This is a genomic window from Burkholderia sp. Bp9142, assembly GCF_003853415.1.
Lineage (GTDB): Bacteria > Pseudomonadota > Gammaproteobacteria > Burkholderiales > Burkholderiaceae > Burkholderia.
On sequence record NZ_QTPP01000022.1, the window covers coordinates 1 to 55,781 of the forward strand.

General features: G+C 67.3%; 56 protein-coding genes and 1 pseudogene (1 of these 57 running past the window's edge). 36 read left to right on the plus strand and 21 right to left on the minus strand.

The features are described from left to right. The first annotated feature begins 84 nt into the window (after nucleotides 1–84). The 3 genes from pncA (at nucleotide 85) to DIE22_RS22875 (ending at nucleotide 3,658) form a co-directional block, all read left to right on the plus strand. Complete coding sequence (gene pncA, locus DIE22_RS22865; RefSeq protein ID WP_046545910.1) at nucleotides 85–717, plus strand: bifunctional nicotinamidase/pyrazinamidase; 633 nt, start codon at nucleotides 85–87, stop codon at nucleotides 715–717. A 48-nt stretch (nucleotides 718–765) separates the two neighbouring features. After that, a complete protein-coding gene (locus tag DIE22_RS22870) occupies nucleotides 766–1,944 on the plus strand; it encodes an acetyl-CoA C-acyltransferase (protein ID WP_124606154.1) in 1,179 nt (392 codons plus the stop codon). Nucleotides 1,945–2,257: 313 nt separating this feature from the next. After that, a complete protein-coding gene (locus tag DIE22_RS22875) occupies nucleotides 2,258–3,658 on the plus strand; it encodes a sensor domain-containing diguanylate cyclase (RefSeq protein WP_124498658.1) in 1,401 nt (466 codons plus the stop codon). 145 nt (nucleotides 3,659–3,803) lie between these two features. Here DIE22_RS22875 and DIE22_RS22880 read toward each other — a convergent pair whose 3' ends face one another. Next, a complete protein-coding gene (locus tag DIE22_RS22880; protein WP_124606155.1) occupies nucleotides 3,804–5,945 on the minus strand; it encodes a hypothetical protein in 2,142 nt (713 codons plus the stop codon). Between the two features lie 766 nt (nucleotides 5,946–6,711). Between DIE22_RS22880 and DIE22_RS22885 the strand changes: the two genes are divergently transcribed. The 6 genes from DIE22_RS22885 to DIE22_RS22910 all read left to right on the plus strand — a co-directional run bounded on the left by DIE22_RS22885 (nucleotide 6,712) and on the right by DIE22_RS22910 (nucleotide 10,953). After that, nucleotides 6,712–7,242, plus strand: a complete 531-nt coding sequence (locus tag DIE22_RS22885; protein ID WP_124606156.1) for an isochorismatase family protein — start codon at nucleotides 6,712–6,714, stop codon at nucleotides 7,240–7,242. A gap of 314 nt (nucleotides 7,243–7,556) precedes the next feature. After that, a complete protein-coding gene (locus DIE22_RS22890; RefSeq protein WP_124498654.1) occupies nucleotides 7,557–7,874 on the plus strand; it encodes a Dabb family protein in 318 nt (105 codons plus the stop codon). After that, nucleotides 7,871–8,350 (plus strand): PaaI family thioesterase, encoded by a 480-nt coding sequence (locus DIE22_RS22895; RefSeq protein WP_124498653.1) that lies wholly within the window; start codon nucleotides 7,871–7,873, stop codon nucleotides 8,348–8,350. Before DIE22_RS22890 ends, DIE22_RS22895 begins: the two co-directional genes overlap by 4 nt. Nucleotides 8,351–8,458: 108 nt before the next feature. Further along, complete coding sequence (locus DIE22_RS22900) at nucleotides 8,459–9,457, plus strand: NADP-dependent oxidoreductase (RefSeq protein ID WP_124606157.1); 999 nt, start codon at nucleotides 8,459–8,461, stop codon at nucleotides 9,455–9,457. Between the two features lie 61 nt (nucleotides 9,458–9,518). Beyond that, a complete protein-coding gene (locus DIE22_RS22905; protein WP_124498651.1) occupies nucleotides 9,519–10,478 on the plus strand; it encodes an alpha/beta hydrolase in 960 nt (319 codons plus the stop codon). Nucleotides 10,479–10,512: 34 nt separating this feature from the next. Beyond that, nucleotides 10,513–10,953, plus strand: coding sequence for a GNAT family N-acetyltransferase (locus DIE22_RS22910; protein WP_124498650.1), 441 nt, complete (start codon nucleotides 10,513–10,515; stop codon nucleotides 10,951–10,953). Nucleotides 10,954–10,969: 16 nt separating this feature from the next. Here the strand turns inward: DIE22_RS22910 and DIE22_RS22915 are convergent, their stop codons facing one another. Then, a complete protein-coding gene (locus DIE22_RS22915; protein ID WP_124498649.1) occupies nucleotides 10,970–11,815 on the minus strand; it encodes an NRDE family protein in 846 nt (281 codons plus the stop codon). A 76-nt stretch (nucleotides 11,816–11,891) separates the two neighbouring features. After that, nucleotides 11,892–12,926, minus strand: coding sequence for a folate-binding protein YgfZ (locus DIE22_RS22920; protein ID WP_124606158.1), 1,035 nt, complete (start codon nucleotides 12,924–12,926; stop codon nucleotides 11,892–11,894). A 77-nt stretch (nucleotides 12,927–13,003) separates the two neighbouring features. On the opposite strand from DIE22_RS22920, the gene mltG reads away from it, so the two are divergent. The 9 genes from mltG (at nucleotide 13,004) to DIE22_RS22965 (ending at nucleotide 21,580) form a co-directional block, all read left to right on the plus strand. Next, a complete protein-coding gene (gene mltG / locus DIE22_RS22925) occupies nucleotides 13,004–14,023 on the plus strand; it encodes an endolytic transglycosylase MltG (RefSeq protein ID WP_124606159.1) in 1,020 nt (339 codons plus the stop codon). Next, on the plus strand, nucleotides 14,023–14,643 hold the full coding sequence (gene tmk / locus DIE22_RS22930) for a dTMP kinase (RefSeq protein WP_124498646.1): 621 nt from the start codon (nucleotides 14,023–14,025) through the stop codon (nucleotides 14,641–14,643). The genes mltG and tmk overlap by 1 nt, the downstream gene beginning before the upstream one ends. 18 nt (nucleotides 14,644–14,661) lie before the next feature. Continuing rightward, nucleotides 14,662–15,690, plus strand: a complete 1,029-nt coding sequence (locus DIE22_RS22935) for a DNA polymerase III subunit delta' (RefSeq protein WP_124498645.1) — start codon at nucleotides 14,662–14,664, stop codon at nucleotides 15,688–15,690. A gap of 79 nt (nucleotides 15,691–15,769) precedes the next feature. Further along, nucleotides 15,770–16,549: a TatD family hydrolase gene (locus tag DIE22_RS22940; RefSeq protein WP_059538079.1), complete on the plus strand. Its 780-nt coding sequence runs from the start codon at nucleotides 15,770–15,772 to the stop codon at nucleotides 16,547–16,549. A 43-nt stretch (nucleotides 16,550–16,592) separates the two neighbouring features. Next, complete coding sequence (locus tag DIE22_RS22945; RefSeq protein WP_124498644.1) at nucleotides 16,593–17,303, plus strand: ankyrin repeat domain-containing protein; 711 nt, start codon at nucleotides 16,593–16,595, stop codon at nucleotides 17,301–17,303. Between the two features lie 119 nt (nucleotides 17,304–17,422). Continuing rightward, complete coding sequence (locus DIE22_RS22950; protein WP_011885036.1) at nucleotides 17,423–17,779, plus strand: Rap1a/Tai family immunity protein; 357 nt, start codon at nucleotides 17,423–17,425, stop codon at nucleotides 17,777–17,779. A 95-nt stretch (nucleotides 17,780–17,874) separates the two neighbouring features. Next, nucleotides 17,875–19,047 (plus strand): mechanosensitive ion channel family protein, encoded by a 1,173-nt coding sequence (locus DIE22_RS22955; protein WP_124606160.1) that lies wholly within the window; start codon nucleotides 17,875–17,877, stop codon nucleotides 19,045–19,047. A gap of 33 nt (nucleotides 19,048–19,080) precedes the next feature. Continuing rightward, nucleotides 19,081–20,256: an AAA family ATPase gene (locus DIE22_RS22960; RefSeq protein WP_124606161.1), complete on the plus strand. Its 1,176-nt coding sequence runs from the start codon at nucleotides 19,081–19,083 to the stop codon at nucleotides 20,254–20,256. 259 nt (nucleotides 20,257–20,515) lie between these two features. After that, entirely contained in the window at nucleotides 20,516–21,580 is a 1,065-nt protein-coding gene (locus DIE22_RS22965; RefSeq protein ID WP_124498641.1) for a glycosyltransferase family 4 protein, read from the plus strand. 109 nt (nucleotides 21,581–21,689) lie between these two features. Here DIE22_RS22965 and DIE22_RS22970 read toward each other — a convergent pair whose 3' ends face one another. From DIE22_RS22970 to DIE22_RS22980, 3 genes are all read right to left on the minus strand, one after another. Then, a complete protein-coding gene (locus tag DIE22_RS22970) occupies nucleotides 21,690–22,277 on the minus strand; it encodes a YSC84-related protein (RefSeq protein WP_124498640.1) in 588 nt (195 codons plus the stop codon). Nucleotides 22,278–22,508: 231 nt separating this feature from the next. Continuing rightward, complete coding sequence (locus DIE22_RS22975) at nucleotides 22,509–22,967, minus strand: hypothetical protein (RefSeq protein ID WP_124606162.1); 459 nt, start codon at nucleotides 22,965–22,967, stop codon at nucleotides 22,509–22,511. A 323-nt stretch (nucleotides 22,968–23,290) separates the two neighbouring features. Continuing rightward, on the minus strand, nucleotides 23,291–23,581 hold the full coding sequence (locus tag DIE22_RS22980) for a PsiF family protein (RefSeq protein ID WP_044843641.1): 291 nt from the start codon (nucleotides 23,579–23,581) through the stop codon (nucleotides 23,291–23,293). A 270-nt stretch (nucleotides 23,582–23,851) separates the two neighbouring features. On the opposite strand from DIE22_RS22980, the gene DIE22_RS22985 reads away from it, so the two are divergent. Further along, nucleotides 23,852–24,874: an asparaginase gene (locus DIE22_RS22985; protein ID WP_124606163.1), complete on the plus strand. Its 1,023-nt coding sequence runs from the start codon at nucleotides 23,852–23,854 to the stop codon at nucleotides 24,872–24,874. 90 nt (nucleotides 24,875–24,964) lie between these two features. Here DIE22_RS22985 and lysM read toward each other — a convergent pair whose 3' ends face one another. From lysM to gcl, 4 genes are all read right to left on the minus strand, one after another. After that, nucleotides 24,965–25,435, minus strand: coding sequence for a peptidoglycan-binding protein LysM (lysM, locus tag DIE22_RS22990; protein WP_124498638.1), 471 nt, complete (start codon nucleotides 25,433–25,435; stop codon nucleotides 24,965–24,967). A 458-nt stretch (nucleotides 25,436–25,893) separates the two neighbouring features. After that, nucleotides 25,894–26,802 carry a 2-hydroxy-3-oxopropionate reductase gene (locus tag DIE22_RS22995; RefSeq protein ID WP_260426741.1) on the minus strand — a complete coding sequence of 303 codons (909 nt, stop codon included), beginning with the start codon at nucleotides 26,800–26,802 and terminating at the stop codon, nucleotides 25,894–25,896. 26 nt (nucleotides 26,803–26,828) lie between these two features. Continuing rightward, a complete protein-coding gene (hyi, locus tag DIE22_RS23000) occupies nucleotides 26,829–27,638 on the minus strand; it encodes a hydroxypyruvate isomerase (RefSeq protein WP_124498636.1) in 810 nt (269 codons plus the stop codon). Nucleotides 27,639–27,684: 46 nt separating this feature from the next. Next, the gene (gene gcl, locus DIE22_RS23005; RefSeq protein WP_124606164.1) at nucleotides 27,685–29,460 is read right to left on the minus strand and encodes a glyoxylate carboligase; all 1,776 of its coding nucleotides are present in this window, start codon (nucleotides 29,458–29,460) and stop codon (nucleotides 27,685–27,687) included. Nucleotides 29,461–29,631: 171 nt separating this feature from the next. Between gcl and DIE22_RS23010 the strand changes: the two genes are divergently transcribed. From DIE22_RS23010 to DIE22_RS23055, 10 genes are all read left to right on the plus strand, one after another. Continuing rightward, on the plus strand, nucleotides 29,632–30,543 hold the full coding sequence (locus DIE22_RS23010; protein ID WP_124498634.1) for a LysR family transcriptional regulator: 912 nt from the start codon (nucleotides 29,632–29,634) through the stop codon (nucleotides 30,541–30,543). 176 nt (nucleotides 30,544–30,719) lie between these two features. Further along, the gene (locus tag DIE22_RS23015; RefSeq protein ID WP_124498633.1) at nucleotides 30,720–31,361 is read left to right on the plus strand and encodes an RNA polymerase sigma factor; all 642 of its coding nucleotides are present in this window, start codon (nucleotides 30,720–30,722) and stop codon (nucleotides 31,359–31,361) included. Then, nucleotides 31,351–32,262, plus strand: a complete 912-nt coding sequence (locus DIE22_RS23020) for an anti-sigma factor (RefSeq protein WP_124606165.1) — start codon at nucleotides 31,351–31,353, stop codon at nucleotides 32,260–32,262. The genes DIE22_RS23015 and DIE22_RS23020 overlap by 11 nt, the downstream gene beginning before the upstream one ends. Before the next feature lie 307 nt (nucleotides 32,263–32,569). After that, a complete protein-coding gene (rpsF, locus tag DIE22_RS23025; RefSeq protein WP_006755436.1) occupies nucleotides 32,570–32,944 on the plus strand; it encodes a 30S ribosomal protein S6 in 375 nt (124 codons plus the stop codon). Between the two features lie 41 nt (nucleotides 32,945–32,985). Then, nucleotides 32,986–33,285, plus strand: coding sequence for a primosomal replication protein N (gene priB / locus DIE22_RS23030; RefSeq protein WP_124498631.1), 300 nt, complete (start codon nucleotides 32,986–32,988; stop codon nucleotides 33,283–33,285). Nucleotides 33,286–33,289: 4 nt separating this feature from the next. Beyond that, nucleotides 33,290–33,565, plus strand: a complete 276-nt coding sequence (gene rpsR / locus DIE22_RS23035) for a 30S ribosomal protein S18 (protein WP_124498630.1) — start codon at nucleotides 33,290–33,292, stop codon at nucleotides 33,563–33,565. Between the two features lie 27 nt (nucleotides 33,566–33,592). Then, the gene (gene rplI, locus DIE22_RS23040; protein WP_124498629.1) at nucleotides 33,593–34,045 is read left to right on the plus strand and encodes a 50S ribosomal protein L9; all 453 of its coding nucleotides are present in this window, start codon (nucleotides 33,593–33,595) and stop codon (nucleotides 34,043–34,045) included. Nucleotides 34,046–34,184: 139 nt separating this feature from the next. After that, complete coding sequence (locus DIE22_RS23045; protein ID WP_124498628.1) at nucleotides 34,185–35,567, plus strand: replicative DNA helicase; 1,383 nt, start codon at nucleotides 34,185–34,187, stop codon at nucleotides 35,565–35,567. Between the two features lie 137 nt (nucleotides 35,568–35,704). Next, nucleotides 35,705–36,331 carry a DUF47 domain-containing protein gene (locus DIE22_RS23050; protein WP_046545887.1) on the plus strand — a complete coding sequence of 209 codons (627 nt, stop codon included), beginning with the start codon at nucleotides 35,705–35,707 and terminating at the stop codon, nucleotides 36,329–36,331. 10 nt (nucleotides 36,332–36,341) lie between these two features. Continuing rightward, nucleotides 36,342–37,352, plus strand: a complete 1,011-nt coding sequence (locus DIE22_RS23055) for an inorganic phosphate transporter (RefSeq protein ID WP_124498627.1) — start codon at nucleotides 36,342–36,344, stop codon at nucleotides 37,350–37,352. A 113-nt stretch (nucleotides 37,353–37,465) separates the two neighbouring features. On the opposite strand, the gene DIE22_RS23060 is transcribed toward DIE22_RS23055, so the two are convergent. After that, on the minus strand, nucleotides 37,466–38,512 hold the full coding sequence (locus tag DIE22_RS23060; protein WP_124606166.1) for a C40 family peptidase: 1,047 nt from the start codon (nucleotides 38,510–38,512) through the stop codon (nucleotides 37,466–37,468). A gap of 238 nt (nucleotides 38,513–38,750) precedes the next feature. Further along, nucleotides 38,751–40,571 carry a PhoH family protein gene (locus DIE22_RS23065; RefSeq protein WP_124498625.1) on the minus strand — a complete coding sequence of 607 codons (1,821 nt, stop codon included), beginning with the start codon at nucleotides 40,569–40,571 and terminating at the stop codon, nucleotides 38,751–38,753. Here DIE22_RS23065 and DIE22_RS39235 point away from each other — a divergent pair. Next, nucleotides 40,467–40,711: pseudogene (locus DIE22_RS39235) on the plus strand (hypothetical protein); the annotation flags it as partial. The gene DIE22_RS23065 and the pseudogene DIE22_RS39235 overlap by 105 nt on opposite strands. Nucleotides 40,712–40,903: 192 nt before the next feature. Here the strand turns inward: DIE22_RS39235 and DIE22_RS23075 are convergent. The 9 genes from DIE22_RS23075 to DIE22_RS23115 form a co-directional block, all read right to left on the minus strand. Continuing rightward, a complete protein-coding gene (locus DIE22_RS23075) occupies nucleotides 40,904–41,365 on the minus strand; it encodes a peroxiredoxin (RefSeq protein WP_014896859.1) in 462 nt (153 codons plus the stop codon). 99 nt (nucleotides 41,366–41,464) lie between these two features. Then, a complete protein-coding gene (locus DIE22_RS23080) occupies nucleotides 41,465–42,361 on the minus strand; it encodes a polysaccharide deacetylase family protein (RefSeq protein ID WP_124606167.1) in 897 nt (298 codons plus the stop codon). Nucleotides 42,362–42,374: 13 nt separating this feature from the next. Continuing rightward, nucleotides 42,375–43,430 carry a bifunctional UDP-4-keto-pentose/UDP-xylose synthase gene (locus tag DIE22_RS23085; RefSeq protein ID WP_006482864.1) on the minus strand — a complete coding sequence of 352 codons (1,056 nt, stop codon included), beginning with the start codon at nucleotides 43,428–43,430 and terminating at the stop codon, nucleotides 42,375–42,377. Continuing rightward, complete coding sequence (locus tag DIE22_RS23090) at nucleotides 43,427–44,374, minus strand: formyltransferase (RefSeq protein ID WP_124606168.1); 948 nt, start codon at nucleotides 44,372–44,374, stop codon at nucleotides 43,427–43,429. Before DIE22_RS23090 ends, DIE22_RS23085 begins: the two co-directional genes overlap by 4 nt. Continuing rightward, nucleotides 44,371–45,393 carry a glycosyltransferase gene (locus DIE22_RS23095; protein WP_124498622.1) on the minus strand — a complete coding sequence of 341 codons (1,023 nt, stop codon included), beginning with the start codon at nucleotides 45,391–45,393 and terminating at the stop codon, nucleotides 44,371–44,373. The genes DIE22_RS23090 and DIE22_RS23095 overlap by 4 nt, the downstream gene beginning before the upstream one ends. 6 nt (nucleotides 45,394–45,399) lie before the next feature. Then, nucleotides 45,400–46,551 (minus strand): DegT/DnrJ/EryC1/StrS aminotransferase family protein, encoded by a 1,152-nt coding sequence (locus DIE22_RS23100; RefSeq protein ID WP_124606169.1) that lies wholly within the window; start codon nucleotides 46,549–46,551, stop codon nucleotides 45,400–45,402. Between the two features lie 140 nt (nucleotides 46,552–46,691). Then, the gene (locus DIE22_RS23105) at nucleotides 46,692–47,063 is read right to left on the minus strand and encodes an EamA family transporter (protein WP_124498620.1); all 372 of its coding nucleotides are present in this window, start codon (nucleotides 47,061–47,063) and stop codon (nucleotides 46,692–46,694) included. A 13-nt stretch (nucleotides 47,064–47,076) separates the two neighbouring features. Continuing rightward, nucleotides 47,077–48,753, minus strand: a complete 1,677-nt coding sequence (locus DIE22_RS23110) for a glycosyltransferase family 39 protein (protein ID WP_124498619.1) — start codon at nucleotides 48,751–48,753, stop codon at nucleotides 47,077–47,079. 136 nt (nucleotides 48,754–48,889) lie between these two features. Continuing rightward, nucleotides 48,890–49,264 (minus strand): Mth938-like domain-containing protein, encoded by a 375-nt coding sequence (locus tag DIE22_RS23115; RefSeq protein WP_006754746.1) that lies wholly within the window; start codon nucleotides 49,262–49,264, stop codon nucleotides 48,890–48,892. Between the two features lie 318 nt (nucleotides 49,265–49,582). On the opposite strand from DIE22_RS23115, the gene DIE22_RS23120 reads away from it, so the two are divergent. The 6 genes from DIE22_RS23120 to moaE all read left to right on the plus strand — a co-directional run. Next, nucleotides 49,583–50,821 carry a pyridoxal phosphate-dependent aminotransferase gene (locus DIE22_RS23120; protein WP_124498618.1) on the plus strand — a complete coding sequence of 413 codons (1,239 nt, stop codon included), beginning with the start codon at nucleotides 49,583–49,585 and terminating at the stop codon, nucleotides 50,819–50,821. 53 nt (nucleotides 50,822–50,874) lie between these two features. Continuing rightward, on the plus strand, nucleotides 50,875–52,203 hold the full coding sequence (locus tag DIE22_RS23125) for a homoserine dehydrogenase (protein ID WP_124498617.1): 1,329 nt from the start codon (nucleotides 50,875–50,877) through the stop codon (nucleotides 52,201–52,203). Nucleotides 52,204–52,217: 14 nt separating this feature from the next. Then, nucleotides 52,218–53,669, plus strand: a complete 1,452-nt coding sequence (thrC, locus tag DIE22_RS23130; protein ID WP_124606170.1) for a threonine synthase — start codon at nucleotides 52,218–52,220, stop codon at nucleotides 53,667–53,669. Between the two features lie 255 nt (nucleotides 53,670–53,924). Further along, nucleotides 53,925–55,172 carry a gephyrin-like molybdotransferase Glp gene (glp, locus tag DIE22_RS23135; RefSeq protein WP_124498615.1) on the plus strand — a complete coding sequence of 416 codons (1,248 nt, stop codon included), beginning with the start codon at nucleotides 53,925–53,927 and terminating at the stop codon, nucleotides 55,170–55,172. 19 nt (nucleotides 55,173–55,191) lie between these two features. Further along, nucleotides 55,192–55,449 carry a molybdopterin converting factor subunit 1 gene (moaD, locus tag DIE22_RS23140; protein ID WP_124498614.1) on the plus strand — a complete coding sequence of 86 codons (258 nt, stop codon included), beginning with the start codon at nucleotides 55,192–55,194 and terminating at the stop codon, nucleotides 55,447–55,449. A gap of 13 nt (nucleotides 55,450–55,462) precedes the next feature. Continuing rightward, nucleotides 55,463–55,781 carry the 5' portion of a molybdopterin synthase catalytic subunit MoaE gene (gene moaE, locus DIE22_RS23145; RefSeq protein WP_124606171.1) on the plus strand. It continues 158 nt past the right edge of the window, so 319 of the gene's 477 nt are visible here — the first part of the coding sequence; the start codon lies at nucleotides 55,463–55,465; the stop codon falls past the right edge of the window.

The window sequence follows — 55,781 nt, forward strand, 5'->3', positions numbered from 1 at the left end:
GCCGGATATAGAGACGCAGCCCATCCTGTCTGTCAGAAACGCAAGAAAGCTGTTGCAAACGGGACGCGTTCATATAGAAACGCAATGAAACGCACTGACGACGTGTTGCTCGTGATCGACGTGCAGTACGACTTCATGCCGGGCGGCGCACTCGCGGTGCCGGACGGCGACGCGGTCGTGCCCGTGATCAACGCGCTCGCGCAACGCTTCGACCAGGTCGTGCTGACGCAGGACTGGCACCCGCGCGAGCACGTGTCGTTCGCGGCCAACCACCCGGGGCGCGAGCCGTTCTCGACGCTCGCGTTGCCATACGGCGAGCAGGTGCTGTGGCCCGTGCACTGCGTGCAGGACACCGACGGCGCGGCGCTGCATCGCGACCTCGACATCCCGCATGCGAGGCTCGTGATCCGCAAGGGCGGCGACGCGCAGGTCGACAGCTATTCCGCGTTCGTCGAAGCCGATCGCACGACGCGCACGGGGCTCGCCGGCTATCTGCGCGAGCTCGGTGCGAAGCGCGTGTGGTGTTGCGGGCTCGCGACCGACTATTGCGTCGCATGGTCCGCGCTCGATGCGCGCGCGGCCGGCTTCGAGGCCGCCGTGATCAACGATGCATGCCGTGCGATCGACCTGAACGGGTCGCTCGCGCATGCATGGCAACAGATGCAGGCGGCGGGCGTCGCGCATGTGACGTCCGCGGGCGCACGCCCGGCGGCGTAGCGCATTCCCATCCGATCAGGACATGAAGCAGGACCGAAGGAGACTCGCATGACCGAAGCCGTAATCGTATCGACCGCACGCACGCCGCTCGCGAAATCGTGGCGTGGCGCATTCAACATGACGCACGGCGCGACGCTCGGCGGCCACGTGGTCGCGGCCGCGCTCGAACGCGCGAAGCTGGACCCCGCGCGCATCGAGGACGTGATCATGGGCTGCGCGAACCCCGAAGGCGCGACCGGCGCCAACATCGCGCGGCAGATCGCGCTGCGCGCCGGGCTGCCGGTGAGCGTGCCGGGGATGACGGTGAACCGTTTCTGCTCGTCCGGGCTGCAGACGATCGCGCTCGCCGCCCAGCGGATCATCGCGGGCGAGGGCGACGTGTACGTCGCAGGCGGCGTCGAATCGATCTCGTGCGTGCAGAACGAGATGAACCGGCACATGGTCCAGGAGGGCTGGCTCGTCGAGCACAAGCCCGAGATCTACTGGAACATGCTGCAAACGGCCGAGAACGTCGCGAAGCGCTACGGGATCGCGAAGGAGCGGCAGGACAAGTACGGCGTGCGGTCGCAACTGCGGGCGGCGGCCGCGCAGGAAGCCGGGCTGTTCCGCGACGAGATCGTGCCGATCACCGTACGCGCGGGGATTGCCGACAAGGCGACGGGCCGGCTGTTCACGCAGGACGTGACGGTGTCGGCCGACGAAGGCATCCGGCCCGACACGACGCTCGAAGGCGTATCGAAGATCCGGTCGGCCGTGCCGGGCGGCGTGATCACCGCGGGCAACGCGAGCCAGTTCTCGGACGGTGCGTCGGCGTGCGTGGTGATGAACGCGGATGTCGCGCAGCGCGAAGGGCTGCAGCCGCTCGGCGTGTTCCGCGGGTTCGCGGTGGCCGGCTGCGAGCCGGACGAAATGGGGATCGGCCCGGTGTTCGCGGTGCCGAAGCTGCTGAAGCAGGCGGGGCTGAAGGTCGACGACATCGGCCTGTGGGAACTGAACGAGGCATTCGCGGTGCAGGTGCTGTACTGCCGCGACACGCTCGGAATTCCTGACGAGCGCCTGAACGTGAATGGCGGCGCGATCGCCGTCGGCCATCCGTACGGCGTGTCGGGGGCGCGCCTGACGGGCCATGCACTGATCGAAGGCAAGCGGCGCGGCGTGAAGTACGTGGTCGTCACGATGTGCATCGGCGGCGGGCAGGGGGCCGCCGGCCTGTTCGAAATCGTCTGATTTTTTGGCGGTGCGACGGTCGCGGCCTCCTTCGGCGGAAGTCGCGCCCGCACGACGAATCGGCGGCAGTTGCACGGAATTCGTAAGAATCGGGCGGTAAACGGCGCGGATTCGATGCTGCCGTTTCCCCTTACTTGTCAAACGAATTGCCGCACCTATACTTGCTCTGACATTTGCCTTTCGGCGGGATGGGCCAGCGCGTGCGTTGCACCGACGCACGCGACGCGTTTCCGGTAGCCGGCGAAGACGATGCATCGTGCGTTTCCGGCGCCGCGAACGTTCGAACCACGCAGCAGACCGAACGGGGAACAAATTGAGCACGATCTATGCAGCCGGGGAACCGCCGCGCGTCGTCAGCGCGGCCGCGAGGCTCTACGCGAAATGCCTGCTGGTCGGATTCGCATTGCTGCCGGCCTATCTGATTGCCTATCTGTGGTTCTTCAGCGACCCGCGCGTCGTGTTCGAGAGCCACGCATTCCACGAAATCGCGATCGCGGCCGCCACCCTCGAAGGCGCGTTCGTCACCTACGTGACGTGGGTGTGCTACCGGTCGTCCGGCGAGCCGCTGCTGCGCTGGCTGACACTCGGCTTTCTCGGCTTCGCGATGATCTACGCGCTGCACGGCGTGTTCACCGGAATGGCGCACCACAACATCTGGCTGTTCCTGCTGTACGGGCCCGCGTCGCGCCTCGTGATGTCGATCCTGCTGCTGACGGGCCTGCTGTCGTACTCGAACGTGCCCGATCGCCCGGAAAAGCGTACGCGTGCGCGAACCTGGCTGCCGTGGATCGCCTTCTTCATGATCGTCGATGTGGCGGTCGCGTACATCGCCTATTCGCCGGTCGCCGGTGCGCCGGGCACGCGGTTGTCGATGGAAGGCGGCGCGCTGGTGTTTTCGCTGCTGAACGTCGGCGTGCTGCTCGCACGGCGCATCCGTTCGCCGCTGATGGTGATCTACGGCATGTCGATCATGGCGTTCGCGCTGTCGTCGCTCGCGTTCATCCTCGGCAAGCCGTGGAATCACATGTGGTGGCTCGCGCATGCGATCTTCGCGGGCGGGTTCTTCCTGCTCAGCTATGGCGTCGTGCAGGCGCTGCAGACGACGCGTTCGTTCTCCGCGATCTACAGCCAGGAAGACCTGATGAGCCGGCTGTCAGAATCGATGGCGCGCACCGAGAGCGCGCTGCAGGAGTTGCGGCGCACGAACCAGAAGCTCGAATACATGGCCGCGACCGATCCGATGACGGGTGCGTCGAATCGCCGCCAGTTCATCGCGCAGGTCGAGCGCGAGATCGTGCGCGCGGAGCGCGACGGCACGCCGTTTTGCCTGCTCGCGCTCGATCTCGACAATTTCAAGAACATCAACGATGCGTACGGGCACCAGATCGGCGACGAGGTGCTGCGCGGCGTCGTGCGCCAGTGTCTCGAGGCGATTCGTCCGGCGGGCGCGCTCGCGCGGGTCGGCGGCGAGGAGTTCATGGCGCTGTTGCCCGAGATGCCGCTCGAAGGCGCGCGCATGACGGCCGAGCGCGTGCGTTCGTCGATCGCGAGTGCGCCGTTCGGGCTGGATTTCAAGCGCGTGCAGGTGACGGTCAGCGTCGGCGTCGCGCAGTACGGGGTCGACGGGAGTACGGTCGATACGTTGCTGCGGGCGGTCGATGAACGGCTGTACCAGGCGAAGCGCGACGGGCGCAATCGCGTGGTCGCGCACTGACGAGCGACCGCCGTACGTCCGGTTACGTGGCGTGCGCGGATGCGACGCAATGGCGCGATGCGACGTACGCCCGGTTCGCGCGCAATCTGAACGAGGCCCCGGACGCGAATACGCGTGCCGGGCTTTCGTTTGACTGGCAGGTCATCTATCGCGACGCAATGGCCGCCGCCTTCCCGGGCTGAGCATCCTTCATCCGCTGTGACGCCTGCCACCAGTACTTGCCCGCGCGCAGTTGCGGATCGCGGATCGCGAGATACGTCGTGCTCCACAGCTGCGCCGCGTTGGCCTCGGTCGCATCCGCGCTGCGCGTGCCGAATGCATCGGTCTGGTACTTGCCGTTGGCGTATGACCAGGTCCACATCTCGGACGTGCGCATGTCGCGTCCGTTCGAGATCACCTGCCAGATCGTCTGCCGTGCCTGCGTCAGCAGCGTGCGCGTCGTGTCCGACAGGTCCTGGCGCGCGATCTGGCGATTGAGCCCGGCGACCCACATCGCCTGCTGCCATGACCAGATCACCGTGCCGTGATACGCGGAACTCGTGAATGTCGGCCACAGGGCCTGGCTCGCATAGGCGGGGTTCGCGATCAGCATCCCGACATCGGTGACGAGCCCGGTCGGGAACGGCCGCGTGACGTCGGCGACGATCCGCTGGAGCTCGTCGTCCGGCGGCGTGCCGAACAGCAGTGCGAAGCCGCCGTCGGAATTCATCACCGGGATCGGCGTGCCCTGCTGGTCGAGCGACAGCGCGTAGAACGTCAGCGGCGCGCTCGGCGCGGTGCCGGCCGGCACGCCGGCGGACGGCGCATAGGTCGACACGTCGGTCGCCGCCTGCGCGGCCGGCACGCTCACCTGGAACAGCGGCGGCGCCTGCTGCTCCCAGGTGGCTGCTTCGGTCGCCGTGTTCGCGAGCGTCGCCCGTTGCCCGGCGTCCAGGTACGGATCGAGCAGGCCGCGCGCGAGGAACGCGTTCGCCGCGCGCAGCGCGGCCGGCACGAGTACCGCATTCACGTCGTACGGGTAGACGCCGCCGCCGAGCCCGTCGGTGCTGTCGCGCCAGTTGCCGACGATCTCGCCGGGCCGCAGGTGGATCAGGTTCGCCACCGACGGCTGTTGTGCGAACGGCTGCGCGGTCGCCGCGACGTGCAGCAGGTTGACGACGAGCCGGCTGCCGTTGGTCTGGCCGTCGCTGCCGCGTTGTGAGAGATAGGCGGCCGCGCGCGCCTGGCCGCGCGTGTCGTCGATCAGCCAGGCCGCCGCGATCGGCGCGAGCAGGTAGTCGCTGTCGATCATCTTGTAGTCGTAGGTCGGCGTCGCATCGTTCGGCCGGCCGTTCCTTGCGTTGTCGACCAGCGCGAATTCGCCGATGCCTTCCTCGTGCGCGACCTTGCCGTCGCTCGACAGGCGGTTCAGCACCGACGTCAGGCCGGCCTCGATCGCCGCCGGCTCGAGCACCGGCATCAGCATGCGCACGGAGATCAGCGTGTCGCGGCCGAAATAGGTGTCGTACTGCCACGAGCCGGCCAGCAGCTTGTCGTGGAAGCTCAGGAATTCGAGCACGTTCTGGCTGACCGGGTCGGGGTTCGCGGCCGGCGCGAGCAGGTCGGCGCGCGTGATCGGCGACAACGGCGTCTCGCCCGACAGCGCGTCGACATGCAGTTTCAGCGTGCGTGTGCCGGCCGCCGCGCGCAGCACGAGCTTGCCGCCGGCGGCCGTCGCGATGCTGCCGCCGTCGCGCAGCGTGACGCGCAGCGCGTAGCCGGGGGCGCCGTCGATCCGGTCGCGCCGCCATTGCGCGGCGCCGCCCTGGACCGTCGCGGCGGTGACGATCTCCGGCGGAATCGTCGCACCGCCGTTGAAGTCGCGCAGGAAGCGCACGTTGCTGAGCAGGCCCTGGCGGATCGTCAGCGTGTCGGTGTCGACCGACACGTCGGCGCCGATGCCGTGCAGCGGACGACCGTGGGTGTCGGGCGCCGACAGTGCGGACGGCGGCGTGTCGAGACTCCAGTTCACCGGCTGCGCGGTATCGTCGAACCACAGCCCGGTGCCGCTGTTGCCGGCCGGAAACACCACGAGCAGGCGCGGTTTCGTCGACGAACGCACCAGCAGATGCGCGGCGACCTGGTCCTGCCGGTAGAACGCATTGATCTGGCCGCCGGTGTCCATGCGGAACGACAGCGCGGCCTGGTTCGACGGCGGGCTGCCCGACCGGACGTCATCGTCGTTGCAGGCCGCGAGCAGGCCGGCGCAGACGAATCCCGTACACAGCGACTTCGCGAAGCGATGCATGTCATGTCCCTCCAGATGACTGGCGATTTATTATGAGAATGATCGAATCAGCGGGCGCTCGGCCTGCTTCGTCCGGTGCGGCGGCATTCGGAGGAATGCGCGATTTAATCCGGACGTGATGCGGGGCGAATTGGGCGGAATAACCGGCGGGCGGTTAAATACCGGAATTGAAAAGCAAAAGGACACTCCGCCCCGGTGAGGCATGAATGACTTCTTCCACAGACGTTACGGCATGGCGCCGGGAGGAAACTCGCACGCAGCGGTGGAAAATGGAACGTAAGCAGCCGTAGGGGATTCTAAAGTTCGGATAAAGCCAAAGTCAATAATGAAATTGAAAACTATCGGATAATCGCTTGAAAAGTGGATGCAATTATTGCCTGATTCATCGGTAAAATGTTCGAATCTGGATGAATTGAAAATAATCGAATTTGAAATGCGACGAAAATCGATCGGCAATGGATGTCGATATGGGCGATTTGCCGGTGCTTGCCGGGCGGTTGAACCGACGGTGGCGGATTCGGTGAATTCGACGCGGCAGGCGAGCGAGCAATTGGCGTTCCCGCAAGGGGGCCGAGTGCGGCCGCGCGATGCCGCTTTCGAGTTCCGGCGCCGAACCGCAGTGCCCGCGATTCCCCCGTCGGAGCCGACAAATTTGGTAGGCTTGGAGGGTTGTTCCGCGTTCGATTTCGGTCCCTCGCGAACCCGGGCGTTTCATCGACGGTCGACGGTGGCCGAGGTCGCCTTTGCATCATTTTGGAGAGTGCGCGTGCTGCACGTACCCGACGATTCAGTACTCGTATTGGTCGATTTTCAGACCCGACTGATGCCGGCGATCCACGACGGGGCGCTTGTCGTGGCGCAGGCCGTTCGACTCGGCCGTATGGCGCGGATATTCGAGGTGCCGGTCATTGGCACCGAGCAGAGTCCGCTCCGGCTCGGCGAGAACGTGTCGGACATCAAGGGGTTGTGCTCGGACACCGTGGCCAAGGACCATTTCGACGCGTGCGCGGATGGCCTGGCCGATGCGCTTCCGGCCGCACGCAACAATGTCATCGTTGCCGGTTGCGAGGCACACGTCTGCGTGTTGCAGACGGCCTTCGGCCTGTTGTGCCGCGGCCGTAAGGTCACGCTGGTCAGCGACGCCGTGGGCTCCCGCAAAACGGTGGATCGGGATGCGGCGATCGGCAGGCTCGCGGCGAAGGGCGTCGAGATTGCGACCGTCGAGATGATCGGGTTCGAATGGCTCGGGTCCAGTCGGCATCCGCGTTTTCGCGACGCGCTGCAACTGATCAAGTGAATCACGGCGTCCGGGCGCGGCCCGGAACGCCACGCCTGCAACCCGGCAGGCGAACCTCGGGATGCCGTCCGTTGGCGCAGGCAAGTCTGGCAGGCCGGTGCCAGTGCTCGCGAACGGGAGCCTGGCAGCGGCGAGAGAGGTGGAGAAAAAGCGGGCATCGCCGTCGCAGGTGTGAAATGATGCCCGTTTCGATATCCGCTTTCCCGTGGCCGGCGGCGCTTGCCGGCGCGCACGCATGGCGGGGCAGCGGAACATCCATGAACGGCAAGGGTTTGGGCCGGAATGGCCAATCAACACGCACTGGAGCAAACGAAGTGATCAGACATATTGTGATGTGGAAGCTGAAGGAATCGGCCGAAGGCGGCACGCGCGCGCAGAACGCGCTGAAGCTGAAGGAAAAGCTCGAAGGCTGCCGCGACCTCGTGCCGGGCATCCTGCAGCTCGACGTCGGCATCGCGACGCCGGGGCTCGAAGCAACGTCGGACGTCGTGCTCGTGTCCGATTTCACGGACCAGGCCGCGCTCGATGCCTACCAGGTACACCCGGTTCACCAGGAAGTGAAGAAATTCATCGTCGCGGTGGCCGAATCGCGCCAGTGCGTCGACTATCTCTCGGAAAGCGCGGCACGATGAGCGACGCGGCATCCCCGACGGACGGCCCGTCGATCGAAAGCCCGTTCGTCGATCTGCTCGGCGTGCGGCTCGTGTCCGCGAAGGATGGTGCGAGCGAGATCGTGCTGCCGCTCGACGAGCGGCACATGAATACGTGGAGCATCGCGCACGGCGGCGTGACGATGACGCTGTCGGACATCGCGCTCGCGATGGCCGCGCGCAGCCTGACCGACGACGGCGTCGGCGTCGTCACGGTCGAGATGAAGGTGAACTTCATGCAGCCGGGGCGCGGCGAGTTGCGCGCGTACGGACGCGTGATGCATCGTTCGACGACGATGGCGTACTGCGAGGGCGAAGTGCGCGACAGCGACGGCAACTTCGTCGCGAAGGCGCTCGGCACGTTCAAGTACATGCGGCGGCTTGCAGTGGGCCGCGACATCAAGCGACAACGCACGCGCACGGCGCCGGGTGTCCAGCCGGGCCCGAGCGACGCGTAAGCGCCGGAACGCGCGGCCCTGCCTGGTCAAGGGCAGGGCCGTTTCGTCGTGCGGCACGGTTTCGCAACGGGATGGCGATACGGCGCGAATGAAGCCAGGGAGGCAGCAATGAACACGGTCAACCGCCAGATCCTGCTCGTGTCACGCCCGCAAGGCGCCGCGAGCGCCGACAACTTCCGGCTCGTCGAAACGCCGCTCGCCCCGCTCGCCGACGGCGAACTGCGGGTGCGCAACCATTTCCTGTCGCTCGATCCGTACATGCGCGGACGCATGAACGACGCGAAGTCGTACGCGGCGCCGCAGCCGTTGAACGAGGTGATGATCGGCGGCACGGCGGGCGAGGTGGTCGAGTCCCGGCACCCGGATTTCGCGGTCGGCGAGCACGTGGTCGGCCAGTTCGGCTGGCAGGAGTACGGCACGTCGAACGGCAGCGGGTTGCGCAAGGTCGACACGTCGCGGGTGCCGCTGTCGGCATGGCTCGGCGTGGCCGGCATGCCGGGCGTGACCGCATGGGTCGGGCTGAACCGGATCATCGCGCCGAAGGCCGGCGAAACCGTCGTCGTCAGCGCGGCGAGCGGCGCGGTCGGCAGCGTCGTCGGCCAGCTCGCGAAACGCGCCGGCTGCCGCGCGGTCGGCATCGCGGGCGGCCCCGACAAGTGCCGCTACGTAGTCGACACGCTTGGCTTCGACGCGTGCGTCGACTACAAGGCCGGCCGGCTGGCCGACGACCTGGCCGCCGCGACGCCGGACGGCGTCGACGGCTGCTTCGAGAACGTCGGCGGCGCGGTGCTCGACGCGACGATGGCGCAGATGAACGCATTCGGCCGGATTGCCGTGTGCGGGATGATCGCCGGCTACGACGGCGTGTCCGCGCCGCTCGCGAATCCGGGCCTGATCCTGCGCTCGCGGCTGACGATGCAGGGCTTCATCGTGTTCGAGCATCCCGACGCGTGGCCGCCCGCGCTGGCCGAGCTGAGCGAACTCGTCGCGACGAAGCAGCTGCATTACCGCGAGACGATCGCGTACGGGCTCGAGCGGGCGCCGGATGCGTTCCTCGGGCTCCTGAAGGGCCGCAATTTCGGCAAGCAGCTCGTGCAGCTCGTCTGACCCGCGCGTGGCATCATGTGACGCTTGTCCGCTCGCGGCGCCGCACGCGCCGTCCTCACCGATGCCGCTGAATCCGAAGATCGCCCAGGTGCTCGACATGGTCGAGCGCGCGAAACGTCCGTCCTATCACCACCAGACGCCGCAGCAGGCGCGTGCCGCGTACGAGAAGAGCGCGCCGATCCTCGACGTCGCACCCGCGCCGATGCATTCGGTCGAGGCCTGCGTCGTGCCGACGCGCGACGGCCGCTCGATCGGCGCGCGGCTTTACCTGCCGGTCGAGCCGAGCCTCGCCGAACCGCTGCCGGCGCTCGTCTATTACCATGGAGGCGGCTTCACGGTCGGCAGCGTCGATACGCACGACGCGCTGTGCCGGATGTTCGCGCGCGACGCGCGGTGCGCGGTGCTGTCGGTCGACTACCGGCTCGCGCCCGAGCACCGGTTCCCGACCGCGGTGAACGACGCCGACGACGCATTGCGCTGGCTGCATCGCGAGGCCGCCGCATTCGGCATCGACGCCACGCGGCTGGCAGTCGGCGGCGATAGCGCGGGCGGCACGCTCGCGACCGTCTGCGCGGTGCTCGCGCGCGACGCGGGCATCGGTCTGGCGCTGCAGATGCTGATCTATCCGGGCGTGACGGGCAACCAGGACACCGAATCGCACGCCCGTCTCGCGAACGGCTACCTGCTGACACAGGACACGATCCAGTGGTTCTTCACGCAATACGTGCGCGATCGTTCCGACCGCGACGACTGGCGTTTCGCGCCGCTCGACGGCGAGCGCGATGCGCCGTCGTTCGCCGGTGTCGCGCCGGCCTGGATCGCGATGGCGGAATACGATCCGCTGAGCGACGAGGGCGCCGCATACGCGGACAAGTTGCGTGCAGCCGGCAATACGGTCACGCTGGTCTGCTATCCGGGGATGATCCACGAGTTCTTCAAGATGGGTGGCTACGTGCCCGAGGTGCGGGCCGCGCATGCCGATGCGGTGGCGGCGCTCAGGGCCGCATTCGACGACGTTTGACGGCGGCGGCGCCCGACGCCGCGCGGAGGAAGCGATGACCGACGGCTGGGTGGAAACGGGCGACTGGGCGGTGCTGGGCGGCGATGCCGCACGCATTCGCGACGCGGTGTTCGTGCGCGAGCAGCGGATTCCGCCGGAATGGGAACTCGACGACGAGGATCCGCTGTCGCTGCACGCGGTGGCTTACCGGGTCGATGCGGCGACCGGCGCACGCCGCGCGGTCGCGACGGGACGGCTGTTGCGCTCCGGCACGATCGGCCGTGTCGCGGTGCTGGCCGACGCGCGCGGGCAGGGCGCCGGGTCGGCCGTGCTGCATGCGTTGCTGGACGCGGCGCGCCACCGCGGCGAGCCGGTCGTGCGGCTCTACGCGCTGGATGCCGCGGTGTCGTTCTATGCGCGGCACGGCTTCGCCGCGATCGGCGAACCGTTCGTCGAAGCGGGCGTGCCGCACGTCGAGATGGCGCGGGCGCCCTAGCGCCGCACGCGCAGGCTCAGCGCGGCTGCGTCGCGTCGATGTCGAACGTGAACGCGCGCTCGAACGTGCCCGGGCGAACGGTGCGGTGCGAGCCGTCGTCGTCGCAGCGCTCCTTGATGTCGACCGTGAGCCGCACGCCTTCCTTCATCGTCACGCGCAGCGCGGTCGTGCCGCGCGTGCCGTATTCGGGCGTCTCGATGAACGCGGCCGACAGCGCACGCTCGCGCTCGATCGGAATGCCGGTGTGCGGCAGCGCGTCGTCGTCCGCGACATGCGGATCGCGCATCAGTTCGATCAGTTCGTCGAGCGACGGAGTCGGGTTGTCGGTCAGCAGCGTGCCGAGTTCCGCGCGCTTGCGCACGACTTTCGGCCAGGGCGTATCGAGCCGCGCGTTCGACAGCGCATGCACGCCGGCGCCGATCGCGACCGGCGCGGCGACACCGGTTTCGCCTTCGGCCGCGCGGTTGCAGAACCACGCGAGTTCGCGCCGCTTCCAGTCGCCGGCCAGCAGGTTGAAGCCGTTGTATACGGCCGCGTGCTCGGCCAGTTCGCGGAGGTAATCGAGCGGCGCGACGGACGGGCTGCGGAGGAAATCGGACACGAGCTTGCCGCGGGTCGGCGCGCCCGCGCGAATGTCGAACGGCGCGCGGTAATTGGTCAGCGCCGCGAAGCGGCCGTCGCGCGACACGCCGAGCCACGTGCCGCCCGCTTCGAGATCGCGGCCGGCCAGCACGCCCGGCACGTCCTCCCACCACGAAAGCGGCGCACTCGTACGGCGAAAGAATTCGTCGCGGTTGGCGGTCAGGGTAAAGACAGGACCGGCGGCGGCATCAGGCTGCCAGTCGAACGCAATCAGACACATCGGACGAATCTCTCGCAGGAAACATCGGGCGCCGGCCGCCATCTGCGAGCCGGCGTGCGAACGGGTTGTCAGTGCGTCACGCTTCCGTCGGCCACGCGTACGGCAGCGCGTCGAACGCAAGCGCCGGACCGTCGGCCGAACCGAGGTGCACCGTGCCGTCGTCGAGCGCGGCCAGCTTGATCTCGACGAGCGCGTCGACGCCGCCCGCGGGCGCGGCCGCCGCGGTGACGATCATCCCGCACGGCTGGCCCGGGTCGTCGCTGTGGAACAGCTCGACGCCAGCATGCACGGTGTCGGTCTCGCCGGCGACGTGCGCGAGCGCGGTGCGGCGCTTGATCGTGCCGCGGTACTGGCTGCGCGCGACGATCTCCTGGCCCGGGTAGCACCCCTTCCTGAAGTTAACGGCGCCGATCACGTCGAAGTTGACCATTTGCGGCACGAACTGTTCGACGGCCGGCTGCGTGATGCGCGGCTCGCCCGCGCGTATGTCGAGCCAGTCCCAGACGGCCGGCGACACGACCGGCAGCGTGCCGGCGAGCGTGGCGAGACGCGCGTCGACTTCCGCGCGCGGCCCGATCCACAGGTAGCGCTTGCGGCCGGCCGCGTCCGGCACGCGGATCAGCGCCCCGGCCGGGCCGTCGACCTTCACGTGCACGCCGTCCGGCAGCGCGTCGAAGATGCCCGACAGCGCCTCGCGCACGTCGCCCGCGAAGCCGACCACCGCGAGCGTGTCGCTCGCGTCCGTCAGCTTCGCCTTCGCACGCAGCACGAACATTGACAACCGTTTCTGCACGGCGGCCTGGACGTCCTTCGAGACCAGCAGGCGCACGCCGTGACCGGCGCGCCATGCGAGGAACGACGCGAGCAGGCGGCCCTTCGCCGAACAGTAGCCGGACAGGCGCGCGCTCGCGGCATCGAGATGCTCGATGTCGTTGGTGAGCTGGCTGTGCAGGAACGTCGCGGCGTCGTCGCCGGCCACGTCGATCACGCCGAACTGCGCGAGCGGCATGCAGGCGCCCGGCGCGTCGAAATCGGCAGCGGACGGACGGGGGAAAACGGGGAGCGAGGCAGATGCGGCCTGGGCAGCCGGTGAAGCGAACGGTGTGCTCATGGAATGAGGGGACAGTCAACCCTGACTTTGACGAAGGCGAGCAAGTATTATATGGGTCTTACCTGAGTCTCGTTTCCATGTCCCTACTGAAGAAATGCGCCGCGACGGTCGTGGCGCTGGTCGTCGTTGTGGCCGCTGCCGGCGCGGGCGGCGGGTATTACTGGGCGACCCGGCCGCTGCTGCTGGGCGCTGCATCGCTCGACGTCACGATCAAGCCGCGCAGCAGCGTGAAGAGCGTCGCGCTGCAGCTCAAGCGCGGCGGCGTGCCGATGGCGCCGCTCGGCTTCGTCGCGATGACGCGCCTGCTCGGGCTGTCGAGCCGGCTCAAGTCCGGCAACTACGAATTCAAGACCGGCATCACGCCGTACGACGTGCTGCAGAAGATCGCGCGCGGCGACGTGAACGAGTACGTCGCGACCGTGATCGAAGGCTGGACCTTCAAGCGGATGCGCGCGGAACTCGACGGCAATCCCGATCTCGCGCACGCGACGGCCGGCATGAGCGACGCCGAGCTGCTGCGCGCGATCGGCGCATCGGACAGCGCGATCCAGCGCGCGAGTGGCGAGGGGCTGTTTTTCCCCGACACCTACCTGTTCGACAAGGGCACGAGCGACCTGAACATCTACCGGCGCGCGTACCACCTGATGCAGACGCGCCTCGACGAAGCGTGGGCCGCACGTGCGCCGGGGCTGCCGTACAAGACGCCTTACGAAGTGCTGACGATCGCGTCGATCGTCGAAAAGGAAACGGGCCACGCGGCCGATCGCGCGTTCGTCGCGGCGGTGTTCGCGAACCGGCTGCGCATCGGCATGCCGCTGCAGACCGATCCATCGGTGATCTACGGCCTCGGCGACACGTACGACGGCCGCCTGCGCAAGCGCGACCTGCAGGCCGACACTCCTTACAATACCTATACGCGCCGCGGACTGCCGCCGACGCCGATCGCCTTGCCGGGCGTCGCCTCGCTGCAGGCGGCGATCAATCCGGCCCCGACGAGCGCGCTCTATTTCGTCGCGAAGGGCGACGGCACGAGCGTGTTCTCGGACACGCTCGGCGATCACAACAAGGCCGTGGACAAGTACATACGAGGTCAATAATGGCGAGCGGTAAATTCATCACGTTCGAAGGCATCGACGGGGCGGGGAAGACCACCCACCTGCAATGGTTCTGCGAGCGCCTCCAGGCCAGGCTGGCCGCGAGCGGCCGGCAGGTCGTCGTCACCCGCGAGCCGGGCGGCACGCAGCTCGGCGAGAAGCTGCGCGAGATCCTGCTGAACCAGCCGATGGATCTCGAGACCGAAGCGCTGCTGATGTTCGCCGCGCGGCGCGAGCACCTCGCACTCGTGATCGAGCCCGCGCTCGCGCGCGGCGACTGGGTCGTGTCCGATCGCTTCACCGACGCGACGTTCGCGTACCAGGGCGGCGGCCGCGGGCTGCCGCGCGACAAGCTCGAGACGCTCGAACGCTGGGTGCAGGGCGGGTTCCAGCCCGACCTGACGGTGCTGTTCGACGTCGCACCGCAGGTGGCGAGCGAGCGCCGCGGTGCCGCGCGCATGCCCGACAAGTTCGAAAGCGAGTCGGACGCGTTTTTCTCGCGCACCCGCGGCGAATACCTGCGGCGCGCGGAAGAGGCGCCGCACCGCTTCGCGATCGTCGACGCGACGCAGACGATTCCCGAGATCCGCCAGCAGCTCGAACGCGTGCTCGCCGCGCTGTAACCCGAAGGAACGCATCACATGATCTATCCGTGGCAGACCGACGACTGGAACCGTCTGCAGCAGCTGCGCCCGCAATGGCCGCATGCACTGCTGCTGCATGGCCAGGCCGGAATCGGCAAGCTGCAGTTCGCCCAGCATCTCGCGCGGGGCTTCCTGTGCGAAGCGCCGCAGCCGGACGGCGAGCCGTGCGGCACCTGCGCGGCCTGCACGTGGTTCGCGCAGGGCAACCATCCGGACTACCGGATCGTGCTGCCCGAGGCGCTCGCGGGCGAAGCGCCGGGCGCGGCCGACGACGCGAAGCCGGCCGACGCGGACGAAGGCGGCAAGAAGACGCGCGCGCCGAGCAAGGAGATCAAGATCGAGCAGGTGCGTGCGCTGCTCGACTTCTGCGGGGTCGGATCGCACCGCGGCGGCGCGCGCGTCGTCGTGCTGTATCCGGCCGAGGCGCTGAACGTCGCCGCGTCGAATGCGCTGCTGAAGACACTGGAGGAGCCGCCGTCCGGCGTCGTGTTCCTGCTGGTGTCCGCGCGCATCGACCGGCTGCTGCCGACCATCATCAGCCGCTGCCGGCAGTGGCCGATGACCGTGCCGGCGCCCGACGCGGCCGCGGCGTGGCTCGCGGCGCAGGGCGTCGACGATGCGCGCGCGCTGCTCGCCGAGGCCGGCGGCGCGCCGCTCGCCGCGCTGGCGCTGGCGAGCGACGAGAACCGGCCGCTGCGCGATTTCACGCTCGGCCAGCTCGCGGCCGGCGCCGCGTGCGATCCGTTCGCCTGCGGCGAGACGCTGCAGAAGCTGCCGGTTCCGCTGGTGCTCGGCTGGCTGCAGCGCTGGCTGTACGATCTGCTCGCGCAGCGGATGGCGGGCGCGCCGCGCTACTTCCCGACGCAGGCGGCGGCGCTCGCGCGTTGCGCGCAAGCCGTCGACGCGAGTGCGTTCGCGCGCTTCATGAAGGCCGTGACGCGCCAGCGCACCGTCGAGAACCATCCGCTCAATGCGCGGCTCGTTTTCGAGGAACTGTTTCTCGGCTATCGGGAAATGTTCGCGTGAGCGCACATTGTTTCCCCGGGGTGGGGAAACGATTGCCGGCGAGCGCATGAGCGCCCGTCTTACGTATTCAGGAAACACGATGTTCGTCGATTCTCACTGTCACATCAATTTCAAGGGTCTCGCCGACCGCCTGCCTGCCGTGCTGGAGAACATGCGCGAGCACGACGTCACGCACGCGCTGTGCGTGTCGGTCGACTTCGAGACGCTGCCCGACGTGCTCGCGATCGCGCAGGCGCACGACAACGTCTATGCGTCGGTCGGCGTGCATCCGGATCACGAGGACGCACGGGAGCCGACGCTCGCGGAGCTGATCGAGCTGGCCGCGCACCCGAAGGTCGTCGCGATCGGCGAGACGGGCCTCGACTACTACCGCCTCGAAGGCCGCTCGATCGCCGACATGGAGTGGCAGCGCGAACGCTTTCGCACGCATATCCGCGCGGCGACCGCGACGATGAAGCCGCTGATCATCCATACGCGCTCGTCTTCGGAAGACACGCTGCGGATCATGGCCGAGGAGCGCGCGGACGTGCCGGGCGGCGTGATGCACTGCTTCACCGAGCCGTGGCCCGTGGCCGAGCAGGCGCTCGCGCAGAACTTCCATATCTCGCTGTCGGGGATCGTCACCTTCAAGAACGCGACCGACGTGCAGGACGTCGCGCGGCGCGTGCCGCTCGACCGGCTGCTGATCGAGACCGACTCGCCGTACCTCGCGCCGGTGCCGTATCGCGGCAAGCCGAATGAACCTGCGTACGTCAGCCATGTCGGACGCTTTATCGCATCCGAGCGCGGGATCGCCGTCGAGGCGCTGGCCGATGCGACGACGCAGAACTTTTTCCGGCTGTTCAAGATCGCCCGCTAACGACGCGCGTCCAGCCGACAACCCAGGGAAGGAGCCCACAACAATGACGAAGCCGACCACATATCTGCCCAAGCGCGCACTCGTCGCCGCCGCGCTCGTCGCGAGCGGCCTCATTGCCGCCGCCGGCGCGCATGCCGAGTCGCTCGACGCGATCGTCAAGGCGGTCAAGTTCGACGACATCGACGACATCGGCAAGCAGTTGAAGAGCGGCAAGCTCGATCCGAACACGCTCGCGCCCAACGGCGATCCGCTGCTCGTGATCGCCGCACGCGAGAAATCCGACAAGGTCGCGGCGGCGCTCGCCACGACGCCGAACGTCGACCTCGAGAAGGAAGACAAGGCGGGCGAGAACGCGCTGATGCTCGCGTCGCTGAATGGCGACGTCGGGCTCGTCAAGCTGCTGATCGACAAGGGCGCGGAAGTCAGCAAGAAGGGCTGGGCGCCGCTGCATTACGCGGCCACCAACGGCCAGGACGCGGTCGTCAGGGTCCTGCTCGACCACGACGCGTATATCGACACCGCGTCGCCGAACGGCACGACGCCGTTGATGATGGCCGCGCGCGGCAACCATGCGACGACCGTCAACCTGCTGCTCGACCAGGGTGCCGATCCGCAGGTGAAGAACCAGCTTGGCATCACCGCGCTCGAGTTCGCGAAGCACTACAAGGCGCCGGACGCGATCGACATCCTGAGCAAGCGGACGGTGCGCGTCGGCGCATCGGCGCCGGCAGATGCCCAAAAGAGTGCAAAATGACGGTTTTCGGCGCGGTGGCGCAGCGCCCGGCCGGCCGGAGCGCGGCCGGCAGCGGGCGTCCGGCCGCCGCGCCGGTCGGCGCAGTGAGCGGCCTGGGCCGCATTGACATAAGGAACACCATGTTGCGGGCTATGTTTTGTGCCGCGGCGTTTGCCGTGCCGTTGTCGGCTGCGGCTTTCACGGGCGCGGATCTCGACCGGCTGTGCGCGAAGACGGACGTCAAGTCGCGGGCGTCGTGCGCGGCCTACATCGAAGGCGCCGCCGATGGCGTCTACAACACCATCGACGCGATCGGCGGCACCACCGGGCCGCGCGTCGGGCAGTATTTCTGCCTGCCGCCCGACATCCGGGCACAGCAGATGACCGACGCGGTGCGCAAGTACATCGCGGAGAACCCGAAGCTTGCCGACTACAACGCGAGCACCGCGGTGTCGCTCGGTCTCGGCAAGGCGTTTCCGTGCCGGGGCGGCAACTGATCTGATGCCGGTCCGGGCGCGCGCGTCGCCCGGACGTCGCCGACGCATCCAGGACGAGGCCGCCGCGCCTCATAACCGAAGTATCCCGGGCGCCGATGATTTCAATCGAGGAAGTGCGGCGCGTCGCCGATGCGCCGCTGCATACGTGGCTCGGCACGCTGTGCGTGTCGGTCATCGTCGTACTCGTCGTCGTGATCGGGCATCGTCTCGGTGCACGCATCGTCAAGCGGATCGCGCGGCCGTATCCGCTGATGAGCGCGATCCTGCGCTACATCGACAAACCGTCGCTCGTCACGCTCGGGCTGCTCTCGCTCGAATTCCTGTGGGTCCAGGCGGACGACGGCATGTCATTCGTAGGCGGAATGCGTACCGCGGCCGCGGTCGGCTCGATCGTGGCGCTGACCTGGCTGCTGGTGCGGCTCGCGGCCGGGGTCGGCGATGCGATCATCCAGGCCCATCCGATGGATGCGGCCGACAACCTCCACGCGCGGCGCGTCCACACGCAGGCCAGGGTGCTCGTGCGTACCGTGATGGTGCTCATCGTGATCATCGGCACGGGTGCCGCGCTGATGACGTTCCCGAACGTGCGGCAGATCGGCGCGAGCCTGCTGGCGTCGGCCGGCGTCGCGGGGCTGGTTGCCGGCATCGCCGCGCGGCCGGTGCTCGGCAACCTGATCGCCGGGCTGCAGATCGCGCTCACGCAGCCGATCCGGCTCGACGACGTCGTCGTGATCCAGGGCGAGTGGGGCCGCATCGAGGAAATCACCGGCTCGTTCGTGTCGGTGCGGCTGTGGGACCAGCGCCGGCTCGTCGTCCCGCTGCAGTGGATCATCGAAAACCCGTTCACGAACTGGACGCGCAGCAGCTCGGAGATCATCGGCACGGTGTACCTGTCGGTCGACTACCGCACACCGCTCGCGCCGCTGCGCGAGGAGCTCGCGCGGCTCGTCCACGCGGCGCCCGAGTGGGACGGCCGCGTGCAGGTGCTGCAGGTCACCGACGCGACCGAGCGCACGATGCAGTTGCGCGCGCTCGTCAGCGCGGTTGATTCGTCGGCATGCTGGGACCTGCGCTGCCGCGTGCGCGAAGGGTTGATCGCCTACCTGCAGGCGCGCTTTCCGCAATGCCTGCCGCGCAGCCGGATGGAACTGTATCCGCACGAATCCGCGCCGGGCGAGCCGAGTCCCGAACGGCCGCACGCGCGGCCGCCTGCCGCCAGCACGGCGGCCAACACCGCGGCCGATCCGAAGGCCACCGAAGGCCGCTGAACGCGCGCCGGTAGCCGTTGCCATTTTTCTCCCATGACCGCGCTGAAGACGCTCGCCATTGCCAACTACCGCTCGCTGCGCGAGCTGATCGCGCCAATCGCGGCGCTCACCGTCGTCACGGGACCGAACGGCAGCGGCAAGTCGAGCGTGTACCGTGCGCTGCGGCTGCTCGCCGATACCGCGCAGGGGCGCGTGATTCCGTCGCTCGCGCGCGAAGGCGGGCTGCCCTCGACGTTGTGGGCCGGCCCCGAGCGCTTTTCGCGTTCGATGCTCGCCGGCGACACGCCGGTGACCGGCACGGTGCGCAATGGACCCGTGAGCCTCAAGCTCGGTTTCGCGGGCGACGATTTCGGCTATGCGATCGATCTCGGCATGCCGACCCCGAGCCGGTCGCAGTTCGCGCGCGATCCTGTTGTGAAGCGCGAATGCATCTGGGGCGGCGCGCTGCTGCGTCCGTCGACGCTGCTGGTCGACCGGCAGGGCGCGCAGATTCGCACCCGCACCGGCGCGGGCGACTGGCACACCGTGCCGCAGCCGGTCGCGAGTTTCGACAGCATGATGACCGAGTTCGCGGATCCGGCCGGCGCGCCGGAGATGATCGCGGTGCGCGAGCGGATCCGGTCGTGGCGCTTCTACGATCATTTCCGGACCGACGCACAGGCGCCGGCCCGGCAGTCGCACATCGGCACCCATACGCCGGTGCTCGCGGACGACGGCGCCGATCTGGCCGCCGCGCTGCAGACGATCCGTGAGATCGGCGACGCCGCCGCGCTCGATGCGGCGATCGACGACGCGTTCCCCGGCGCGTCGATCGACATCGACAATCCGGGCGGCCGCGGCCGCTTCGACGTGTCGATGCGCCAGCCGGGGTTGCTGCGGCCGCTGTCGGCCGCCGAGCTGTCGGACGGCACGCTGCGCTACCTGCTGCTCGCGGCCGCGCTGCTGACGCCGCGGCCGCCCGCGCTGATGGTGCTGAACGAACCGGAGACGAGCCTGCACCCCGATCTGCTGCCGGCGCTCGGCCGCCTGATCGCGCAGGCCGCGCAGCGTTCGCAGGTGCTGGTCGTGTCGCACGCGGCGCGGCTCATCGCGACGCTCGAACGCGAGGCCGGCTGTGAATCGCTGATGCTCGACAAGCAGCTCGGCGCGACCGTGCTCGTCGATGCGGACACGCGCGAACTGCCGCGATGGAAGTGGCCGTCGCGCTGACGGGCGGGGTGGAGCGCGCGCGGCTCGCCGCCGGCGGCATGCCGTCGGTAGCCGCCGCCGCGGTCCGGTCGCACCGAAGCGGTGTGGGCGGGCCCGAGGATGAATGTATCCTGTCTGTAACAACCCCCATAAAATGAAAGACCGGCGCTTCCGGGCGCCGGGATCGCGAATAATAATGCGATATTCGACCGGCACGATGCCGGCCTGGCGGTACGCAAGCACCCGTGCCGGCCGACCGAGGACACAGGAGACATGGACCATGAGAATTGCCCAGATCGCCCCGCTGACCGAATCCGTGCCGCCGAAGCTGTACGGCGGCACGGAGCGTGTCGTGTCCTACATTACCGAGGCGCTGGTCGACCTCGGCCATGACGTGACGCTGTTCGCCAGCGGCGATTCGACGACCCGGGCGAAGCTCGAACCGGTGTGGCCGCGTGCGCTGCGGCTCGACTCGTCGATCCGCGACCGCGTCGCGCCGCACATGCTGCTGATGGAGACGGTCGCGCGCCGCGCGAAGGACTTCGACGTGCTCCATTTCCACATGGATTACTACTCGTTTTCGGTTTTCAACCGGCAGGAAACGCCGTTCGTGACGACGCTGCACGGCCGGCTCGACCTGCCCGAGCAGCAGCCGGTGTTCGACACGTTCAACACCGCGCCGGTGATTTCGATCTCGAATTCGCAGCGCCAGCCGCTGCCGCAGGCGAAGTGGCTGACGACCGTCTACCACGGGCTGCCCGACACGCTGTACCTGCCGCAGCCCGTCGAGCCGCGCTATCTCGCGTTCCTCGGCCGCATCTCGCCGGAGAAGCGGGTCGACACGGCGATCCGCATCGCGCGCCAGTGCGGGCTGCCGATCCGGATCGCCGCGAAGATCGATGCGGCCGACGAGGAATACTTCGAACGGGAGATCAAGCCGCTCTTCGCGCTGCCGCACGTCGAATACATCGGCGAGATCGCCGATCACCAGAAGGCCGAATTCCTGTCGGGCGCGCATGCGCTGCTGTTTCCGATCGACTGGCCGGAGCCGTTCGGGCTGGTGATGATCGAGGCGATGTCGTGCGGCACGCCGGTGATCGCGTTCAATCGCGGCGCGGTGCCGGAAGTGTTGGACGAGGGCGTGTCGGGCTTCATCGTCGAGGACGAGATCAGCGCGGTGGCCGCCGTGAACCGGCTGCACCTGCTGCCGCGCGCACGCGTGCGGCAGCGCTTCGAGGAGCGCTTCACGTCGCGGCGGATGGCGCAGCAGTACGTCGACGTGTACCAGTCGCTGATTCGTGCGCAGAAGCGCTCGCGCTTCAAGGTGATCGATTCGACGACCTGAAGCCCGGGTGCGCCAGGGGCGCGCGGGTAAAAAAACGGCGATGCCCGCAAGGACATCGCCGTTTGCATGTCGCCCGCGCGCGGCGCGCACGGGCGAGGACGCCGCAGCGTCAGATCTTCAGCTTCGTGACCTTCGTGCCGTTGATCGACACGTCGCCCATCAGGCCGGCGTTGGTCAGCACGACGACCTGGACCGGCGCGGTGGCCGTGGTCGTGTCGACCGCGCCGTTCGCGCCCATCTTCACGAGCGCGACCGAGGCGCCGGCGCCGGCTGCCCAGCCGTCCGAGCCGCGGAATTCGTCGAGCGCTTCCTGCGTCATGAAGAGGAACACGATCGCCTTCGACTGCGCGCCGGCCTGCAGGCCGACCGACAGCGACGACGTGTTGTAGTAGCCGACCGTGCTGCCGCCGACGCGCAGCGCGCCGTTGCCGGTCTGGCCGCCGACGATGAAACCGGCCTGGATCACGTCCGGGAAGACCAGCACGCCGCGCGACTTCGCGACGAGTTCACGCGAACCCTTGACCGTGGAATACATGCGCGACAGCGTTGCGTCGACGCTCGAATCGATCGCCTGACGCTTCGACGCGTTGGTCGCCGCGTTGTCGGGCTTGTCAGGGGTGGTGGTGCAGCCGGTGAGCGCGAGGCTGCCGACGATCAGCGCAGCGGCGGCCTTCAGCACAAGATTCCGTTTTTGCATCGTTCTTCTCCATCGGATGATGTTCGGAGTGAGTCTCGCTCAATGAGCGGATCACGCCGGCAGTTATATCACAGCGGATTACAGCCTCATTTCGTCGTCGCGTGAAAAAGCGTCAAATCGTCCCGAGGATGTCGTGGTGTGCCAACGGACGAATCGGCGCGCGCACGCCCACGCGTCGCGCGCGCGGCCGACGGCGGGCAGAAAAACGGGAATCAGGCGCGGCGGTGCGCGTCAGTGCGTGACAGGCGGCGCCGGCGGGGTGGGTGGCTTGATCGGCGGGCGCCGCAGCGCGCGGCGGATCAGCGCGATCACGACCCCGCACGCGAACAGGAACGCGGCCGGCACGACCCAGTAGCCGACGAACGCGTGCCACAGGTAACCGGCGAGCGTATTGCGGCGCACCACGTATTCGTCGCGGGCCGCCTGCTGGCGTGCCGCGTTGGCAGCCAGCACGTCGGCCGGGCAGCCGGCCGCACGTGCCGCGTCAGGATCCCCGTGGCACTTCGCGGCGGCGCCCGCGGCCTGCTGCGCGTCGGTGAGCTGCCAGGTGGTCAGCGCGAGCGCCAGGTCGGCCTTGTTGTACGCCATTTCCTCGCGGATCTCGCGCACGGCCACGATCGCGACGGGCACGGCCCAGAACACGATCACGATCAGCCAGCGGCGGAACCAGCGGTGTTGTCTCCATGCCATCCATGCCTCCGTTTGACGCGGTGTGCGCGTCCGTCTCGAGGGCGGCCCGATGGCGCTTCTTGTACTTGGATGGGCCGCGTTGCAGCCATCATAGAAGAAATCGCGGCGAATTGCCGCACCATGTGTCGGCATTCGCACGGCGCGCCCGGAAAGCGGGGCGGGAGGGCGGCGGGGTGTATCGCGGCGGCGGCGTAACGGTGCCGTCGGCCGGACGGTGCAGCAACGCGCCCGGCGTCGTTGCACGCGTCGATGCGCGTGCAACGAAAACAAAAATGCCGCGCTCGCCGAAGCGGTGCGCGGCATTCGTGCGGGAGCGCCGGAACTCAGGCGGCCGGCTGGCTGCTCAGGCAGCTCTTCATGAACGCCTTGCGGTCGTCGCCCTTCTTGTCGGCGGCCTGGGTGTTGCAGGCCTTCATCTTTTCCTGCTGCGACATCTTCTTCGCGGGCTTGGCCGACAGGCAGTCCTTCATGAACGCCTTGCGTTCGTCGCCCGTCTTGCCGGCAGCCTGCGTGTTACAGGCCTTCATCTTGTCCTGCTGGCTGTTCGCCGCGAACGCGGGGGAAGCCAGCATGCCGCCGAGAAGCACTGCGGCTACGAGCGATTGGATTTTCATTTCGACACTCCCATGGGGTGAATTGCGTTTTATATCGACGCCGTCACGAAGCCCGGCGCGACGGGAACAGGGCCGCATCGCGTCGCGCGCTCCGATTATGGCAAATCAATGTGAAAACACCAGAACGGCATTCCTATAACGCGGCGGGCCGCGTCGCCGTTGACGGTGCGTGCGCGCGCAGGCGATCGGGGCAAACCATGACGCGCGGCGTCCGGCCGGCCGTACACGCGGAATACCGGAGGCCGGCCGCGAGCCATTACAATCGCGGCCATGAATACTCCGAACCCCGCATCCCCTTCGTCCGCGACGGCCCTGCTGCGCATCGCCGTACTCGCCACCGGCGGCACGATCGCCGGCGCCGCGCCGGACGCCGCCAGCACGGCCGGCTACCAGGCCGGCGCGCTCGGCGTCAATTTCCTGCTCGACGCGGTGCCGGCGCTCGCGTCGGTCGCGCGCATCGACGCCGAGCAGGTCGCCAGCATCGACAGCAAGGATCTCGCGCTCCCGCTGTGGAATACGCTCGCCGCGCGCATCGACGCGCTGATGGCCGATCCGGCGATCGACGGCATCGTGATCACCCACGGTACCGACACGCTCGAGGAAACCGCGTACGCGCTGCATCTGGTCGTGACCGGCGACAAGCCGGTCGTGCTGACGGCCGCGATGCGGCCGGCCACCGCGCTGTCGTCCGACGGCCCGCTGAACCTGCTGAACGCGGTGACGGTCGCCGCTCACCCGGCCGCGCGCGGGCAGGGCGTGCTCGTTGCGTTCAACAACCGGATCCACGGCGCGCGTGACGTCGTGAAGACGAGCACCTACGCGGTCGACGCATTCCAGTCGCCGGAACTGGGCGCGCTCGGCTGGGTGCAGGACGGCCGCGTCGAATTCGCGCGCCGCGTGACGCGCGCGCGCGATGCGCAACTGGCGATCGCCGCGGCGTGGCCGCCGGTCGAAGTCGTCGCGAGCTATGCGGGCGTGACGCGCACGGCCGTCGACGCGCTCGTCGCGGCGGGCGTGCGCGGCCTCGTCGTCGCGGGCACCGGCAACGGGTCGATCCATGCGACGCTGCAGGCGGCGCTCGCCGATGCGGCGAGCGCGGGCGTCGCCGTGGTGCGCGCGTCGCGCGTCGGCTCGGGGCACGTGATGCGCAATGGCGCCGCGAACGACGATGCGCTCGGTTTCGTGAGCGCCGGGTCGCTGAGCCCGTTCAAGGCGCGCGTGCTGCTGATGCTGGCGCTCGCGAACGGCATTCACGGGTGCGACGCGCTGCAACGCGCATTCGACACGCTGTGACCGGCGGCCGCCGATCGGGCGGCCCGCGGCGCGCGTGAAAAAAAGGCAGACCGATGGCCTGCCTTTTTTGCGTCAGTGCTGCGCGATTGCTCAGGACTGCGGCGGAATCACGAGCTTCTGGCCCGGATAGATCCGGTCCGGGCTCGACAGCATCGGCTTGTTCGCCTCGAAGATCGCCGGGTACTTGTTCGCGTCGCCATACACTTCCTTGGCGATCGCCGACAGCGTGTCGCCCGGCTTCACGTCGTGGTACTGAACTTCCGCATCGTCCGGCTGCAGATCGTCGTCGTTCACGCCTGCGACGCCTTGCACGTTGCCGGCCGCGACCTTGACCTTCGCCTTCGTGTCGAGATCGGCGACGCTGCCCGACAGCGTGACGGTACGCGAAGCGCCGTCGAATGCGACGACCAGGTTCGACGTGTCGAGACCTTGTGTGCTGATGTAGTTCTTGATCGCATCGGCCGCGGTCTGGTTCGCGGCATTCGGATCTTCCGCTGCCTGCGCATCAGCGTGACCCAGCAGTTTTTCACCCGCCTCTTTGATAAACGAAAGAAGACCCATCGCTGCACTCCCTAGGTGGTTGAAAAGAAAACGCGCCGTGAAGTGGCGAAAAAAACACCGCGCTGGGCGCGATCACCGGAGTGAGCGCAAGCGCGGCGGATTTCTCGAAAGGCGTGGCGAAAGTGTAGGCGTTCATCACGACGATTGCATGAAAAATCGTACGCTTGAACGTAAAGAAATGTAATACGCGAAATCCGACAGGCGGACACCCGACGACGACGTCTGACCGACCAAGGCTTCCCCGGCGCCGCCGGGTGCCGCTGCGGACCCCACCACGCCGCTCTCAGCCCAGAGCGGCGTTTTTCGCCCCGTCGCGCACGCGTTCAGCGCGGCGCGGCGGGGCGCCCCACCGTGATGCGCGTGTGTTCGCGCATCGATGCGACCGGCCGCGGCCGGATCGCGTGTGTTCGTCGCGCGCCTCCGTCATTGCAGCGGAAACGCGCGGTGCGGCATCCGCGTTACGCGGCCGGCGTCTGGCCGATCTCGAAGTTCGACATGATCTCGAGCGCACGCACGAGCGCCGAGTGATCCCATGCCTTGCCGCCGTGCGATGCGCACACGCTGAACAGCTGCTGCGCGCTCGCCGTGTGCGGCAGCGCGAGGCCGAGCTTGCGCGCGCCGTCGAGCGCGAGGTTCAGGTCCTTCTGGTGCAGCTCGATGCGGAAGCCCGGATCGAACGTGCGCTTGGTCATCCGCGCGCCGTGCACCTCGAGGATGCGCGACGCGGCGAAGCCGCCCATCAGCGCCTGGCGCACGCGCTCCGGATCGGCGCCCGAACGCGCGGCGAACAGCAGCGCTTCGCCGACCGCCTCGATGTTCAGCGCGACGATGATCTGGTTCGCGACCTTGCAGGTCTGGCCCGCACCGTTGTCGCCGACGAGCGTGATGTTCTTGCCCATCTTCTCGAACAGCGGCTTCGCGCGCTCGAATGCCTGCTCCGGGCCGCCGACCATGATCGTCAGCGTCGCTTCGCGCGCGCCGACTTCGCCGCCGGACACCGGCGCGTCGAGGTAGTCGCAGCCGAGCGCGTTGATCTGCTTCGCGAACGCCTGCGTGTCGAGCGGCGAGATCGAGCTCATGTCGATCACGAGCTTGCCGGCCGTCAGGCCCTTCGCGACGCCGTCGTCGGCGAACAGCACGTTACGCACGTCGGGCGTGTCCGGCACCATCGAGATGATGATGTCCGCGTTCTGCGCGACTTCGGTCGAGCTCGCGACGACCTTCGCGCTCGCGCGCAGGTCGTCGGGAATCGGGAACGCACCGTTCACGACGAGCTGATGATCGCCCTTGAGCAGGTTGCGCGCCATGTGCGCGCCCATGATGCCGAGGCCGATGAAACCGATGGTTGCCATGTGAAAGTCTCCTATAGGGGCGTATGCGGGAAGGGCGGTTCTCAGGCGGCGCGGCGCGCCGAGCCCGGTGCGCAGCCGGCGACGCTTTGCAGCCAGCCGAGCCCTTCCGTCGTGGTGGTGCGGGGCTTGTATTCGCAGCCGACGTAGCCGGCATAGCCGAGCCGGTCGAGCAGTGCGAACAGGAACGCGTAGTTGATCTCGCCCGTGCCCGGCTCGTTGCGGCCCGGGTTGTCCGCGAGCTGGACGTGGCCGATCGACGCGAGGTTGCGTTCGATCGTCGCGGCCAGTTCGCCTTCCATCCGCTGCATGTGATAGATGTCGTACTGCAGGAACAGGTTGTCCGAGCCGACCGCGCGGATCACGTCGAGCCCTTCGGCCGAGCGGTTCAGCGCGAAGCCCGGGATGTCGAAGCTGTTGCACGGCTCGACCAGCAGGCGGATGCCTTCGCGCTTCAGCGCGTCGGCGGCGAAGCGCAGGTTGTCGACGATCGTGACGAAGGTCTTGTCGCGCGCCGTGCTCGCCGACGGGATGCCGACGAGGCAGTTCAGCTGCGGCACCTTCAGCGCCTGCGCATACTCGATCGCACGGCCGACACCTTCCTGGAACTCGCCGACGCGATCGGGCAGGCACGCAATGCCGCGCTCGCCCTGGTCCCAGTTGCCGGCGGGCAGGTTGTGCAGCACGAGGCGCAGGCGGTGCGTCTCGAGCCGCTCGGCGAGTTCCTCTTTCGCGTACGGGTACGGGAACAGGAACTCGACGGCGTCGAAGCCGGCGTCCGCGGCCGCCTTGAAGCGGTCGAGGAACGGCACTTCGTTGAACAGCATGGTCAGGTTTGCAGCAAACTTCGGCATGAGCTAAGCCTCTTCGGTCGGTCAGTCAAAAAAGATGTCGTGCGGATCAGTCGAGCAGCGAGATCGCGGTCGGCGCGTGCTCGGCCTTTTCGGCGAGTTCCTCGAACTCGTTGATCGCGTCGATTTCGGCGCCCATCGAGATGTTCGTCACGCGCTCGAGGATCACTTCGACGACCACCGGCACGCTGAACTCTTCCGCGAGCGATTGCGCCTGACGCAGCGCGGGCTCGATCTCTTCCGGCTTGAACACGCGCAGCGCCTTGCAGCCGAGGCCTTCGGCGACGGCCACGTGGTCGACGCCATAGCCGTTCAGTTCCGGTGCGTTCACGTTGTCGAACGCGAGCTGCACGCAGTAGTCCATGTCGAACGCACGCTGTGCCTGGCGGATCAGCCCGAGGTACGAGTTGTTCACGACGACGTGCACGTACGGCAGCTTGAATTGCGCGCCGGCCGCCAGTTCCTCGATCATGAACTGGAAGTCGTAGTCGCCGGACAGCGCGACGATCTGTCGGGTCGGATCGGCCGCCCGCACGCCGAGCGCGGCGGGGATCGTCCAGCCGAGCGGGCCGGCCTGGCCGCAGTTGATCCAGTTGCGTGCCTTGAACACGTGCAGGAACTGCGCGGCGGCGATCTGCGACAGGCCGATCGTGCTGACGTAGCACGTATCGCGGCCGAACACCTTGTTCATCTCTTCGTACACGCGCTGCGGCTTGACCGGCACGTTGTCGAAGTGGGTCTTGCGCTGCAGCGTGCGCTTGCGCGCCTGGCACTCGGACACCCACGTGCTGCGATCCTTCAGCTTGCCGGCGGCCTTCCATTCCTGCGCCACCGCGACGAACAGTTCGAGTGCGGCCTTCGCGTCGGACACGATGCCGAGATCCGGGCCGAACACGCGGCCGATCTGGGTCGGTTCGATGTCGACGTGCACGAACTTGCGGCCCTTCGTGTAGACCTCGACGCTGCCCGTGTGGCGGTTTGCCCAGCGGTTGCCGATGCCGAGCACGAAGTCGGACGCGAGCATCGTCGCGTTGCCGTAGCGGTGCGACGTCTGCAGGCCGACCATGCCGGCCATCAGCGGGTGGTCGTCCGGAATCGCGCCCCACGACATCAGCGTCGGGATCACCGGCACGCCGATCGTTTCGGCGAACTGGACGAGCAGGTCTTCGGCCGCGGCGTTGAGCACGCCGCCGCCCGACACGATCAGCGGCTTGTCCGCGTCGTTGAGCATCGCGAGCGCCTTCTCGATCTGCGCGCGGGTTGCCGCGGGCTTGTAGACCGGCAGCGGTTCATACGTGTCGATGTCGAATTCGATCTCGGCGAGCTGCACGTCGATCGGCAGGTCGACCAGCACCGGGCCCGGGCGTCCCGAGCGCATCAGGTGGAATGCCTGCTGGAACACGCGCGGCACGAGCGCCGGCTCGCGCACGGTGACGGCCCACTTGGTGACGGGCTTCGCGATCGACTCGATGTCGACGGCCTGGAAGTCCTCCTTGTACAGGCGCGCACGCGGTGCCTGGCCCGTGATCGCGAGGATCGGAATCGAGTCGGCCGACGCGGAGTAGAGGCCGGTGATCATGTCGGTGCCGGCGGGGCCCGACGTGCCGATGCACACGCCGATGTTGCCCGGCGCGGCACGCGTGAAGCCTTCGGCCATGTGCGACGCGCCTTCGACGTGGCGGGCCAGCACGTGGCTGATGCCGCCCGACTTGCGCATCGCGGAATAGAACGGGTTGATTGCCGCGCCCGGCACGCCGAACGCGGTCTGGATGCCTTCCTTCTCGAGCACGAGTACGGCTGCGTCGACGGCTCTCATCTTGGCCATGAATGTCTCCTTGAATGTGCGGATCTTGCGAATCGGTCTGTTGGGAACACTTTAGGGACGCAGGAATGGTTTGATAAGATCAGCCGAAGTCGCTTATTTCGAAACTAAAAGTATGGAATGACGGCCGGACGGGGCTTCCCGCCGGTGTCGGAGCCGGGACGGAGACAGGACATGGATCGTTTCAAGCAGATCGAGACGTTCGTGCGGGTCGCGGATGCAGGCAGCCTCGCGGCGGCCGCGCTCGAGGAGGGCGTGTCGCCGGTGGTGCTCGGGCGGCGCATCGACGCGCTCGAGAAGCGCCTCGGCGTGAAGCTGATGTACCGCTCGACGCGGCGGCTGGTGGTCAGCGAGGAGGGCGCCGCGTTCCTCGAGCGCTGCCGCGGGCTGCTGTCCGAATGGGACCAGGCCGAGAATGAGCTGGCCGCCGGGCGGCGCGCGGTCAGCGGGCACCTGATCGTGTCCGCGCCGGCCGCGTTCGGCCGCAAGCACGTCGCGCCGCACGCGCCCGGTTTCCTCGCCGACAAGCCGGAAATGCAGCTGTCGTTCAACCTGACCGACCGCGTCGTCGATCTCGTGCGCGAAGGCTACGACCTGTCGATCCGGATCGGCGGCGCGGTCGACCCGAACTTCGTCGCGGTGAAGCTCGCATCGAACCGGCGTGTCGTGTGCGGCACGCCCGACTATTTCCGCCGCCACGGCCGGCCGAAGTCGCTCGACGACCTGCTCCGGCACAACTGTCTCGCCTTCAACCTGCAGGGCGGCCAGAACCGCGGCTGGTATTTCCAGCGCCACGGCAAGATCGTGACGATGCGGGTGGCCGGCAATCTCGACTGCAACGACGGCGAGCTGCTGCATCGCTGGGTGGCCGAGAGCCTTGGGCTCGGCTGGCGCTCGACCTGGGAAATCGCCGCGCAGCTCGAGACCGGCGAACTCGAGACGGTGCTCGACGAATATGCGCTGCCGGACTACGACATCCTCGCGGTCTACCCGCAGCAGCGCTACGTGCCCGCGCGCGTGCGCTACTTCATCGACTACCTGCGCGACGCGTATGCGCGCCCCGGCTACTGGAGCACCACGCCGTAGCGGGAGCGGGCGGCCCGACGCGGCCCGTTCGGTGTTTTTTTTACGCTTCATGAGCGCGGCGCGGGAATAAACTCGATGCAGCGGCGGTAAGGTCATCGAGCGCGCATGTTGCCGGTCTGTCCGGGCGCCGTGCGCGGAACGGGCGCGGCGTTCGCCGCCGGGACCAGGGAGGCCATGTGGGGCAAGCCGGACAGGCGGTCGATGAACGGGCGGAGGACGACGGGGTCGCGCGCGGCGAGCGGTTTCGCGTGCTCGTGCTGCCGCATCTCGACGCCGCGTACAACCTCGCGCGCTGGCTGAGCGGCAACGCCGGCGATGCGGACGACGTCGTCCAGGACGCGTGCGTGCGCGCGCTGCGCTTCGTCGATTCGTGTCGCGGCGACGACGCGCGGCCGTGGCTGCTGACGATCGTGCGCCACACCTGGTACACCGAATGGCGCCGCCGCACCCATGCGCACGAGGTTGCGCTGCCCGACTCGCTCGACGACGCCGACGTTCCCGACGACTGGCAGCCCGCGACCGAGGATCCGCTCGCGCACCTGCTGCGCGGCGAGAACGTGCGGCTCGTGAATGCGGCGCTCGCGAAGCTGCCGCCCGAATACCGCGAGGTGCTCGTGCTGCGCGAGATGGAGGACCTGAGTTACCGCGAGATTGCGGCGATCGCGGATGTGCCGGTCGGCACGGTAATGTCGCGGCTCGCGCGCGGCCGCCGCAAGCTCGCCGCGCTGCTGGGCGGCGACGCAGCAACGGCGTCCGGCGCGAGGCCGGGGCGCACGCCGGCGGGCGGAACTGCATCGGAGGCGATCGATGGACTGTAACGAAGCGCGCGCATTGCTCGACGCGGACGTCGACCGGGAACTGCCGGCGCCCGATGCGTTGCGCGTCCAGCGCCATGTCGAAGGGTGCGATGCATGCCGCCGCGAACGCGAGCGGATCGTCGCGCTGAGCCGGGCCGTGCGGCAGGCCGATTACCATCGCGCGCCGGCCGAGTTGCGCGCGCGCATCCTGGCGAGCCTGCCGGTGGAGGACGACGCGTCGGTCGGGGTGCTGTCGCGCCCGGAACCGGCGCCCCGGCCCGAGCCCCGATCGCAGCCGCAGCCGCAGCCGCAGCCGCGCGGTCGCCGCTGGTTTTCCTGGCCGGGCGGCCGTGGCGCATCGGCGCGCCCGGCGCCTGCCGGCCCGGGGCCGCGCGTCGCGGCGCTGCCGGGGCTCGGCTGGGGCGTGGCGCTGATGGTCGCGCTGGCCGCGGCGGCGGGGATGGCGCTGACTGCGCGCCACGCCGAGACCGACCGCACGGTCGACGAACTCGTGTCGAGCCACGTGCGGGCCGGCCTGTCGGCGCGCGACATCGATGTGATCTCGACCGACCGGCACACGGTCAAGCCGTGGTTCAACGGCCGGCTCGACTATGCGCCGCCGGTCGAGGATCTGGCCGCGAACGGCTTCGCGCTGGCCGGCGGCCGGCTCGACTACGTCGGGCGTCGCCGCGTCGCCGTGCTCGTGTACCGCTACCGGCAGCACGTGATCGACGTCTACGTGCGGCCGGCCGGCGAGGGACAGGCCGCGGCGCCTTACGCGACCGTGTCGCAGGGCTACGCGCTCGACCGCTGGGACGCGGCCGGGATGACCTGGTGGGCCGTGACCGATGCCGAACCGCCGGCGCTGGCCGCGTTCAGGACCGCGCTCGACGCGCGGCTCGCCGGGGCGCGTACCGAATAGCGGCAAGCGGCGCGCGTCGTTGGCCGCGGAGGGGGCCGGCCGGCTCGGGCCCGCCGCATGGCCAGGCTGCCGGCGGATCGCTCGCGCCGGCAACGATCCGGACCCGAATGCAAAACGGCCGCGCAGCCCGGCCGGCCCAGCCGTTGTTGCGGCCCGAGCGGCTCAAGTCGTTGAAAACATGGCTGAATCCGCCCGGGAATCGTCGATCGGTGTTGCATGTGCCCCGTATCCGGGTTAAAATCTTCGGCTTCTCACTTGCCACACCGGTTCAGACGCCCGGGTGGCTTCAATCCACAAGGAGTGTGTAATGCGTCATTACGAAATCGTATTCATCGTGCACCCCGATCAGAGCGAGCAAGTGCCCGCGATGATCGAGCGTTACAAGACCACGATCACGACGCACGGCGGCCAGATCCACCGTGTCGAAGACTGGGGCCGTCGCCAGCTGGCCTACATGATCGAGAAACTCGCGAAGGCTCACTACGTCTGCATGAACATCGAGTGCGACCAGACGACGCTCGACGAACTCGAACACGCGTTCAAGTTCAACGACGCCGTGCTGCGCCACCTCATCGTCAAGATGAAGAAGGCCGAGACCGGCCCGTCGCCGATGATGAAGGAAGTTCAGCGCGAAGAAGCCAAGAAGGCGGCTGCAGCTCAGCCGACCGAAGCGCAGGCTTAAGTTCGTCACTTATTTAAGCCATCAAGGAGCGCGTCACTTACGTGAACAGATTGCAATTGACGGCGAGCGTCGTCGAACGCGAACCGGTGCGATATACGCCGGCGGGTGTTCCGATCGCAAGCGCCACATTGCATCACCGCACGGAAGTCGTCGAGGCAGGCATTCCCCGTCAGGTCGAAATGACGATCGAGGCGGTGGCGGCCGGTGAGGCGAGCGGCAGGCTGGAGAGCCGTGAAATGGGCGTCGAGACGCTGTTCACGGGCTTCCTGGCGAAGAAAAGCCGCAACGCGAGAACCTTGGTGTTTCACATCACTGCATTGCAGGACATAGGAAAGGACTGAAATCATGGCCCGCCCGACTGGTAAGAAATTCGACAAGCGTCGTCAGCAACAAAACCCGCTCTTCAAGCGCAAGAAGTTCTGCCGTTTCACGGCAGCAGGCGTCGACCAGATCGACTACAAGGACACGGATACGCTGAAGGACTTCATCGGCGAAAACGGCAAGATCACGCCGGCTCGCCTGACGGGTACGAAGTCGCACTATCAGCGTCAGCTGGATACGGCAATCAAGCGTGCGCGTTTCCTCGCGCTGCTGCCGTACACCGATCAGCACAAGGCGTAATCAGGCGACGCAATAAGGAGAATTCGAATGCAAATCATTCTGTTGGAAAAAGTCGCCAATCTGGGCAACCTCGGCGATATCGTCAAGGTCAAGGACGGTTACGCTCGCAACTTCCTGATCCCGAACCGCAAGGCTCGCCGTGCAACGAAGGAAGCGATCGCCGAATTCGAAGTTCGCCGCGCTGAACTCGAAAAGATCGCCGCTGAAAAGCTGGCGGCATCGCAGGCAGTCGGCGAGAAGCTGAACGGCCAGTCGTTCGAAGTCACGCAGAAGTCGGGCGTTGACGGCCGCCTGTTCGGCTCGGTCACGAACGGCGACGTCGCGGAACTGCTGAAGAAGGCAGGTTTCGAAGTCGAGAAGCTGCAGGTTCGCATGCCGGAAGGCCCGCTGAAGATGATCGGCGAGCACAACGTCCAGGTCGCGCTGCACACGGACGTCGTCGTCGACGTCACGATCAACGTGATCGGCGACCACGCGTAAGCGTACGCAAGCTTTCCGGGCGGCTTCCGCCGTCCGGACAAGGGCAGGCGCCCGGGCAACCGGGGCCTGCCTTTTTTATTGCCGCATCACTGGCGGCCGGTATGGCGCCGTCCTGTGTAATTCGCGATAATCCCAACCCATGAACGCGCCGCAAGATCCTCAAATCGAATCGCTGAAAGTCCCGCCGCATTCGGTCGAAGCCGAGCAGTCGGTGCTCGGCGGCCTGTTGCTCGACAACGCGGCCTGGGACCGGATTGCCGACTTCCTGTCGCAGGGCGACTTCTACCGCTACGACCACCGGATCATCTACGAGCACATCGGCCGGCTGATCGCGTCGACGCGTCCGGCCGACGTCGTGACCGTGTATGAAGCGCTGGTCACGTCCGGCAAGGCCGACGACGTTGGCGGGCTCGCCTACCTGAACGCGCTCGCACAGAACACGCCGAGCGCAGCGAACATCCGTCGCTATGCGGAAATCGTGCGCGACCGGGCGGTGCTGCGCCGGCTCGTGTCGGTCGCCGATGAAATCTCGGCCGACGCGTTCAATCCGCAGGGCAAGGAAGTCCGCCAGCTGCTCGACGAGGCCGAGTCGAAGGTGTTTTCGATCGCCGAGGAAGGCGCGCGCGGCAATCAGGGCTTCCTCGAAGTCGGCCCGCTGCTTACGCAGGTCGTCGAGCGCATCGATACGCTGTATCACACCGCGAATCCGAGCGACGTCACGGGCACGCCGACGGGCTTCGTCGACCTCGACCGGATGACTTCCGGGATGCACGGCGGCGAGCTGATCATCGTCGCGGGGCGCCCGTCGATGGGCAAGACCGCGCTGTCGATGAACATCGGCGAATATGTCGCGGTCGAGTACGGGTTGCCCGTTGCGGTGTTCTCGATGGAAATGCCGGGCACCCAACTCGTGATGCGGATGCTCGGCTCGATCGGCCGGCTCGACCAGCACCGGATGCGCACGGGCCGCCTGACGGACGAGGACTGGCCGAAGCTGACGCACGCGGTGCAGAAGATGAGCGAGGCGCAGCTCTTCATCGACGAGACGGGCGGCCTGAACCCGATGGAATTGCGCTCACGCGCGCGGCGTCTCGCGCGGCAATGCGGCAAGCTCGGCTTGATCATCGTCGACTACCTGCAGCTGATGTCGGGTTCGTCGCAGGGCGAGAACCGCGCGACCGAAATCTCGGAAATCTCGCGATCGCTGAAGAGTCTGGCGAAGGAGCTGGACGTGCCGGTGATCGCGCTGTCGCAGCTGAACCGCGGGCTGGAGCAGCGTCCGAACAAGCGTCCGGTGATGTCCGATTTGCGCGAATCGGGCGCAATCGAACAGGACGCGGACGTGATCCTGTTCATCTACCGCGACGAAGTCTACAACCCGGACAGCCCCGACAAGGGTACCGCCGAAATCATCATCGGCAAGCAGCGTAACGGCCCGATCGGTCCCGTTCGGCTCACGTTCCTGGGGCAATACACGAAGTTCGACAACTTTGCCGGGGCCCAGAACTTCCACGGCGACTAACGCCGGAAGTAAACCCTTATTTCGCCGACGTTGTATTCAATCCCGGCGTGCGCATATGCGCGCGCCGCGTCACGCGTGGAAACGGTACAATGTCGCCCGTTTTCGTGACAGTAGTTTGACAATCTCTCAGGAATCCCATGTTCGGTCGATTCATGCCCACCGAGGGCAAGTTCTTTGAACTCTTCAACGCGCACGCCAAGCACATCGTGGCCGGCGGACGCGAACTCGAACTGCTGATCGACAATCTCGCCGACGCCGAGATTCACAAGCAAAACGTGCAGACCGCCGAAAAGGCCGCTGACAAGCTTACGCATGAAGCGATCGATCTGCTGCACAAGACCTTCATCACGCCGCTCGATCGCGACGAGATCCACAAGCTGATCACGACGATGGACGACATCCTCGACCTGATGGAGGACGTCGCGACGGCCGTGTCGCTGTACGACGTGCAGTCCGTCACGTCCGAGGCGAGCCAGCTCGCGCACATCGTCACGCAGTCGGCGCAACACGTGCAGCAGGCCGTCGGCTTGCTGTCCGACATGAAGCAGTCGGCGCAGATCCTCAAGCAGTGCGAGGAGATCGACCGCTGGGAGTCGGAGGCCGATCGCGTGCTGCGCGCGGCAATGTCGAAGCTGTTCCGCGAGGAAGACGACGTGAAGACGCTCATCAAGCTGAAGGCGATCTACGAGCTGCTCGAAGAGATCACCGACAAGTGCGAGGACGTCGCGAACATCATCGAAGGCATCGTGCTGGAAAACGCCTGAGCGGACCACGATGCATTCGATACAACTCGCCCTATGGATGGTCGCGACGCTGGTGCTCGTCGCGCTCGTATTCGACTTCATGAACGGCTTTCACGACGCGGCGAACTCGATCGCCACGGTCGTGTCGACCGGGGTACTGAAGCCCCAGCAGGCCGTGGTGTTCGCGGCCGCGTTCAACGTCATCGCGTATTTCATCTTCCACCTGAAAGTTGCACAGACCGTCGGCAAAGGCACGATCGACCCCGAGATCGTCGACCACTACGTGGTGTTCGGCGCACTCGTCGGCGCGATCGGCTGGAACGTGATCACGTGGTACTACGGGATTCCGTCGAGCTCGTCGCATGCGCTGATCGGCGGCCTCGTCGGCGCGGCGCTCGCGAAGTCGGGCTGGGGTTCGCTGAACATCGACGGGTTGCTGAAGACGGTTGCGTTCATCTTCATCTCGCCGCTGCTCGGCTTCATTCTCGGCTCGCTGTTCATGCTCGGTGTTTCGTGGCTGTATTTCCGCACCGCGCCCAGCAAGGTCGACCGGCGGTTCCGCCGGCTGCAATTGCTGTCGGCCGGGCTGTACAGCCTGGGCCACGGCGGCAATGACGCGCAGAAAACGATCGGCATCATCTGGATGCTGCTGATCGCGTCGGGCTACGCGTCGGCGACGTCCGATGCGCCGCCCGCGTGGGTGATTGGCGCGTGCTATCTGTCGATGGGCCTCGGCACGCTGTTCGGCGGCTGGCGCATCGTGCGCACGATGGGCCAGAAGATCACGAAGCTCAAGCCGGTCGGCGGTTTCTGTGCGGAAACCGGCGGCGCGATGACGCTGTTCCTCGCATCGTTCCTCGGCATTCCGGTGTCGACCACGCACACGATCACCGGTGCGATCGTCGGCGTCGGCGCGACGCAGAAGCTGTCGGCCGTGCGCTGGGGCGTCGCCGGCAACATCGTGTGGGCGTGGGTGCTGACGCTGCCGGCGTCCGCGCTGTTCGCGGCCGGCGGCTGGTGGCTCGGGCACCAGATCTTCTGATTCCGCCGCTGCCGGACACGAAATGCGCCGCAAGCCGAAAGGTTGCGGCGCTTTTTTTGGGTGGTCGGGCAGGGGGCGGCCCATGGCGGGGCCGCCGCCGGGGATGCGCCGCGTCAGTAAGTTCCGTTCGCGAAGCGGGCGATCGGATCGTCCGCCGTGCCGGTGCGCGGACTGACGGGCGCGGCTTGCGTCGACGCCCGCAGCACCTGCACGGGTTCGGTGGTGCGCGGCGACGGTGCGGTGGCCGCGGGCGGCGGTTCGTCATCGAACGCGGCCGCCTGGGCGGCTGTCAGTGCCGTCGTCGGAATCTGCGTGCCGACCTCTGCCGGGCCGGCCGGTGCTGCATTCGCGGTCAGGGTGGTCAGGTCGCCGTTCGCCGAGGTTGCCTGCTGCCGGGCGGCCTGCACGCGCGGCGGCGGTTCGTACGGATCGGTGGCGGACGCGGCTGCCCGGGTAACCGCGGCGGTCGCCACGACCGGAGCGGGCGACGGGGCCGCTCCGGCTTGCGACGGCGCATAGGCCGGCTGTCGCGGCGCGGCGGCCGTGACGACAGCGGCCGGGGCGGCCGCCGGCGCGTCGCGCCGTGCCTCGTAGGTCGGCGCATCGAATGGCGTCGGCGTGCCGCGCGGCGGCGCGACGCGGCGAATGCCGTCGAAGCGCTTGGCCCAGTACGGGTTCGTCAGGTAATCGAGCCGCACGGTGCCGCCGGTCGACGGCGCGTTGACGAAGCGCAGCTTGCCGACATAAATGCCGACGTGCGAATGCGGGCGTCCGGTCGTGTTGAAGAAGATCAGGTCGCCTGGCGCGACCTGGTCGGGGTCGATCGACACGCCGCGGCTGCTCATGTCGGCGGTCGTGCGCGGCAGGTCCACGTCGGCCGCGCGGCCGATCACGTAGCGCACGAGCCCGCTGCAGTCGAAGCCGCTCGTCGGCGTGTTGCCGCCCCAGCGATACGGCACGCCGACGAGGCTCATCGCCTGGATCGAGATTTCTTCCTGACCGACGCTGTGATCGACGAACTTCGGGAAATTGGCGGGCGCCGGGAACGCGCGCGGCGTCGTGATCTTCATGCCGGAGGTGCGCGATGCCGACTGCGGCGGCACGCTGGAGCAGGCCGCGAGCAGTGAAACGACGGCGACGGGAACCCAGATTCGAAGCATGACAAGGCGGACGAGCGCGGCGCGCTCGCGAATCGTATGACAACAGACAGACCCGATGGTAGACGTTCCGGCGGGGCTTAGGCAACCATTCCTGAGAATTTACTTGAAGTTTCGTGCGTAAGTGAGGTCGTTGCGTAACGAAGCATGACCAACGATTCCGACCCCATAAATAAAAACGGCGCTCCGGGAACGGAGCGCCGCATGGCGTCGAAGGCCGGCGAGGAGCCGGCGTATCGCGTTACAGGATGTCCGACGCGTAGTCGGCGAGCCGCGAGCGTTCGCCGCGCGCGAGCGTCACGTGGCCGCTGTGGCCCCAGCCCTTGAAGCGGTCGACGACGTAGGTGAGGCCCGAACTGCCTTCGGTCAGGTAAGGCGTGTCGATCTGCGCGATGTTGCCGAGGCACACGATCTTCGTGCCGGGGCCCGCGCGCGTCACGAGCGTCTTCATCTGTTTCGGCGTCAGGTTCTGCGCCTCGTCGATGATCAGGTACTTGTCGACGAACGTGCGGCCGCGCATGAAGTTCATGCTCTTCACCTTCAGGCGCGAACGGATCAGTTCCTGCGTCGCCGCACGGCCCCATTCGCCGGCTGCGTCGTCGGTCTTCTGCAGCACTTCGAGGTTGTCGTCGAATGCACCCATCCACGGCTGCATCTTCTCTTCCTCGGTGCCGGGCAGGAAACCGATGTCCTCGCCGACGGGCACGGTCGCGCGCGTCACGATGATCTCGTTGTAGCGCTTGTCGTCGAGCACCTGCGCGAGGCCGGCCGCGAGCGCGACGAGCGTCTTGCCGGTGCCGGCCTGGCCGAGCAGCGTGACGAAGTCGATCTCGGGGTTCATCAGCAGGTTCAGCGCGAAGTTCTGCTCGCGGTTGCGCGCGGTGATGCCCCACACGTTGTTCTTGTGGTGGCTGTAGTCGCGCAGCGTCTGCAGCAGCGCCGTCTTGCCGTTCAGCTCGCGGACGATCGCGTGGAACGTCGGTTCGCCGTTCTGCGGCTCGAGATAGACGAACTCGTTGACGAGCATCGACGCGACGAGCGGGCCCGTCACGCGGTAGTACGTGGTGCCCGTCTTCGTGTCCTGCCAGCTCTCCATGCCCTTCGCGTGCCTGGTCCAGAAGTCCTGCGGCAGTTCGCGCACGCCGGAATACAGGAGGTCCTTGTCCTCGAGTACCTGGTCGTTGAAGTAGTCTTCCGCGGGCAGGCCGAGCGCATGCGCCTTGATCCGCATGTTGATGTCTTTCGACACCAGCACGACCTGGCGGTCCGGCCGGTCGCGCTGCAGTGCGCGTACGACGCCGAGGATCTGGTTGTCGGCCTTGCCTTCCGGCAAACCTTCGACCGGCGCGATGTCCGTGAGCTTCGTCTGGAAGTACAGGCGGCCGAGCGCCTCGCGGCTGCCGAGGCGCGACAGCGGAATGCCGGCCGAGATCGGGCCGCCGTCGGCGACCAGCGCGTCGAGCGTGCGGCTCACCTGGCGTGCGTTGCGCGCGACTTCGGACATCCCCTTCTTGTGGTTGTCGAGTTCCTCGAGCGTCATCATCGGCAGATAGACGTCGTGTTCCTCGAAGCGGAAGAGGCTGCTCGGGTCGTGCATCAGCACGTTGGTGTCGAGCACGAACAGCTTCTGCAGTTCGGCTTCGGCCGGCTTGCGGCTGCGCGACTTCGTCGCGGCGCCGGCATCGCGCGCGGGTGCCGCGGCAGGCTTCCCGGCAGCGGGCTTGTCGTGACGCGCGACGACCGGCGCGGCGGGGGCTGCGGGTGCCGCGGGTTCGGCCGGCGCCTGCATCGGCTGCAGCAGGGCAGCCGTCTGCCTGGTCTTGCGGCTGCGTGCGGGCGTGCCTGCGGCGTCTTGCGCCGACGATGCGACGGCGCGCAGCGGCGCGGCCGTGTTCGCGGCTTCGGTCATCGGTTGGGCCACGCTGGCCGGGCCATAGTCACCGGCTGTGGATGCGTCCCCTTCGGCGGATTTCTTCGCGGCTTTCGCGGGCCGCGCTTTCGCCTTGTATTCGTCGGGCGGCAGCAGGCTGCCGAGCTTGCTGGGGGGGGTAGGCAAAGGCATGGTGTCCCTCGGGAGGAATCGTGTCGCATGAAGTGCGCCGCTGATCGCATCCTGCGTGACGTAGACGCATGCAGTTTGCGCGCGGTGGCGCACAGGAATTTCGTCTAGCCGGTTCGCCTAGGTGTCGATCAGCTCCTTGACAGGGTGAGGGCCGGACCGAGGGCCGGCGCGCAGTCCATAAAAAAAGCCGCTGCCCCGTCGACAGGGACATGCGGCTCGGCTGATGCCGTCGTGATGCGCGTCAGGTGCCAGGAAGCATCGCAACGGGCACCGGCGCAGCTACGAGAAATATGGGGCGAACTGGCATTCATTGCGGCCCAATATAACGCGCCTCAAAGCGCTTGTACAGCACTTAGCACGTCGTCCACGTGACCGGGCACCTTGATGCCGCGCCATGCGTGGCGAAGCACGCCGTCGGCGTCGATGAGGAACGTCGAGCGCTCGATTCCGCGCACTTCCTTGCCATACATTTTCTTCATCTTGATGACATCGAACAGCGCGCACAGCGCTTCATCGGCATCGGAAATCAGCGGGAACGGCAGTTCCAGCTTTGCCTTGAAATTGTCATGCGAGCGCAGGCTGTCGCGCGACACGCCGATGACTTCGGCGCCGGCCTTCTTGAACTTCGGATAGAGATCGCGGAACTGCAGGCCTTCGGTCGTGCAGCCCGGCGTGTTGTCCTTCGGATAGAAATACAGGACGAGCTTCTTGCCCTTCAGGTCGGACAGCGAAATGTCGCCGCCCGTCGCCGGCGCGGTGAAATCGGGAACTTGACGGTCAACTTCGACGGACACGTGTTTCTCCTGTTGTTATGGAAAGGCGCCGCTCGGGCGGCGCGGTTCGGCGGGGCGCCGCGGCGGCACGCCGCAAGGGCGGCGCCGGCGCGCGCGAACTCAGTCGGGCTGGACGATCAGTTCGCCGGAGCGGCCGGGGATCTCGCCCCACGTGACAGGGTACGATGGCAGCGAGTCGCGGTCCAGCGTCGCGTGGTAATCGCCCATCGTCGCAAACGTATGGCCCTGCGCGCGCCAGCCGGCGAGCAACTGCTCGAACACGGGCGCGAGCTTCTGGCCTTCGAGTTCCGCATGCAGCGTGAACACCTGGTCGTGCGGATTGGTTTCCGTGAACTTCAGGATGTGCGCGGCGACGTTGTGCGTGTCGATGCCGTCGATGCCGAGCACTTCGTCGAGCGTCGGCAGCGTGGTCGGCATCTGCACGTGCGACAGCGTGCGGCCGCCGACCACGGGCAGGTACGGCGAATGGCCGCGACCGTCGGATGCGTAGCGCATCCCCCATGCGTCGATCTGCTCGAACGCCGCGTCGTTCATCTGCCAGCCGGCCGCGCCGTGCGTGACGGGCGGCGCGCCGAAGATGTCGATGAAGCGCGCGTGGCTCTTCTGCATTTCACGCGCGGTCCAGTCGCGATCGCGCATGCGCACGTTGTCCTGCCAGTACACGTGATCCCACGTATGGATCCCGCATTCGAAGCCGGCCTCGTGGATCGCGCGCATGTCGGCGATCGCGCGGCGGCCGATGTCGGGGCCCGGCAGCAGCACGCCGTACATCAGCTGCTTCACGCCGTAATGCTCGACCACCGACGTGCGCGACACCTTCTTCAGGAAGCCGGGGCGGAACACGCGCCGCAGCGCCCAGCCCGTGTGATCGGGCCCGAGGCTGAAGAGGAAGGTCGCGCGCGCACTGAAGCGGTCGAAGATGCGCGCGAGGTTCGGCACGCCTTCGCGTGTGCCGCGCAGCGTGTCGACGTCGATCTTGAGAACGATGCGAGCCAAGCGAGCGTCCCGATCAGCCTTGCTGTTCGACGAGCGCGCGCGCGTCGGCGACGTGGCCGCGATACGCTTCGAAGATGTTGCGCAGTGCGTCGTCGAACGTGGCTTGCGGCGCCCAGCCGAGTTCCTGCATCGTGTTGTCGATCTTCGGCACGCGGTTCTGCACGTCCTGGTAGCCGTTGCCGTAGTACGCGCCGGATGTCGTCTCGACGAGCTTCACCTGCTTGGCCGAATCGGCGTACTCGGGGAATTCCGCTGCCAGCTCGAGCATCTTGTGCGCGAGTTCGCGAACCGAGAAGTTGTTCTTCGGATTCCCGATGTTGTAGATCTTGCCCGACGCGACACCGTCCTTGTTCTCGATGATCTTCATCAGCGCACTGATGCCGTCGCCGATGTCGGTGAACGCGCGCTTCTGCGAGCCGCCGTCGACGAGGCTGATGTTCTCGCCGCGCACGATGTGGCCGAGGAACTGCGTGACCACGCGCGAGCTGCCTTCCTTCGGCGTGTAGATCGAGTCGAGGCCCGGCCCGATCCAGTTGAACGGACGGAACAGCGTGAAGTTCAGGCCTTCCATCCCGTAGCCCCAGATCACGCGGTCCATCAGCTGCTTCGAGCATGCGTAGATCCAGCGCGGCTTGTTGATCGGGCCGTAGGTGAGCGCCGATGCGTCCGGATCGAACTGCTCGTCCGAGCACATGCCGTAGACCTCGGAGGTCGACGGGAACACGAGGTGCTTGCCGTACTTGACGGCCGAACGCACGATCGGCAGGTTCGCCTCGAAGTCGAGCTCGAACACGCGCAGCGGCTGCTGGACGTAGGTCGCGGGCGTCGCGATCGCCACGAGCGGCAGGATCACGTCGCACTTCTTCACGTGATACTCGACCCACTCCTTGTTGATCGTGATGTCGCCTTCGAAGAAGTGCATCCGCTCGTGGTTGACGAGGTCACCCAGCCGATCGGTCTGCATGTCCATGCCGAACACTTCCCAATCGGTGGTTTCAAGAATGCGCTTCGACAGGTGATGGCCGATGAAGCCGTTCACACCCAGGATCAGGACTTTTTTTGCTTTCATGAATGACGGGAAGAATGAATGAACTGCGCGAATTCCGCGGGCGTCACGACGGATTCGCTGCCGTCGCGCTGCTGCCACAGCTCGAGAATGGATAGGGCGCGGCTGTCGCCGCAGACGCCGAATAGCGCATTATCGCTTACGTGCAGGCCGGGCGGCAAATCCGCTGCGGCCGCGGCGAGCGCGCTGCCGGGCGCCGCGAGGCGCGCGCGGGCGATCACGAAACGCGTGCCGCCGACGTCGGTGAACGCGCCCGGATACGGGGGCGCGACCGCGCGCACCAGGTTGTAGACCTGCGCGGCCGGCTTCGACCAGTCGACGCGGCCGTCCTCCGGCTTGCGCCCGCCGTGGTAGCTGCCGCTCGCGAGATCGTTCGGCAGGTGCGGCGCATCGCCCGCGAGCAGCGCGGGCAGCACGCGCCAGAGCGTCTGCTCGGCGGCGACCGTCACCTTGTCGAACACCTGCGTGGCCGTGTCGTCGGGCAGGATCGGCACCGCGGTCTGGCCGATGATCGCGCCGGCGTCCGGCTTGGCGGCCATCTCGTGCAGCGTCGCGCCGGTTTCCGTTTCGCCGTTCAGCACGGCCCAGTTGGTCGGTACCCGACCCCGGTATTTCGGCAGCAGCGAGCCGTGCATGTTGTACGCGCCGCGCGGCGCGATCGCGAGCAGGTCCACCGGCAGCATGTGGCGGTAGTAGAAGGAGAAGATGAAGTCCGGCTGCGCGTCGGACACCGCGCGGCGCAGCGCCGGGTCGGCGGGGTCGGCCGGCGTGACGACCGGAATCCCGTGCTCGGCGGCGACCGACGCGACGCTGCCGAACCAGATGTTCTCGTTCGGGTTGTCCTCGTGCGTGACGACGAGCGCGACGTCGACGCCGCGTGCCAGCAGTACCTGCAGGCAGCGCACGCCGACGTTGTGATACGCGAAGACGACGGCGCGCGGCTTCATTGCGCGGCCCCCGTGCGGTTCGTGGCGGCCGGCACCGCCGGCATGCCGTCGTGCTGTTCGAGCACGGCCTGGATCAGGTAGCGCGGCCGTGCACGCACCTGCTGGTAAATGCGGCCGACGTATTCGCCGAGCAGGCCGAGCGCGAAAATGATCACGCCGAGCAGGAAGAACGTGATCGCGAACAGCGTGAACACGCCTTGCACTTCCGCGCCGACGATGAAGCGGCGCACGAGCAGCAGCACGAACAGCGCGGCGGAGCCGAGCGACAGGATCACGCCGATGAACGACAGCCACTGCAGCGGCACGACCGAGAAGCCCGTCACGAGGTCGAAGTTCAGCCGGATCAGGCTGTACAGCGAGTACTTCGACTCGCCCGCGAAGCGTTCCTCGTGCGCGACCTCGATTTCGGTCGGTTTCTGCGCGAACGTGTAGGCCAGCGCGGGGATGAACGTGTTGACTTCGCCGCACACGTTGATCGTGTCGATGATGCGGCGGCTGTACGCGCGCAGCATGCAGCCCTGGTCGGTCATCTTGATCCGCGTGATGCGCTCGCGCAGCCGGTTCATCATCTGCGACGCCTTGCGCCGCCACAGGCTGTCCTGACGCTGCTTGCGGATCGAGCCGACGTAGTCGTAGCCCTCGCGCATCTTCGCGATCAGCTTGCCGATTTCCTCCGGCGGGTTCTGCAGGTCGGCATCGAGCGTGATGACGATCTCGCCGTGCGACTGCGCGAAGCCGGCGAGGATCGCCATGTGCTGGCCGTAGTTGCCGTTGAGCAGCACGACGCGCGTCGTGTCGGGGCGCACGTGGAACTGGTCTGCCAGCATCGCGGCCGAGCGGTCGCGGCTGCCGTCGTTGATCAGGATCACTTCGTACGACGTGCCGAGTGCGTCGAGTGCCGGGTAGAGCCGCGCGAACAGCGCAGCCAGGCCGTCTTCCTCGTTGTACACGGGGATGATGACCGATACCTCCGGGTTCGCGGCGCCCGGATGCCCGGCGCGTGCTTCAAGGTGATTCATGTACGCTTATTTTCCGTATTGTTCGCAAATCTGGTTGATGGCGTCGGCCACGCGACGCACGTCGTCTTCCGTCATCTGCGTGAAGAGCGGCAGCGTGACGGTCGATGCGCCGTACCGTTCGGCGTGGGGGAACATGCCCTCCTTGAAGCCGCGCGCACGGTACAGCGTGAAGAGATGGACGGCCGGGTAGTGGACGCCCGTGCCGATCCCGCGTTCCTTCATCTGCGCCATGAAATCGGCGCGCGAGATCGACAGCCGGTCGAGCGGCAGCGTGACCTGGAACATGTGCCAGTTGCTGTTCTCGAAATCGGCGACGGGCAGGCCGAGCCCGAGCTCCACGGCCGGGCCGCCGTCGAGCGCGGCGAAATACGCGCGCGCGAGTGCGCGGCGCTGCGCGGTGAAGCGCGCGAGGTGCGGCAGCTGGCCGAGGCCGACCCGGGCGGCGACGTCGGTCAGGTTGTACTTGCCGCCGAGCACGTCGCAGTCCATCCCGTCGAAGCCGGTGCGCGTGATGCCCTGCAGCCGGTACTTCTGCGCGAGCGTCGCCTCGGCCTCGTTGTTCAGCACGAGCGCGCCGCCTTCGATCGTCGTCAGGTTCTTGTTCGCGTGGAAGCTGAACGACACGATGTCGCCGAGCGCGCCGATCCGCTGGCCTTTCCACGTCGAGCCGAGCGCCTGCGCGGCGTCCTCGATCACGCGCAGGTTGTGCGCGCGTGCGATCGCGTACAGGCGGTCCATGTCGACCGGCAGGCCGGCCAGGTAGACCGGGATGATCGCCTTCGTGCGCGGCGTGATCGCCTGCTCGAGCTTGTCGAGGTCGATGTTGCGCGTGACGGGGTCGATGTCGGCGAACACGGGCGTCGCGCCGGTCTCGAGGATCACGTTGCTGGTCGATACCCACGTCGCCGGCGTCGTGATCACTTCGTCGCCCGGGCCGACGCCCGCAATGCGCAGACCGATCTCGAGCGTGCAGGTGCCCGAATTGAACGCACGGACCGGACGGCCGCCGCAATACTCGGACAGCGCGGCTTCGAATTTCTGGCTCTGCGGGCCGGTGGTGATCCAGCCCGAGCGCAGCACGTCGACGACGCCCTGGATGGTTTCCTCATCGATCTCGGGGCGGGTGAACGGCAGAAACGGAGCGGTAGTCTGGCTCATGAACGCGTTGGTCTGTAATGGCGTGTAATAAAGGGGTCGGGCGATCCGGCCCGAAACCGGCATTAAACACCGGTTGGCGGATTCGTACCGTGATTTTTTGTAGGCGGACGCTTAACGTGCGCCGGGCCCGCCGCGCGCGCTCAACTGCGCGCGAGCACGAGCACGCCGATCAGGATGATGCCGATGCCGACGAGCCGCTGGACCGACAGCACTTCGCCGAACAGGTACCAGGCGGCGAATGCGTTGACCACGTAGCCGAGCGACAGCATCGGATACGCGATCGACACGTCGACCCGCGACAGCCCGAGAATCCAGACGACGACGCTCAGCACGTAGCAGCCGAGGCCGCCGATGATCGGCAACTGGGTCGCGATCTTCAGGCCGACCGGGACGATGTTCGCACGGCTGAATTCGAAGTGTCCAACGGCGTTGACGCCGGCCTTCAGCAGAAGTTGCGCACAGGCGTTGAGCATCACGCCGGTGATGATGCAGACGAACGAAACGGGATTCATGCGGTGGACATCCTTACGATTGCGGTTTCTCGACGATCACGCGGCGGTTGTCGCGCGCGATCACGCGCATCGGCACGCCTTGCCTGACCAGCGTGTCGTACTGGCCGGGCGGCATGATCGCGAGCGCATGGGTTTCCTGCTTCCAGCGTTCGATCCATTGGTCGACGGTCGGGATCCATTTGTTCGGCTCGACCGAGATCCCGAAGGCGAGCTCGTCCTGGCGCTGGACCATGATCGTCGTGTGGCCCATGTAGAACGGGAACGTGTGATCGAGCATCTCGATCGAGTAGAACGGCGTGTCGGGCGGCAGCTTCGCCAGTTCGGCGCGCACGGCGGGCGCGAGCAGCGCGCCCGAGCTGTAGCGGCCGAATTCGTCGTGGCCGGTGCCGCCGATCGTGCCGAACGCGAGCCACGCGGCGCCGAACGCGGTGATCGCCGCCGCGACGCCCACGCGGCGGTTCAGCCAGGCAGCCGCGAGCGTCAGCGCGGCCGCGACGGCAAGGCCTGCGTACAGCCACATCTGGAACGCGCGGTACAACGCGTTCGGCGTGCGGGCGTCGCCCTGGTAGGCAAGGAAGATGATCCCGAACGCCGCGACGACGAAGAACACGAGATAGCCGAGCAGGTGACGACGGAACCGCTCGGCGGTCAGCAGCGGCAGGTACGCGCCGATCATCAGCGCGAGCGCCGGCGCGACCGGCAGCACGTACGAGATCAGCTTCGAATGCGACGCGCTGAAGAACAGGAAGATGAACGCGCTCCAGGTCAGCAGCACGAGCATCGGGGAGAAGCCGTTCGGCTGGCGCGGCATGCGCAGCGCATGGCGGATGCTCTGCCACGCGACCGACAGCCATGGCAGGAAGCCGACCAGCAGCACCGGCACGAAATAGTAGAGCGGGCCCGGGCGGTTCTGTTCCGGGGTCAGGTACCGGCGGAACTGCTGAACGATGAAGAAGAAGTTGAAGAACTCGGGGTTGCGCTGCTGGACGAGCACGAACCATGGCGTGACGATCGCGAAGAAGATCACGAGGCCGCTCACCAGGTACAGCCGCTTCCACAGCGCCCAGTCGCGGGCGATCAGCGTATAGAGCACCAGCACGGCGCCGGGCAGGATCAGGCCGACGAGGCCCTTGGACAGCACGGCGAACGCCATCGCGGCCCAGCACGTCCACATCCAGCCGCGCACCGCGCCCGCGGGCAGCCCGGGGCGCTGCGCGAGCAGCAGCGAGCAGAGCGACAGCGTCATCCAGAACGCGAGCCCCATGTCGAGCGCGTTGAAGTGGCCCATCAGGTTCCAGTACGGCGAGCACGCGAGCACGACGGCCGCGAGGAGGCCCGACAGCGGGTTGAACAGGCGCGCACCGGTGAAGCCGACCAGCAGCACGCCGGCGAAGCTGACGAGGCCCGTGTAGAGGCGCGCCTGCCATTCGCCGATGCCGAACCACGCGAACGTCAGCGCGTTCAGCCAGGTCTGCAGCGGCGGTTTCTCGAAGTACTTGTAGCCGTTGTAGCGCGGCGTGATCCAGTCGCCGGTGACGAACATTTCCCGCGCCATCTCCGCGTAGCGGCCTTCGTCGCTCGGGATCAGGTGGCGCAGCCCGAGCGGCGCGAACCAGACGATCGCGAGCGCGGCGAGCAGGAGGACGAGCGTGATGCGATTGAGCGGTAGCCTCGACGGCGTATCGTTCATGGATTTTCAGCCTGTTGGTTGTTGTGATGGGCCGCCGGCGGGTTACGCCGGGGGCGGGCGGCTCGCCGGTTATCGATCCGGGTGATGATCCGGGGATCGACCCGGTGTGCCGGCCCGAGTTTTACCGCATCGGGGATTAACGTTCAATTAAGAGCGCGGCGGCGACTTTGCGGCCTTCGGCCATCAGGATGTTGTAGGTGCGGCAGGCGGCCTGGAAATCCATCGTTTCGACGCCGATCCGCTTGGCCGTGAGCGCGGCCACGAGCCGCGGGTGCGGGAAGCGCAGCCGCGCGCCGCTGCCGAAGATCACGAGTTCGGGCGCCGGGTCGAGCAGCATCGCGAAATGCTCGGGCGCGAGCGCGTCGAACGACGACACGGGCCAGTCCCGCACCGGTGCGCCGGGCAGCACGATGACGCTTCCTTCGTGGCGTTGGAGGTTGACGTCGACATAATCGGGGCCGTAGCCGGTGACGGTGTTGAGCGCGCCGCTCGTGTCCTGGTGCAGTTTCAAATCGGTATTCCGCGGTTCCGTGGAGGGAATGTCTGGCAAGGGCCGCACGGGCCCGGGGCGGCCGGTTTCGCGACCGGCGCACGCGGGGGCGCCTGACGGCGCGGGCCCGGAGCGGCCATGGTGCATTGCGAAAGTCGGCCAAAATCCGCTAAATTATAACTTTTTGGTCGCCCCCGGGCGCCACTTGCATCGGGCGCCGCCACAAGCCGCGTCCGACCGCCCGCTTTTTTCCCAGTCTAGACAGCGCGCACAGACCGGCCGCTCTCCAGTTTTGATCCCGTCCCCCGGCCGCAAGGCCAACCCAGGAACCGTGTCGTCGTGAAACCGATTCAGAAGTCGAACAAGCTGCTCAACGTCTGCTACGACATCCGTGGCCCGGTGCTCGAGCACGCGAAGCGCCTCGAGGAAGAAGGCCATCGCATCATCAAGCTGAACATCGGCAACCTCGCGCCGTTCGGGTTCGATGCGCCGGACGAGATCATCCAGGACATGATCCGCAACCTGCCGGCGTCGTCCGGCTATTCGGATTCGAAGGGCGTGTTCTCGGCTCGCAAGGCCGTGATGCACTACACGCAGCAAAAGGGCGTCGTCGGCGTCGGCCTCGACGACATCTACATCGGCAACGGCGCGTCCGAGCTGATCGTGATGGCGACCCAGGCGCTCCTGAACGACGGCGACGAGGTGCTGCTGCCGGCGCCCGACTATCCGCTCTGGACGGCCGCCGTGAGCCTGTCGGGCGGCACGCCCGTGCACTACGTGTGCGACGAGCAGAACGCGTGGATGCCCGACCTCGACGACATCCGCCGGAAGATCACGCCGAACACCAAGGCGATCGTCGTGATCAACCCGAACAACCCGACCGGCGCGCTTTATTCCGACGAATTGCTGCTCGAGCTGCTCGAGATCGCGCGCCAGCACGGGCTGATCGTGTTTGCCGACGAGGTCTACGACAAGATCGTCTACGACGGGCTCGAGCACACCGCGCTGGGTTCGCTGTCGGAAGACGTGATCACCGTCACGTTCAACAGCCTGTCGAAGAGCTATCGCTCGTGCGGCTACCGCGCGGGCTGGATGGCCGTGTCGGGCCTCGGCGGCGACAATCGCCGGCGCGCGAAGGATTACCTGGAAGGCCTGGGGATCCTGTCGTCGATGCGCCTGTGCGCGAACGTGCCCGGGCAGTTCGCGATCCAGACCGCGCTCGGCGGCTACCAGAGCATCAACGAGCTGATCGTGCCGAGCGGGCGCCTGTACAAGCAGCGCGATCTCGCGTACGACATGCTCACGTCGATCCCCGGCGTGACCTGCGTGAAGCCGCAGGCCGCGCTGTACATGTTCCCGCGCCTCGATCCGAAGCTCTATCCGATCCAGAACGACCAGCAGTTCATCCTCGACCTGTTGCTCGAGGAACGCGTGCTGCTCGTGCAGGGGACGGGCTTCAACTGGGCGGACCCGGATCATTTCCGCGTGGTGTTCCTGCCGAACCTCGACGACCTGACCGATTCGATCAACCGGATCGCGCGCTTCCTCGACGGCTACCGCAAGCGCCATTCGGTCTGAGCGGACCGATTCCCCCGGCATTCATTCACTCTTACTCATCGATCACACGCAGCATGGAACCGATCAAAGTTGGCCTGTTGGGCTTCGGCACCGTCGGCAGCGGCACCTTCACGGTGCTGCACCGCAACCAGGAAGAAATCAAGCGACGCGCGGGGCGCGGCATCGAGGTTGCGCGCATTGCGGTGCGCAACCCGGCCAAGGCGCGGGCTGCGCTCGGCGATAACGCCGGCGCCGTGCAGATCACCGACGATTTCAACGCGGTCGTCGACGATCCGTCGATCGCGATCATCGCCGAGATGATCGGCGGCACGGGCATCGCGCGCGAGCTCGTGCTGCGCGCGATCGCGAACGGCAAGCACGTCGTGACGGCGAACAAGGCGCTGCTCGCGGTGCACGGCACCGAGATCTTCGAGGCCGCGCGCGAACAGGGCGTGATGGTCGCGTTCGAGGCGGCCGTCGCCGGCGGCATCCCGATCATCAAGGCGCTGCGTGAAGGCCTGACCGCCAACCGCATCCAGTACATCGCGGGCATCATCAACGGCACGACGAACTACATCCTGTCGGAAATGCGCGACCGCGGGCTCGACTTCGCGACCGCGCTGAAGGCCGCGCAGGAGCTCGGCTACGCGGAAGCCGATCCGACCTTCGACATCGAAGGCGTCGACGCCGCGCACAAGGCGACCATCATGAGCGCGATCGCGTTCGGCGTGCCGGTCCAGTTCGACCGTGCGTACGTCGAAGGCATCAGCAAGCTCGACGCGACCGACATCCGCTACGCGGAAGAGCTCGGCTACCGGATCAAGCTGCTCGGCATCACGCGCCGCGCCGAAAACGGCATCGAGCTGCGCGTGCACCCGACGCTGATCCCGGAGAAGCGCCTGCTCGCGAACGTCGAAGGCGCGATGAACGCGGTCGTCGTGCACGGCGACGCGGTCGGCACGACGCTGTACTACGGCAAGGGCGCGGGCGCGGAACCGACCGCGTCGGCGGTCGTCGCGGATCTCGTCGACGTCACGCGCCTGCATACGGCCGACCCCGAGCATCGCGTGCCGCACCTCGCGTTCCAGCCGGACAGCCTGTCGAACACGCCGATCCTGCCGATCGACGAAGTGACGAGCGGCTACTACCTGCGCCTGCGCGTGGCCGACCAGACGGGCGTGCTCGCCGACATCACGCGCATCCTCGCCGCATCGGGCATCTCGATCGACGCGCTGCTGCAGAAGGAGTCGGAACAGGTCGACGACGCGAACGGCGAAACCGACATCATCCTGATCACGCACGTCACGCTCGAGAAGAACGTCAATGCGGCGATCGCGCAGATCGAGAACCTCCCGACGGTGGTCTCGAAGGTGACGAAGCTGCGCATGGAAGCGCTGAACTGAGGACCCGGAACGACATGAACTACATCTCCACGCGCGGCGCCGGCATCGGCGAGCGCCACACGTTCTCCGACATCCTGCTCGGCGGTCTCGCGAAGGACGGCGGGCTGTACCTGCCGGCCGAATATCCGCAGGTGTCCGCCGACGAGCTCGCGCGCTGGCGCACGCTGCCGTATGCGGATCTCGCGTTCGAGATCCTGTCGAAGTTCTGCGACGACGTGCCGGCCGAGGACCTGCGCGCGATCACGCGCCGCACGTACACGGCCGCCGTGTACAGCAACACGCGCCACGGCGAGAACGCGTCCGACATCACGCCGCTGAAGACGCTCGGCACCGAGAGTGGTGCGGCGCTGTCGCTGCTCGAACTGTCGAACGGCCCGACGCTCGCGTTCAAGGACATGGCGATGCAACTGCTCGGCAACCTGTTCGAGTACACGCTCGCGAAGCACGGGCAGACGCTGAACATCCTCGGTGCGACGTCGGGCGACACGGGCAGCGCGGCCGAATACGCGATGCGCGGCAAGGCCGGCGTGCGCGTGTTCATGCTGTCGCCGCACAAGAAGATGAGCGCGTTCCAGACGGCCCAGATGTTCAGCCTGCAGGATCCGAACATCTTCAACCTCGCGGTCGAAGGCGTGTTCGACGACTGCCAGGACATCGTCAAGGCCGTGTCGAACGATCACGCGTTCAAGGCGCAGCAGAAGATCGGCACGGTCAACTCGATCAACTGGGCGCGCGTCGTCGCGCAGGTCGTGTACTACTTCAAGGGCTATTTCGCGGCGACGCAGTCGAACGACGAGCGCGTGTCGTTCACGGTGCCGTCGGGCAACTTCGGCAACGTCTGCGCGGGCCATATCGCGCGGATGATGGGCCTGCCGATCGCGAAGCTCGTGGTCGCGACCAACGAGAACGACGTGCTCGACGAGTTCTTCCGCACCGGTGTATATCGCGTGCGCAGCGCGGAGAACACATATCACACGAGCAGCCCGAGCATGGACATCTCGAAGGCGTCGAACTTCGAGCGCTTCGTGTTCGACCTGCTCGGCCGCGATCCGGCACGCGTGATGCAGCTGTTCCGCGACGTCGAGGAGAAGGGCGGTTTCGACCTCGCGGCGAGCGGCGATTTCGCGCGCGTGGCCGAATTCGGCTTCGTGTCGGGCAGCAGCAGCCACACGGACCGCATCGCGACGATCCGCGACGTCTTCTCGCGCTACGACACGATGATCGATACGCATACGGCCGACGGCGTGAAGGTCGCGCGCGAGCATCTCGACGCGGGTGTGCCGATGGTCGTGCTCGAGACGGCCCAGCCGATCAAGTTCGGCGAGACGATCCGCGAGGCGCTCGCTCGCGAGGCCGAGCGGCCGGCCGCATTCGACGGGCTCGAGGCGCTGCCGCAGCGTTTCGAGGTCGTGAAGGCCGACGCGCAGCAGGTGAAGGACTTCATCGCCGCGCATACGGGCGCGTAACGCAGCGCCGGGCTGCCGGGTTCCCAGCCCGGCGGTGCAGGACGGCCGGAATGCCGATTCGTCGCACGGATCGGGGTTCCGGCCGTTTCGCTTGGGGGCGGCCATGCGCATGCGTGCCGTCCGATGCCGCGCGAAACAAGTGCCAGTGCAGCGCGTTCGCGCCGATCACAGTTTTCGCATGTCCGCCATATCGCGCGTGGGCGCGACGGCGTCGCTACAATGACGTATTGACACCAACGATCCCCGATTCCATCGATGTCGAACCCGAATCCCGCGGCGCCGCGCGCGCCGATGCTGTCGACCGCCGAAGCGCTCGCCGCGCTGCTCGATGCCGCGAAGCCGCTGCCCGGCGCCGAAACCGTCGCCACGCTCGATGCGCTCGGCCGCGTGCTGGCGGCCGACGTGAGTTCGCCGCTCGACGTGCCGCCGATGCATACGAGCGCGATGGACGGCTATGCGGTGCGAGTCGCCGACCTGCTGCACGGCGAGCGGCGCCTGCCGGTGTCGCAGCGGATTCCGGCAGGCCATCCGGCCGCGCCGCTCGCGGCCGGCACGGCCGCGCGGATCTTCACCGGCGCGACGGTGCCGCCCGGCGCCGACGCCGTCGTGATGCAGGAGCAGACGGCGGCCGACGGCGATGCGGTCGAGATCCTGCACACGCCGAAGGCCGGTGAATGGATCACCGCGCAAGGCGCGGACATCCGCCAGGGTTCGGTGATCCTGCCGGCCGGCACGCGGCTCACGCCGCAGGCGCTCGGCCTCGCCGCATCGGTCGGCCGCGCGCAGCTGCCGGTCGCGCGGCGGATTCGCGTCGCGGTGTTCTTCACCGGCGACGAACTGACGATGCCGGGCGAGCCGCTCAAGCCCGGCGCGATCTACAACTCGAACCGTTTCACGCTGCGCGGGCTGCTCGAGCGGCTCGGCTGCCATGTGACCGACTACGGGATCGTGCCCGACTCGCTCGCCGCGACCCGCGACACGCTGCGCGAGGCCGCGCGCGATCACGACGTGATCCTGACGAGCGGCGGCGTATCGGTCGGCGACGAGGATCACGTGAAGCCGGCCGTCGAGGCCGAAGGGCGGCTCGCGCTGTGGCAGATCGCGATGAAGCCCGGCAAGCCGCTCGCGTTCGGCGCGCTCCGCCGCGGCGACGAGCGCCCCGACGCACACTTCATCGGGCTGCCGGGCAACCCCGTGTCGAGCTTCGTCACGTTCCTGCTGTTCGTGCGGCCGTTCCTGCTGCGCCTGTCCGGCGTGCGCGACGTCGCGCCGCGCGCGCTGTCGCTGCGCGCGGACTTCTCGCAAGGCAAGGGCGACCGGCGCAACGAGTTCCTGCGCGCACGCGTCAATGCGGCCGGCGGCCTCGACCTGTTCCCGAACCAGAGTTCGGCGGTGCTGACGTCGACGGTCTGGGGCGACGGCCTGATCGACAATCCGCCGCAGCACGCGATCAGCGCGGGCGAGACCGTGCGTTTCATTCCGTTTTCCGAACTGCTGTCGTAACGCGACGGCTTCCCGACCTATGAAGATTCAACTGAAATTCTTTGCAAGCGTGCGCGAGGCGCTGGGCGTGTCCGACGAGCAGGCCGACGTGCCGGACGGCGTGACGACCGTCGGCGACGTGCGTGCGTGGCTGCGCCTGCGCGGCGGTGCGTGGGCCGAAACGCTCGCCGAAGGGCGCGCGTTGCGCATGGCGTGCAATCACGAGATGACCAACCCTGACACGCGGCTCACCGATGGTTGCGAGGTCGCGTTCTTTCCGCCGGTAACGGGCGGTTGAGGGAGGCCGGGCGATGGCTACGGTACGAGTCCAGACCGGCGATTTCGACCTGGGCGCCGAAGTGGCGGCATTGCGCGCGCGCAATCCGAAGATCGGCGCGGTCGCGTGTTTCGTCGGCACGGTGCGCGACCTGAACGAAGGCGATTCGGTCGCCGCGATGGAGCTCGAGCACTATCCGGGGATGACCGAGAAGGCGCTCGAGAAGATCGCCGCCGAAGCCGGCCGGCGCTGGCCCGGGATCGACGTCGCGGTCGTGCATCGCGTCGGCCGGCTGCTGCCGCTCGACCAGATCGTGATGGTCGCGACGGTCGCGTCGCACCGCGGCGATGCGT

Coding starts and splice junctions, on each gene's coding strand:
- pncA (WP_046545910.1), top strand. CDS start 85: ATGAAACGCACTGACGACGTGTTGCTCGTGATCGACGTGCAGTACGAC.
- DIE22_RS22870 (WP_124606154.1), top strand. CDS start 766: ATGACCGAAGCCGTAATCGTATCGACCGCACGCACGCCGCTCGCGAAA.
- DIE22_RS22880 (WP_124606155.1), bottom strand. CDS start 5,945: ATGCATCGCTTCGCGAAGTCGCTGTGTACGGGATTCGTCTGCGCCGGC.
- DIE22_RS22895 (WP_124498653.1), top strand. CDS start 7,871: ATGAGCGACGCGGCATCCCCGACGGACGGCCCGTCGATCGAAAGCCCG.
- DIE22_RS22900 (WP_124606157.1), top strand. CDS start 8,459: ATGAACACGGTCAACCGCCAGATCCTGCTCGTGTCACGCCCGCAAGGC.
- DIE22_RS22905 (WP_124498651.1), top strand. CDS start 9,519: ATGCCGCTGAATCCGAAGATCGCCCAGGTGCTCGACATGGTCGAGCGC.
- DIE22_RS22910 (WP_124498650.1), top strand. CDS start 10,513: ATGACCGACGGCTGGGTGGAAACGGGCGACTGGGCGGTGCTGGGCGGC.
- DIE22_RS22915 (WP_124498649.1), bottom strand. CDS start 11,815: ATGTGTCTGATTGCGTTCGACTGGCAGCCTGATGCCGCCGCCGGTCCT.
- DIE22_RS22920 (WP_124606158.1), bottom strand. CDS start 12,926: ATGAGCACACCGTTCGCTTCACCGGCTGCCCAGGCCGCATCTGCCTCG.
- mltG (WP_124606159.1), top strand. CDS start 13,004: ATGTCCCTACTGAAGAAATGCGCCGCGACGGTCGTGGCGCTGGTCGTC.
- tmk (WP_124498646.1), top strand. CDS start 14,023: ATGGCGAGCGGTAAATTCATCACGTTCGAAGGCATCGACGGGGCGGGG.
- DIE22_RS22935 (WP_124498645.1), top strand. CDS start 14,662: ATGATCTATCCGTGGCAGACCGACGACTGGAACCGTCTGCAGCAGCTG.
- DIE22_RS22940 (WP_059538079.1), top strand. CDS start 15,770: ATGTTCGTCGATTCTCACTGTCACATCAATTTCAAGGGTCTCGCCGAC.
- DIE22_RS22945 (WP_124498644.1), top strand. CDS start 16,593: ATGACGAAGCCGACCACATATCTGCCCAAGCGCGCACTCGTCGCCGCC.
- DIE22_RS22950 (WP_011885036.1), top strand. CDS start 17,423: ATGTTGCGGGCTATGTTTTGTGCCGCGGCGTTTGCCGTGCCGTTGTCG.
- DIE22_RS22955 (WP_124606160.1), top strand. CDS start 17,875: ATGATTTCAATCGAGGAAGTGCGGCGCGTCGCCGATGCGCCGCTGCAT.
- DIE22_RS22960 (WP_124606161.1), top strand. CDS start 19,081: ATGACCGCGCTGAAGACGCTCGCCATTGCCAACTACCGCTCGCTGCGC.
- DIE22_RS22965 (WP_124498641.1), top strand. CDS start 20,516: ATGAGAATTGCCCAGATCGCCCCGCTGACCGAATCCGTGCCGCCGAAG.
- DIE22_RS22970 (WP_124498640.1), bottom strand. CDS start 22,277: ATGCAAAAACGGAATCTTGTGCTGAAGGCCGCCGCTGCGCTGATCGTC.
- DIE22_RS22975 (WP_124606162.1), bottom strand. CDS start 22,967: ATGGCATGGAGACAACACCGCTGGTTCCGCCGCTGGCTGATCGTGATC.
- DIE22_RS22980 (WP_044843641.1), bottom strand. CDS start 23,581: ATGAAAATCCAATCGCTCGTAGCCGCAGTGCTTCTCGGCGGCATGCTG.
- DIE22_RS22985 (WP_124606163.1), top strand. CDS start 23,852: ATGAATACTCCGAACCCCGCATCCCCTTCGTCCGCGACGGCCCTGCTG.
- lysM (WP_124498638.1), bottom strand. CDS start 25,435: ATGGGTCTTCTTTCGTTTATCAAAGAGGCGGGTGAAAAACTGCTGGGT.
- hyi (WP_124498636.1), bottom strand. CDS start 27,638: ATGCCGAAGTTTGCTGCAAACCTGACCATGCTGTTCAACGAAGTGCCG.
- gcl (WP_124606164.1), bottom strand. CDS start 29,460: ATGGCCAAGATGAGAGCCGTCGACGCAGCCGTACTCGTGCTCGAGAAG.
- DIE22_RS23010 (WP_124498634.1), top strand. CDS start 29,632: ATGGATCGTTTCAAGCAGATCGAGACGTTCGTGCGGGTCGCGGATGCA.
- DIE22_RS23020 (WP_124606165.1), top strand. CDS start 31,351: ATGGACTGTAACGAAGCGCGCGCATTGCTCGACGCGGACGTCGACCGG.
- rpsF (WP_006755436.1), top strand. CDS start 32,570: ATGCGTCATTACGAAATCGTATTCATCGTGCACCCCGATCAGAGCGAG.
- rpsR (WP_124498630.1), top strand. CDS start 33,290: ATGGCCCGCCCGACTGGTAAGAAATTCGACAAGCGTCGTCAGCAACAA.
- rplI (WP_124498629.1), top strand. CDS start 33,593: ATGCAAATCATTCTGTTGGAAAAAGTCGCCAATCTGGGCAACCTCGGC.
- DIE22_RS23045 (WP_124498628.1), top strand. CDS start 34,185: ATGAACGCGCCGCAAGATCCTCAAATCGAATCGCTGAAAGTCCCGCCG.
- DIE22_RS23050 (WP_046545887.1), top strand. CDS start 35,705: ATGTTCGGTCGATTCATGCCCACCGAGGGCAAGTTCTTTGAACTCTTC.
- DIE22_RS23055 (WP_124498627.1), top strand. CDS start 36,342: ATGCATTCGATACAACTCGCCCTATGGATGGTCGCGACGCTGGTGCTC.
- DIE22_RS23060 (WP_124606166.1), bottom strand. CDS start 38,512: ATGCTTCGAATCTGGGTTCCCGTCGCCGTCGTTTCACTGCTCGCGGCC.
- DIE22_RS23065 (WP_124498625.1), bottom strand. CDS start 40,571: ATGCCTTTGCCTACCCCCCCCAGCAAGCTCGGCAGCCTGCTGCCGCCC.
- DIE22_RS23085 (WP_006482864.1), bottom strand. CDS start 43,430: ATGAAAGCAAAAAAAGTCCTGATCCTGGGTGTGAACGGCTTCATCGGC.
- DIE22_RS23090 (WP_124606168.1), bottom strand. CDS start 44,374: ATGAAGCCGCGCGCCGTCGTCTTCGCGTATCACAACGTCGGCGTGCGC.
- DIE22_RS23095 (WP_124498622.1), bottom strand. CDS start 45,393: ATGAATCACCTTGAAGCACGCGCCGGGCATCCGGGCGCCGCGAACCCG.
- DIE22_RS23100 (WP_124606169.1), bottom strand. CDS start 46,551: ATGAGCCAGACTACCGCTCCGTTTCTGCCGTTCACCCGCCCCGAGATC.
- DIE22_RS23105 (WP_124498620.1), bottom strand. CDS start 47,063: ATGAATCCCGTTTCGTTCGTCTGCATCATCACCGGCGTGATGCTCAAC.
- DIE22_RS23110 (WP_124498619.1), bottom strand. CDS start 48,753: ATGAACGATACGCCGTCGAGGCTACCGCTCAATCGCATCACGCTCGTC.
- DIE22_RS23125 (WP_124498617.1), top strand. CDS start 50,875: ATGGAACCGATCAAAGTTGGCCTGTTGGGCTTCGGCACCGTCGGCAGC.
- thrC (WP_124606170.1), top strand. CDS start 52,218: ATGAACTACATCTCCACGCGCGGCGCCGGCATCGGCGAGCGCCACACG.
- glp (WP_124498615.1), top strand. CDS start 53,925: ATGTCGAACCCGAATCCCGCGGCGCCGCGCGCGCCGATGCTGTCGACC.
- moaD (WP_124498614.1), top strand. CDS start 55,192: ATGAAGATTCAACTGAAATTCTTTGCAAGCGTGCGCGAGGCGCTGGGC.